General features: G+C 64.1%; 52 protein-coding genes (2 of these 52 only partly in view). 28 read left to right on the top strand and 24 right to left on the bottom strand.

The window, feature by feature from the left end:
* From RY1_RS03345 to RY1_RS03325, 5 genes are all read left to right on the top strand, one after another.
* Positions 1-1,383 carry the 3' portion of a glycerol-3-phosphate dehydrogenase/oxidase gene (locus tag RY1_RS03345; RefSeq protein WP_072802035.1) on the top strand. It extends 150 nt beyond the left edge of the window, so 1,383 of the gene's 1,533 nt are visible here — the last part of the coding sequence; the start codon falls outside the window, past its left edge; it ends in the stop codon at positions 1,381-1,383.
* Between the two features lie 30 nt (positions 1,384-1,413).
* The gene (locus RY1_RS03340; protein WP_174565307.1) at positions 1,414-2,583 is read left to right on the top strand and encodes a glycosyltransferase; all 1,170 of its coding nucleotides are present in this window, start codon (positions 1,414-1,416) and stop codon (positions 2,581-2,583) included.
* Between the two features lie 3 nt (positions 2,584-2,586).
* Positions 2,587-2,781 (top strand): DUF3046 domain-containing protein, encoded by a 195-nt coding sequence (locus RY1_RS03335; protein ID WP_072802034.1) that lies wholly within the window; start codon positions 2,587-2,589, stop codon positions 2,779-2,781.
* Between the two features lie 189 nt (positions 2,782-2,970).
* Complete coding sequence (gene recA / locus RY1_RS03330; RefSeq protein WP_072802033.1) at positions 2,971-4,008, top strand: recombinase RecA; 1,038 nt, start codon at positions 2,971-2,973, stop codon at positions 4,006-4,008.
* Positions 4,009-4,025: 17 nt separating this feature from the next.
* Positions 4,026-4,598: a regulatory protein RecX gene (locus tag RY1_RS03325; RefSeq protein WP_072802032.1), complete on the top strand. Its 573-nt coding sequence runs from the start codon at positions 4,026-4,028 to the stop codon at positions 4,596-4,598.
* 100 nt (positions 4,599-4,698) lie between these two features.
* Here RY1_RS03325 and RY1_RS03320 read toward each other — a convergent pair whose 3' ends face one another.
* The 4 genes from RY1_RS03320 to RY1_RS03305 all read right to left on the bottom strand — a co-directional run bounded on the left by RY1_RS03320 (position 4,699) and on the right by RY1_RS03305 (position 7,967).
* On the bottom strand, positions 4,699-5,580 hold the full coding sequence (locus tag RY1_RS03320; protein WP_072802031.1) for an amino acid ABC transporter permease: 882 nt from the start codon (positions 5,578-5,580) through the stop codon (positions 4,699-4,701).
* A complete protein-coding gene (locus RY1_RS03315; RefSeq protein WP_072802030.1) occupies positions 5,580-6,257 on the bottom strand; it encodes an amino acid ABC transporter permease in 678 nt (225 codons plus the stop codon). Before RY1_RS03315 ends, RY1_RS03320 begins: the two co-directional genes overlap by 1 nt.
* Before the next feature lie 94 nt (positions 6,258-6,351).
* Positions 6,352-7,182 (bottom strand): glutamate ABC transporter substrate-binding protein, encoded by an 831-nt coding sequence (locus tag RY1_RS03310; RefSeq protein WP_072802298.1) that lies wholly within the window; start codon positions 7,180-7,182, stop codon positions 6,352-6,354.
* A 56-nt stretch (positions 7,183-7,238) separates the two neighbouring features.
* On the bottom strand, positions 7,239-7,967 hold the full coding sequence (locus RY1_RS03305) for an amino acid ABC transporter ATP-binding protein (RefSeq protein ID WP_174565325.1): 729 nt from the start codon (positions 7,965-7,967) through the stop codon (positions 7,239-7,241).
* Positions 7,968-8,175: 208 nt separating this feature from the next.
* Here RY1_RS03305 and miaB point away from each other — a divergent pair, with 208 nt between their 5' ends.
* A complete protein-coding gene (miaB, locus tag RY1_RS03300) occupies positions 8,176-9,714 on the top strand; it encodes a tRNA (N6-isopentenyl adenosine(37)-C2)-methylthiotransferase MiaB (protein WP_072802028.1) in 1,539 nt (512 codons plus the stop codon).
* Positions 9,702-10,316 carry an Rv2732c family membrane protein gene (locus RY1_RS03295; RefSeq protein WP_174565306.1) on the top strand — a complete coding sequence of 205 codons (615 nt, stop codon included), beginning with the start codon at positions 9,702-9,704 and terminating at the stop codon, positions 10,314-10,316. Before miaB ends, RY1_RS03295 begins: the two co-directional genes overlap by 13 nt.
* Before the next feature lie 21 nt (positions 10,317-10,337).
* Here the strand turns inward: RY1_RS03295 and RY1_RS03290 are convergent, their stop codons facing one another.
* The gene (locus RY1_RS03290; protein ID WP_072802026.1) at positions 10,338-11,771 is read right to left on the bottom strand and encodes a DUF349 domain-containing protein; all 1,434 of its coding nucleotides are present in this window, start codon (positions 11,769-11,771) and stop codon (positions 10,338-10,340) included.
* A 183-nt stretch (positions 11,772-11,954) separates the two neighbouring features.
* On the opposite strand from RY1_RS03290, the gene RY1_RS03285 reads away from it, so the two are divergent.
* Genes RY1_RS03285 through RY1_RS03265 form a run of 5 tightly spaced genes read left to right on the top strand, consistent with a single transcriptional unit; the run spans position 11,955 to position 17,116 of the window.
* On the top strand, positions 11,955-12,692 hold the full coding sequence (locus tag RY1_RS03285; RefSeq protein WP_218019766.1) for a class III extradiol ring-cleavage dioxygenase family protein: 738 nt from the start codon (positions 11,955-11,957) through the stop codon (positions 12,690-12,692).
* Positions 12,689-13,597, top strand: coding sequence for a tRNA (adenosine(37)-N6)-dimethylallyltransferase MiaA (gene miaA / locus RY1_RS03280; RefSeq protein WP_174565305.1), 909 nt, complete (start codon positions 12,689-12,691; stop codon positions 13,595-13,597). Before RY1_RS03285 ends, miaA begins: the two co-directional genes overlap by 4 nt.
* Positions 13,598-13,624: 27 nt before the next feature.
* On the top strand, positions 13,625-14,494 hold the full coding sequence (gene dapF / locus RY1_RS03275) for a diaminopimelate epimerase (protein ID WP_072802024.1): 870 nt from the start codon (positions 13,625-13,627) through the stop codon (positions 14,492-14,494).
* A gap of 46 nt (positions 14,495-14,540) precedes the next feature.
* Entirely contained in the window at positions 14,541-16,052 is a 1,512-nt protein-coding gene (gene hflX, locus RY1_RS03270) for a GTPase HflX (RefSeq protein WP_139279700.1), read from the top strand.
* A 5-nt stretch (positions 16,053-16,057) separates the two neighbouring features.
* Positions 16,058-17,116, top strand: coding sequence for a hypothetical protein (locus RY1_RS03265; protein WP_072802023.1), 1,059 nt, complete (start codon positions 16,058-16,060; stop codon positions 17,114-17,116).
* Positions 17,117-17,128: 12 nt separating this feature from the next.
* On the opposite strand, the gene RY1_RS03260 is transcribed toward RY1_RS03265, so the two are convergent.
* The 4 genes from RY1_RS03260 to RY1_RS03245 are packed head-to-tail and all read right to left on the bottom strand — an operon-like array spanning position 17,129 to position 21,270.
* Positions 17,129-17,386 (bottom strand): HPr family phosphocarrier protein, encoded by a 258-nt coding sequence (locus RY1_RS03260; RefSeq protein WP_072802022.1) that lies wholly within the window; start codon positions 17,384-17,386, stop codon positions 17,129-17,131.
* Positions 17,387-17,423: 37 nt separating this feature from the next.
* Positions 17,424-19,475 (bottom strand): PTS fructose transporter subunit IIABC, encoded by a 2,052-nt coding sequence (locus tag RY1_RS03255; RefSeq protein ID WP_072802021.1) that lies wholly within the window; start codon positions 19,473-19,475, stop codon positions 17,424-17,426.
* Between the two features lie 8 nt (positions 19,476-19,483).
* On the bottom strand, positions 19,484-20,506 hold the full coding sequence (locus RY1_RS03250) for a 1-phosphofructokinase family hexose kinase (protein ID WP_072802020.1): 1,023 nt from the start codon (positions 20,504-20,506) through the stop codon (positions 19,484-19,486).
* Positions 20,503-21,270, bottom strand: a complete 768-nt coding sequence (locus RY1_RS03245) for a DeoR/GlpR family DNA-binding transcription regulator (RefSeq protein WP_072802019.1) — start codon at positions 21,268-21,270, stop codon at positions 20,503-20,505. Before RY1_RS03245 ends, RY1_RS03250 begins: the two co-directional genes overlap by 4 nt.
* Positions 21,271-21,407: 137 nt before the next feature.
* On the opposite strand from RY1_RS03245, the gene ptsP reads away from it, so the two are divergent.
* From ptsP to RY1_RS03230, 3 genes are all read left to right on the top strand, one after another.
* Positions 21,408-23,093: a phosphoenolpyruvate--protein phosphotransferase gene (gene ptsP, locus RY1_RS03240; protein ID WP_072802018.1), complete on the top strand. Its 1,686-nt coding sequence runs from the start codon at positions 21,408-21,410 to the stop codon at positions 23,091-23,093.
* A gap of 23 nt (positions 23,094-23,116) precedes the next feature.
* Positions 23,117-24,382 (top strand): uracil-xanthine permease family protein, encoded by a 1,266-nt coding sequence (locus tag RY1_RS03235; protein ID WP_072802017.1) that lies wholly within the window; start codon positions 23,117-23,119, stop codon positions 24,380-24,382.
* A 130-nt stretch (positions 24,383-24,512) separates the two neighbouring features.
* The gene (locus tag RY1_RS03230; protein ID WP_072802016.1) at positions 24,513-25,655 is read left to right on the top strand and encodes an acyl-CoA dehydrogenase family protein; all 1,143 of its coding nucleotides are present in this window, start codon (positions 24,513-24,515) and stop codon (positions 25,653-25,655) included.
* Positions 25,656-25,722: 67 nt separating this feature from the next.
* Here RY1_RS03230 and lexA read toward each other — a convergent pair whose 3' ends face one another.
* Positions 25,723-26,499 (bottom strand): transcriptional repressor LexA, encoded by a 777-nt coding sequence (gene lexA / locus RY1_RS03225; RefSeq protein ID WP_245819484.1) that lies wholly within the window; start codon positions 26,497-26,499, stop codon positions 25,723-25,725.
* Positions 26,500-26,833: 334 nt separating this feature from the next.
* On the opposite strand from lexA, the gene RY1_RS03220 reads away from it, so the two are divergent.
* A complete protein-coding gene (locus RY1_RS03220; protein ID WP_139279699.1) occupies positions 26,834-27,331 on the top strand; it encodes a LysM peptidoglycan-binding domain-containing protein in 498 nt (165 codons plus the stop codon).
* 157 nt (positions 27,332-27,488) lie between these two features.
* Positions 27,489-27,953, top strand: coding sequence for a transcriptional regulator NrdR (gene nrdR / locus RY1_RS03215; protein ID WP_072802014.1), 465 nt, complete (start codon positions 27,489-27,491; stop codon positions 27,951-27,953).
* 32 nt (positions 27,954-27,985) lie between these two features.
* Here nrdR and hrpA read toward each other — a convergent pair whose 3' ends face one another.
* Positions 27,986-31,885 carry an ATP-dependent RNA helicase HrpA gene (gene hrpA, locus RY1_RS03210; protein ID WP_072802013.1) on the bottom strand — a complete coding sequence of 1,300 codons (3,900 nt, stop codon included), beginning with the start codon at positions 31,883-31,885 and terminating at the stop codon, positions 27,986-27,988.
* Positions 31,886-31,962: 77 nt separating this feature from the next.
* Here hrpA and RY1_RS03205 point away from each other — a divergent pair, with 77 nt between their 5' ends.
* Together RY1_RS03205 and RY1_RS03200 are read left to right on the top strand one after the other, a co-directional pair.
* Entirely contained in the window at positions 31,963-32,625 is a 663-nt protein-coding gene (locus tag RY1_RS03205) for a Pr6Pr family membrane protein (protein ID WP_072802012.1), read from the top strand.
* Between the two features lie 14 nt (positions 32,626-32,639).
* On the top strand, positions 32,640-33,899 hold the full coding sequence (locus RY1_RS03200) for an aminotransferase family protein (protein ID WP_072802011.1): 1,260 nt from the start codon (positions 32,640-32,642) through the stop codon (positions 33,897-33,899).
* Here RY1_RS03200 and RY1_RS03195 read toward each other — a convergent pair.
* On the bottom strand, positions 33,883-34,107 hold the full coding sequence (locus RY1_RS03195) for a hypothetical protein (RefSeq protein ID WP_072802010.1): 225 nt from the start codon (positions 34,105-34,107) through the stop codon (positions 33,883-33,885). The genes RY1_RS03200 and RY1_RS03195 overlap by 17 nt on opposite strands.
* Positions 34,108-34,190: 83 nt before the next feature.
* Between RY1_RS03195 and RY1_RS03190 the strand changes: the two genes are divergently transcribed.
* Positions 34,191-34,835 carry a hypothetical protein gene (locus RY1_RS03190; RefSeq protein WP_072802009.1) on the top strand — a complete coding sequence of 215 codons (645 nt, stop codon included), beginning with the start codon at positions 34,191-34,193 and terminating at the stop codon, positions 34,833-34,835.
* A 3-nt stretch (positions 34,836-34,838) separates the two neighbouring features.
* On the opposite strand, the gene RY1_RS03185 is transcribed toward RY1_RS03190, so the two are convergent.
* The 3 genes from RY1_RS03185 to RY1_RS03175 form a co-directional block, all read right to left on the bottom strand.
* A complete protein-coding gene (locus tag RY1_RS03185; protein ID WP_072802008.1) occupies positions 34,839-35,516 on the bottom strand; it encodes a PhzF family phenazine biosynthesis protein in 678 nt (225 codons plus the stop codon).
* 92 nt (positions 35,517-35,608) lie between these two features.
* A complete protein-coding gene (locus tag RY1_RS03180) occupies positions 35,609-36,148 on the bottom strand; it encodes an alkyl hydroperoxide reductase (protein WP_072802007.1) in 540 nt (179 codons plus the stop codon).
* A 1-nt stretch (position 36,149) separates the two neighbouring features.
* The gene (locus RY1_RS03175) at positions 36,150-36,737 is read right to left on the bottom strand and encodes a peroxiredoxin (protein WP_072802006.1); all 588 of its coding nucleotides are present in this window, start codon (positions 36,735-36,737) and stop codon (positions 36,150-36,152) included.
* 161 nt (positions 36,738-36,898) lie between these two features.
* Here RY1_RS03175 and RY1_RS03170 point away from each other — a divergent pair, with 161 nt between their 5' ends.
* On the top strand, positions 36,899-37,819 hold the full coding sequence (locus RY1_RS03170; protein WP_072802005.1) for a LysR substrate-binding domain-containing protein: 921 nt from the start codon (positions 36,899-36,901) through the stop codon (positions 37,817-37,819).
* Here RY1_RS03170 and RY1_RS03165 read toward each other — a convergent pair whose 3' ends face one another.
* From RY1_RS03165 to sthA, 4 genes are all read right to left on the bottom strand, one after another.
* On the bottom strand, positions 37,820-40,330 hold the full coding sequence (locus tag RY1_RS03165; protein WP_072802294.1) for a DEAD/DEAH box helicase: 2,511 nt from the start codon (positions 40,328-40,330) through the stop codon (positions 37,820-37,822).
* Positions 40,331-40,377: 47 nt separating this feature from the next.
* On the bottom strand, positions 40,378-41,415 hold the full coding sequence (locus RY1_RS03160; RefSeq protein WP_072802004.1) for an alpha/beta fold hydrolase: 1,038 nt from the start codon (positions 41,413-41,415) through the stop codon (positions 40,378-40,380).
* 198 nt (positions 41,416-41,613) lie between these two features.
* Positions 41,614-42,564 (bottom strand): proteasome assembly chaperone family protein, encoded by a 951-nt coding sequence (locus tag RY1_RS03155; RefSeq protein ID WP_072802293.1) that lies wholly within the window; start codon positions 42,562-42,564, stop codon positions 41,614-41,616.
* A gap of 185 nt (positions 42,565-42,749) precedes the next feature.
* Positions 42,750-44,165 carry a Si-specific NAD(P)(+) transhydrogenase gene (gene sthA / locus RY1_RS03150; protein WP_072802003.1) on the bottom strand — a complete coding sequence of 472 codons (1,416 nt, stop codon included), beginning with the start codon at positions 44,163-44,165 and terminating at the stop codon, positions 42,750-42,752.
* A gap of 153 nt (positions 44,166-44,318) precedes the next feature.
* On the opposite strand from sthA, the gene RY1_RS03145 reads away from it, so the two are divergent.
* The 4 genes from RY1_RS03145 (at position 44,319) to RY1_RS03130 (ending at position 48,189) form a co-directional block, all read left to right on the top strand.
* Complete coding sequence (locus tag RY1_RS03145; RefSeq protein WP_072802002.1) at positions 44,319-45,404, top strand: S-(hydroxymethyl)mycothiol dehydrogenase; 1,086 nt, start codon at positions 44,319-44,321, stop codon at positions 45,402-45,404.
* Positions 45,401-46,027 (top strand): MBL fold metallo-hydrolase, encoded by a 627-nt coding sequence (locus tag RY1_RS03140; protein WP_072802001.1) that lies wholly within the window; start codon positions 45,401-45,403, stop codon positions 46,025-46,027. The genes RY1_RS03145 and RY1_RS03140 overlap by 4 nt, the downstream gene beginning before the upstream one ends.
* A 135-nt stretch (positions 46,028-46,162) precedes the next feature.
* A complete protein-coding gene (locus RY1_RS03135) occupies positions 46,163-46,831 on the top strand; it encodes a hypothetical protein (RefSeq protein ID WP_072802292.1) in 669 nt (222 codons plus the stop codon).
* 221 nt (positions 46,832-47,052) lie between these two features.
* Positions 47,053-48,189, top strand: coding sequence for a DUF4192 domain-containing protein (locus tag RY1_RS03130; protein ID WP_072802000.1), 1,137 nt, complete (start codon positions 47,053-47,055; stop codon positions 48,187-48,189).
* Between the two features lie 13 nt (positions 48,190-48,202).
* Here RY1_RS03130 and galE read toward each other — a convergent pair whose 3' ends face one another.
* Together galE and RY1_RS03120 are read right to left on the bottom strand one after the other, a co-directional pair.
* Entirely contained in the window at positions 48,203-49,192 is a 990-nt protein-coding gene (gene galE, locus RY1_RS03125; RefSeq protein ID WP_072801999.1) for a UDP-glucose 4-epimerase GalE, read from the bottom strand.
* 69 nt (positions 49,193-49,261) lie between these two features.
* Positions 49,262-49,948 carry an iron-dependent transcriptional repressor DtxR gene (locus tag RY1_RS03120; protein WP_072801998.1) on the bottom strand — a complete coding sequence of 229 codons (687 nt, stop codon included), beginning with the start codon at positions 49,946-49,948 and terminating at the stop codon, positions 49,262-49,264.
* A 158-nt stretch (positions 49,949-50,106) separates the two neighbouring features.
* Here RY1_RS03120 and RY1_RS03115 point away from each other — a divergent pair, with 158 nt between their 5' ends.
* Together RY1_RS03115 and RY1_RS03110 are read left to right on the top strand one after the other, a co-directional pair.
* Entirely contained in the window at positions 50,107-51,378 is a 1,272-nt protein-coding gene (locus tag RY1_RS03115) for an acetoin utilization protein AcuC (RefSeq protein WP_072801997.1), read from the top strand.
* The gene (locus RY1_RS03110) at positions 51,365-54,133 is read left to right on the top strand and encodes a bifunctional acetate--CoA ligase family protein/GNAT family N-acetyltransferase (RefSeq protein ID WP_371829444.1); all 2,769 of its coding nucleotides are present in this window, start codon (positions 51,365-51,367) and stop codon (positions 54,131-54,133) included. The genes RY1_RS03115 and RY1_RS03110 overlap by 14 nt, the downstream gene beginning before the upstream one ends.
* Before the next feature lie 219 nt (positions 54,134-54,352).
* Here RY1_RS03110 and RY1_RS03105 read toward each other — a convergent pair whose 3' ends face one another.
* The 3 genes from RY1_RS03105 to RY1_RS03095 form a co-directional block, all read right to left on the bottom strand.
* On the bottom strand, positions 54,353-55,324 hold the full coding sequence (locus RY1_RS03105) for a sigma-70 family RNA polymerase sigma factor (RefSeq protein ID WP_072801996.1): 972 nt from the start codon (positions 55,322-55,324) through the stop codon (positions 54,353-54,355).
* 150 nt (positions 55,325-55,474) lie between these two features.
* Positions 55,475-56,968 (bottom strand): DUF7782 domain-containing protein, encoded by a 1,494-nt coding sequence (locus RY1_RS03100; protein WP_072801995.1) that lies wholly within the window; start codon positions 56,966-56,968, stop codon positions 55,475-55,477.
* Positions 56,969-57,011: 43 nt separating this feature from the next.
* Positions 57,012-57,380: a DUF3099 domain-containing protein gene (locus RY1_RS03095; RefSeq protein ID WP_072801994.1), complete on the bottom strand. Its 369-nt coding sequence runs from the start codon at positions 57,378-57,380 to the stop codon at positions 57,012-57,014.
* Between the two features lie 84 nt (positions 57,381-57,464).
* Between RY1_RS03095 and RY1_RS03090 the strand changes: the two genes are divergently transcribed.
* A protein-coding gene (locus RY1_RS03090; protein ID WP_072801993.1) for a DUF3039 domain-containing protein crosses the window boundary here: on the top strand, positions 57,465-57,671 show its 5' portion. The gene runs 30 nt beyond the window's last position; the window shows 207 of its 237 coding nt (coding positions 1-207); the start codon lies at positions 57,465-57,467; the stop codon falls past the right edge of the window.

Here is a 57,671-nt window from a genome sequence, read left to right as displayed (position 1 = left end):
CGGGTGGCATTGGTCGAGAAGCACGACCTCGCTTTCGGAACGAGTAGGTGGAGCTCCAAGCTCGTCCACGGAGGGCTTCGCTATCTCGCTTCGGGGAATGTTGCGATCGCGCACGAGAGCGCCGTCGAGCGCGGAATCCTGATGACTCGGACTGCGCCGCATCTGGTGAAACCGCTCCCGCAGGTCGTTCCACTCGTTCGCGGCATGCCGCGTTCGAACAGTGCGCTCGTGCGCGCCGGATTCCTCGCCGGTGACGCACTTCGGCGTGCGACGGGTACGCCGTCGTCGGTGCTCCCGAACTCACGGACGATCGATCCTGCCGCCGTGATCTCCGAAGCTCCCACCGTGCGCAGGGCCGGGCTGCGCGGAGGACTGATGGCCTGGGACGGGCAACTCGTCGACGACGCGCGGCTCGTGGTCGCGGTAGCCAGGACTGCCGCGTTGTACGGCGCGAAGATTCTGACCGGAGTATCGGTGTCGAAGGCGGACCGCACCTCGGCGACCCTCACCGACGTCGTCACGGGCTCCACCACCGACGTTCGAGCACGTGTGGTGATCAATGCAGCAGGAGTCTGGGCAGGTGAGGTCGATCCACGCATCACTCTGCGTCCCAGTCGAGGCACTCATCTCGTCTTCGACGCATCGACGTTCGGTGGCCTGAGTTGCTCGCTCACCATTCCGATTCCGGGAGAACGTAATCGGTTCGTGTTCGCGCTGCCGGCGCCGCTGGGGCGCGTATATGTCGGACTTACCGACGAAGCTGCCGACGGCCCGATTCCCGATGTACCGCGGGCAACGGACCCCGAGATCGAGTTCTTGCTCGATGTTCTCGGCACCGCGGTCGATCCGGCGCCTACGCTGTCCGATGTCGTCGGGGCCTTCGCCGGACTCCGGCCGCTTCTCGATTCGGGCAGCGGCGTGACCGCCGACGTCTCCCGTCGTCACGCCGTTCTCGACGACGGAACCGGACCGATCGGGGTCGTCGGCGGCAAGCTCACGACGTATCGGCGAATGGCACAGGACGCCGTCGACACCGCGGTCGCGGCGACGGGACAAGTCGCGGGCCCGTGCATAACGGCGTCGATTCCGCTCGTCGGCGCGTTACCGCCCGGGTTTGCGGTCTCTGCGTCCTCGACGCTCGCCCGTCGGTACGGGTCGGAGGCAGCGTTGGTGGTCGCGCTCGCCGACGGGATGCCGAACGGTCTCGCGCCGATCGGCGATGGAATCGATGTATGCCCGGCCGAGTTCGAGTTCTCGGTGCGGTACGAAGGCGCACGCTCGGTAGCCGATCTACTCGACCGGCGCACTCGAATCGGACTGGTCGAATCGGACCGTGAGCGAGCGGTGGACGCCGCGACGCGAATTCTCACCGCGCAGCCATAGCATCGCTCGGTCATGTGGCACGCTGGGCGCGTGCGAGTAGCGGTGGTGGCGGGGCCGGATCCAGGGCATGCGTTTCCGGCGATCGCGTTGTGCCTGAGATTCCTTGCAGCAGGAGACGAAGCGGTGCTGTTCACCGGCAGGCGATGGATCGACGCCGGGCGACGCGTGGGAATCGACACGCGGCTGCTCAAGGGGCTCGCACCTCGACCGCAGGACGACGACATGGACGCGGGCCAGCGTATCCACTCGCGCGCGGCGTTCATCTCCACCGAACTCTTCCCCGACCTGGACGAGGTGGGCGCCGATCTGGTGGTGTCCGACATCCTGACTGCAGGTGGAGGCCTTGCCGCGGAGCGGCTCGGGATCACGTGGGTCGAACTGTCGCCACACCCGTTGTATGCGCCGTCGAAAGGGCTGCCTCCCATCGGAAGCGGTCTCGCACCAGGGGTCGGCGTGCGAGGCAGACTGCGGGACACGCTGATGCGCAAGGCCACCGGGCGATCCATCGCCCAGGGCAAGGCCCAACGTGGAGTAGCCAGGCGAAGCGTCGGGCTGCCATCCGAGGACCCCGGCCCCGCCGCGCGTCTGATCGCCACGATTCCCGCGCTCGAGGTACCGCGACCGGATTGGCCGTCCGAAGCGCACATCGTCGGACCGCTCCTGTGGGAGCCGACCACCTCCACACTCGAGGTTCCGCCAGGTTCCGATCCGATCGTGATGGTGGCGCCGTCGACAGCATTCACCGGCGCACAGGGGATGCTCGAAGCAACGGTGGAGGGGCTCGCAGGACACGGGGTTCGGGTTGTCGCATCCATGCTCGACGACCCGCCTGCCGATCTGCCGAGCTGGGTGCGGGCAGGTCTCGGTCGCCAGGACGACCTGCTGCGCCAGGCCGATGCCGTCGTCTGCGGAGGCGGGCACGGTCTGCTGGCGAAGTCGCTCATCCACGGTGTTCCCGTCGTCGCGATCCCCGGCGGCGGAGATCAGTGGGAGTTGGCCAACCGAGCGGCCAGGCAAGGCAGCGCGCTGATCGTCCGTCCGCCGAGCGCCGACGCGATCGGCGACGCCGTACAGCGTGTGCTGGGTGATTCGACATTCGAGCGTGCAGCAGGCGAGGCCGCCGCCGGCGCAGGCGACGTCGAAGACCCGGTGGCGGTGTGCCGCCGCGTGCTCGGCCGATCCGAAATCGGTTACGGTTGAGGTGTGCGCCTGACCGAGTTTCGTGAGTTGTTGTCGGAAGAATTCGGGCAGATGCGAGGAGATTCGATCCTCGTAGACCACGTCATTCACAGCTTGAACGGGCAGACCGGTGCCGAGGCCATCGAAGCCGGAGTCGATCCGCGCGATGTCTGGCGTGCGCTGTGCAGCGAATTCGACGTTCCCCGCACGCGGTGGTGAAAAACTTCGGCGTGTCGCCTGGCCGCTGCGCGCAATCGAACAGGTGTTCCCCTATGCTTGTGTCATTCGGTTGTACAACGGTCTGACGTAAGCGTGGAGCCCGCGGAACGACCGAAGAGCGGTTCTTGTCGGTACCTCGCTCTACCGTTACCGCCAACACGCTGAATCAGACCAAACAAGGAGATCACGATGCCTGCATACGATCGCGACAAAGCGCTCGATCTCGCCCTCTCGCAGATCGACAAGAACTTCGGCAAGGGATCGGTGATGCGCCTCGGTGACGAGGTTCGTCAGCCGATCGCTGTCATCCCGACCGGCTCGATCGCACTGGACATCGCACTCGGCATCGGTGGGTTGCCGCGTGGACGCGTCGTCGAGATCTACGGCCCTGAGTCCTCGGGTAAGACGACCGTTGCACTCCACGCTGTCGCCAACGCACAGCGCAACGGTGGAATCGCCGCGTTCATCGACGCAGAGCACGCTCTCGATCCCGACTACGCGGCAAAGCTCGGAGTCGACACCGACGCACTGTTGGTCTCGCAGCCGGACACCGGTGAGCAGGCGCTGGAGATCGCAGACATGCTGATCCGTTCCGGCGCACTCGACATCCTGGTCATCGACTCGGTGGCAGCGCTCGTTCCGCGTGCCGAGATCGAGGGCGAGATGGGTGACAGCCACGTCGGTCTGCAGGCTCGTCTGATGAGCCAGGCGCTGCGCAAGATGACCGGTGCTCTCAGCAACTCGGGCACCACCGCGATCTTCATCAACCAGCTGCGCGAGAAGATCGGCGTCATGTTCGGATCCCCGGAGACCACCACCGGTGGTAAGGCGCTGAAGTTCTACTCCTCGGTTCGCCTCGACGTCCGTCGTATCGAGACCTTGAAAGACGGAACCGAAGCGGTCGGTAACCGTACTCGCGTCAAGGTCGTCAAGAACAAGGTTGCTCCGCCGTTCAAGCAGGCCGAGTTCGACATCCTGTACGGCAAGGGCATCAGCCGTGAGGGCTCGCTGATCGACATGGGTGTCGAGCACGGCTTCATCCGCAAGTCCGGATCGTGGTTCACCTACGAAGGCGATCAGCTGGGACAGGGCAAGGAGAACGCCCGTAAGTTCATGCTGGAGAACCCGGATATCCGTGACGAGATCGAAAAGAAGATCATGGAGAAGCTGCAGATCGGTGCCGACGTGACGGCGACCGACGACAAGGCAGCCCCGGTCGAGTTCTGATCGGTAGGTAGGCCGCTGTGGATCAGCGAAAAGTTCCAGAAGGCGGTGGCACCGAATCGCAGGCGAAGGATGTCTGCCTTCGGCTGCTGACCGACCGTGCGCGTAGCCGCCACGAACTCGAGACGAGTCTGAGCAAGAAGGGCTTCTCTTCCGAGGTGGCCGACGCCGTTCTTGCTCGTCTCGAAGCTGCGAAGCTGGTCGACGATGCAGCCTTCGCCGAGCAATGGGTGCATTCGCGACACACGTACTCGGGCAAAGGCAAACAGGCACTCAGCCGCGAGCTGCGGACCAAGGGCGTCAGCAACGAGGTCGCGCTCGGCGCGCTGGATCAGATCGACGCCGACGACGAACGCGCACGCGCCACCGAGTTGGTTCGAAAGAAGTGCCGCACACTGACTCTTCGGCCTCCTGATGACCCCGATGCCCGCGCAGACCGAGACCGAGCAGTCCGCAAGCTCGTCGGAATGCTCGCAAGGCGCGGATATCCGCAGGGTATGGCGTTCGGAGTGGTGAACGCAGAGCTGGACCGGCTCGGCGTCGAGCAGTTCGAAGCAGACACCGAAGATTTCGACGGTGATCGATTCGGGTGATCGTCCACCCTGATCGAGTGCATGTCGATACGAAACGAGGCCCGTAACACCGATGGTGTTGCGGGCCTCGTCTCTTTCGGTCCTGCCGTACCGACCGAACTCAGGCAGCGCCCGCCGGACCGCCACCGAAGTCCTGTGCAGGAACGACGGTACCGCCGGTCTTTTTCTTCTTCTGGCGCATTCGACCTTCGACCACCGTCGCGAGCTTGGTCAGCAGCGAGTTGATGATGATCATGATGATCGCGACTATGACGAGCGACGGCAGGTAGTTGCCGTAGAACGCACCGACCTGTTGGCCGGCGCGCACGACTTCCACGTACCCGATGACGTAGCCGAGCGCGGAGTCCTTCAACGCCACGACCATCTGCGAGATGATCGCCGGGAGCATTGCGGTCACTGCCTGCGGCAGAAGCACGATGCGCATGACCTGGCCCTTGCGCATTCCGAGCGCCGATGCCGCCTCGGTCTGCCCCTTCGGTAATGAATTGACGCCTGCTCGAACGATTTCCGCGATGACCGATCCGTTGTACAACGTCAGTCCGGTCACCACCGCGGCCAACGCCAGATACTTGACCTTGAAGACCTCGTATTCGGCGTAGACCGCGTACAGGAAGATCATCAGGATCAGTACAGGTACGGCACGGAAGAGTTCCACGAAAATTCCGCTGACGATCCGGACCGAGCGGTGATCGGACAATCTGCCGATTCCGAGGACAGCCCCGAGAATCAAGGCGAACACGATGGACAATGCGGCAGCGATCAAGGTGCCCTTGATGCCGGGCAGCAGATAGGTCGTCCACGTGGTCGAGGTGACGAAAGGCTCCCACTTCGCCGATGTCAGCTGGCCTTTGGAATCGAGAGCCAGATAGATCAGGTAGGCGATCGCAAGGGACACGACGAGTACGACTCCGGACAGGATGCGGTATCGCACCTTGGCCTTGGGGCCGGGAACGTCGTAGAGAACTGCTACGGCGTTGCTCATCACTTCACCGCCAATCGCTTGCTGAGGTAGCCGAACAGAAGCCCGGTCGGAAGAGTCAGGATGACGAAGCCGAGTGCGAAGATCCCGCCGACCACGAAGATCGCGGCCTCGTTCTCGATCATCGTCTTCATCAGCAGCGACGCCTCGGCGACACCGATGACCGACGCGATGGTCGTGTTTTTCGTCAGCGCGATCAGAACGCTGCCCAGCGGTCCGATGACGGCGCGAAACGCTTGGGGGAGTACGACGATCGTGATGTTCTGGGTGAACGTCATTCCGAGTGAACGTCCTGCTTCGGCCTGTCCGACCGGGACGGTGTTGATGCCCGACCTCAGGGACTCGGCGACGAAGGACGCCGTGTAGACACTCAGACCGAGAACGGCAAGTCGGACGTTGTTGTCGACCAGGAACGTAGGCGAATTCTCCGGTGCGAGAGCGACACCCATCGTCTGGTACAGACCGAACGAGGTGAACAGGATGATCAGAGTCAGCGGTGTATTACGAAAGATGGTGATGTACACGGTGGCGATGGCTCGCGCGATCGGAATCGGTGACACGCGCATCGCGGCAATGATCGTCCCGAGAATCAGAGCGCCGATCGCGGACAGAACCGTCAGCTTGATCGTCATGATGAACGCGTCGACGAGTTGATCGCCGTACTTGCTCAGTAGGTTCAATGTAGGTGTGTCCTATCGGCTGGTGGGGCCGTCCGCGTCGGGCACATCCGGTGTCCGGCAACAACACTGGATGTGCCCGACGAAAGGCAACGCGTCAGTAGCGGTCGACTGTCGGCTCGGCAGGCAGCGGGTAGCCGGAGGCTCCCACGGTCTCGTTGAACGCAGCTTCCCATGCACCGCTCGACACCATTTCCTCGATCGCGTCGTTGATCTTGTTGCGACCGTCGGTGTCGTCCTTGGCAAGGCCGATGCCGTAGTTCTCCGTCGTGAACGGCTCGCCGACGACCTTGAGTTCACCCGGGTACTGGGCGGCGTAACCGGCGAGGATGATGTCGTCGGTGGTGACGGCGTCGACGGCACCGTTACGCAGAGCTTCGACGCAGGCGGAGTACGTGTCGAACGGCTGCAGCTGAACATCGGGGTATTTGTCCGCGATGTTCTGTGCAGGCGTGGAGCCGGTGACCGAGCACAGCTTCTTGCCTGTGAGTGAGTCGGGTCCGGTGATCTCGGTGTTGTCTTCCTTCACCAGAAGTGACTGACCTGCAACGAAATACGGGCCGGCAAATCCGACCTTCTCCTTGCGGGCGTCGGTGATCGAGTAGGTGGCGACGACGTAGTCGACCTCGCCGTTCTGGATCAGGGTCTCGCGCTGAGCCGACGGAGCTTCCTTGAACTCGATCTTGTCCGCGGGTACGCCGAGTTGATCGGCGACGTACTTGGCGACCTCGACGTCGAATCCGCTGAAGGACCCGTCCGGGTTCCGCAGCCCGAGACCGGGCTGGTCGTACTTGATTCCGACGATGAGATTGCCGTTCTCCGCGCTCGACGAGACGCTACGTGCTTCCTCGCCGCCGCCACATGCGGTTGCGACGATGGCGAGGGCCGCGATTCCGACGCCGATACGGATCGAGCGATTGATTCTCACTGGTGGTTCCTCCATGTTGGTTCGTGTGAACGGTGTGTCGAGCTGTGACGGCCGAGTCAGTGGCCGAGAATCTTGCCGAGGAAGTCTTTGGCGCGGTCCGATTCAGGCGATGTGAAGAAGGTCTCGGGATCGGTGTCCTCGACGACGGCTCCGTCCGCCATGAAGATGACCCGATCGCCCGCTTTACGCGCGAAACCCATCTCGTGGGTGACGACGAGCATCGTCATGCCTTCCTTCGCCAAGGAGGTCATGACATCGAGGACCTCGTTGACCATCTCGGGGTCCAGAGCCGAGGTCGGCTCGTCGAACAGCATCACCTTGGGGTTCATGGCGAGCGAGCGAGCGATGGCCACACGCTGCTGCTGACCGCCCGACAGCTGGGCCGGATACTTGTCGGCCTGGTTGGCGATGCCCACTCGCTCGAGCAGGGCGTCTGCGGTCTTGCGGACCTCGTCCTTCTTGAGCTTGCGCACCTTCTGCGGTGCGAGCATGACGTTCTCGAGAATCGTCTTGTGGGCAAAGAGGTTGAAGGACTGGAAGACCATTCCGACATCGGCGCGCAATGCAGCGAGCGCCTTCCCCTCGGCGGGTAGTACGGAACCGTCGACCTCGATGGATCCCGAGTCGATCGGTTCGAGGCGATTGATGGTCCGGCACAGTGTCGACTTGCCCGACCCGGACGGGCCGAGAACGATCACGACCTGCCCAGCGGGCACCTCGAGGTTGATGTCCTTCAGAACGTGCAGATCACCGAAATGCTTGTCTACCGATTTCAGGGAGATCATGGGGGGTCGATCGGCAAGGGCACCGTGAGCCGGCGCGTCGGTGGCATGCGTCATAGGGCAGAACCCTATTCGTAGTTTGCTTGCAGACAGCGCTTTTCACCCGACTATGGGAATTATGTAATGGAAACTTTACTGTCGGTCGGTATCGACCCAGGAAGCCGGACGATCCCCGGCGGGAACCCTACCTGTGGGGCCGTACCCTGGAGGGGTGGAAACGAGTCATCCGAACACCGCTCGACGTCTCGACGAATCCGTGCGCAGCTACGAGGTACGCACGCACGGGTGCCAGATGAACGTGCACGACTCCGAGCGACTCGCCGGTCTGCTCGAAGAAGCCGGTTACGTGCCCGCCGATTCCGGTGTCGATGCAGACCTCGTGGTCTTCAATACCTGCGCGGTTCGAGAGAACGCCGACAACAAGCTCTACGGCAACCTCGGTATGTTGCGCCCGGCGAAGACGCGTAATCCACGGATGCAGATCGCGGTCGGCGGGTGCCTTGCGCAGAAGGACCGCGACACCGTCGTCAAGAAGGCTCCCTGGGTCGACGTCGTATTCGGCACTCACAACATCGGATCGTTGCCCGTCCTGCTCGAACGTGCCCGGCACAACGAGGAAGCTCAGGTCGAGATTCTCGAGTCGCTCGAGGCGTTTCCGTCCACGTTGCCGGCAAAGCGTGAGTCCCCGTATGCAGGCTGGGTGTCGATTTCGGTCGGGTGCAACAACACGTGCACGTTCTGCATCGTTCCTGCGCTGCGCGGCAAAGAGATCGATCGACGACCCGAAGACATACTGGCCGAAGTGCAGGCGCTCGTCGACCAGGGCGTTCTCGAGGTCACTCTTCTGGGGCAGAACGTCAACGCATACGGCGCGTCGTTCGCCGATCCCGAGCTTCCTCGCGACCGGGGTGCGTTCGCGTCCCTGCTGAAGGCGTGCGGAAACATCGAGGGGCTCGAGCGAGTGCGGTTCACCTCACCGCACCCCGCGGAGTTCACCGACGACGTCATCGAGGTGATGGCGTCGACACCGAACATCTGCCCGACTCTGCACATGCCCCTGCAGTCCGGCTCCGACCGCATACTCAAAGCGATGCGCAGGTCCTACCGACAGACGAAGTTCCTCGGGATCATCGACAAAGTGCGCGCAGTCATGCCACATGCTGCGATCACCACCGACATCATCGTCGGATTCCCCGGTGAGACCGAGGAGGACTTCGAGCAGACACTGGAAGTGATGCGCAGGGCACGGTTCACCAATGCGTACACATTCCAGTACTCCAAGCGTCCCGGTACCCCTGCTGCGGACATGCCCGATCAAGTTCCGAAGGACATCGTTCAAGAGCGATACCTCAGGCTCATCGCTCTGCAGGAGGAGATCGTCCTCGAGGCGAACCGCGAGCTGATCGGCACCGAGGTCGAGCTTCTCGTCGCGACCGGCGAGGGCCGCAAGAATGCTGCGACGCACCGAAAGAGTGGTCGCGCCCGCGACGGCCGTCTCGTGCACTTTCGAACCGAAGAACACCACGCTCACGAAATCCGTCCGGGGGACGTCGTCACCACGACCATCAGCGCCGCCGCGCCGTATCACCTGATCGCGGACGGGGGCGTGTCGTCTCATCGACGTACCGCTGCTGGAGATGCGTACGAACGAGGCGAACTACCCAAGACGGCCCCCATCGGCGTCGGTCTGGGGCTGCCGACCATCGGCGCCCCGGCTCCGATGCCCGTATCGACAGGATGCAGCGTATGACCGACAACCGTGAAGGCCCCGATCGCAACGAAGAGGGAGCCGCACCCGATTACGACACAGCCGAGCGCCGCATCGATGCCGAGATCGACCCCGGAGTCCGGGCGGTCGTCGTCGCGGTACTGGTGTTGTTGCTGCTGATGACGCTCGCTCTGCCCCATGCCGGCGGAGCAAGCGGGTTCGACGTGTTGTCCGGGGGAGGCTCGGCCACCGCCGAGTCGATCGCGCTGCCATCGCGGATATTCGTGTGGTTCGTCGTCGTGTTCTCGGTCATCGCGTCGGTGCTCGCACTCGTGACGCGAATCTGGGCGCTGGCCTGGGTTGCGCTGGTCGGCTCTGCAGTTGCATCCGTGTTCGGAATGCTGTCGATCTGGTCGCGCCAGACGCTGCCGGTGGATCAGACGGGCGGCGGCCCCGGGATCGGCTTGATCATCGGATGGATAGTGGTGGTCGTGTTGACCTTCCACTGGCTCAAGGCCGTGTGGAACAAGACCACCGCACAGCTGGAGGCGCAGGAACGACGGCGCGCAGCGGCATCGGACGCCGAACAGAACTCGCAGTGGGCCGGACCCGTTCTCGGGCGTCCGACCGACCGCAAGCGCTGACTCGGGTTCTCTCGCGCCCGGCTACAGCTCGCCGACGGCGCCCTCTGCTGCCTCGGCCCACTCACGCCACTGCTGCGCCTGCTCTAGTGCACGCTTGGCGTCCTTCTCCTTGCCTGCGGCCTGAGCCTTGGCGGCCTGCTCCTCGAACTGTTCGACTCGCTCACGGAACTGGGCTGCACGCGCGACGGCCTCCGGGTCGGAGCGTCGCCACTGCGCGTCGACAGCATCGCGAACGGACTTCTCGATCGCTCGCAGCTTGCCTTCCAGATCGTGCATCTTCTCGCGGGGAACCTTGCCTGCGGTATCCCACTTCTCCTGCAGGTCACGTAACGCAGCACGCGCGGCGTCCAGGTCGCCCGTAGCGTCGATGTTGCCGTACTTGGCGAGAAGCTCCTCCTTGGCGACGGCGTTGGCCTCGAACTCCGCGTCGCGTTCGGACGCCGCGGCATTGCGCGCCGCGAAGAAGACATCCTGCGCGGCCTTGAAGTTCTTCCAGAGTGCGTCGTCGGCGTCCCGCGGCGCGCGTCCTGCGGCCTTCCATTCGACGAGGAGGTCGCGGAATTCGGCTGCGGTCGGGCCCCAATCCGTCGACGACGACAGCGCCTTCGCTTGTTCGACCAGCTCTTCCTTACGTGTCTTCGCTGCGCCGCGTTCGCGATCGAGGTCGGCGAAGTGTGCACCGCGTCGACGGTTGAAATTCTCGCGGGCCTTGGAATACCGTTTCCACAATGCGTCGTCGACCTTGCGGTCGACGCCCCGGATGGTCTTCCACTCGTCGAGAATCTCGCGTAGGCGATCGCCCGCGTGCTTCCACTGCGTCGATTCGCTGCCGATCTGTTCTGCCTCGGCGGCCAGCTCTTCTTTACGGGACGTGTGGGCTGCCCGTTCGAGCTCTTTCTCGTGCTTTGCGACGGCTGCGGCAGCCTCCGAGTGTTCGACGACCACCTCCAGTCGGCGGGTCAATGCATCGATGTCGCCGATGATCGCCGCGGTGGGTATGGACTCCAACAGTGCCTGCGCGGCAGTTCTGGTCTTCTTCGCGTCTCCGGCGCCTGCGGTGAGTCGTGCCTCGAGCAGTGCGACCTCAGTGGACAGGTCGTCGTAGCGGCGGCCGAAGTGTGCAAGCCCTTCGGCAGCGTCGCCTGCCTGCCATGAACCGATCTGTCGTTCGCCGTCGGCTGTCCGGACCCACGCGGTGCCGTCGTCGTCGACCCGGCCGAACTTGCTGGGGTCGCTCGGAGGGGCAACTGTGGGGGTCACGGAGGCAACGTGCGAGGAGACGGGATGGGGTTTGGCCACCCCCGAACCGCCCGGCTTGGGCCCACCGGGCCTCGGGGCTCCAGGCTTCGGCCCGCCTGGCTTCGGTGCCCCTGGCTTCGGGCCTCCAGGAGTGGGTGCGCTGCTGTCAGGGGTGCCACTGCTGCTGGGGTTGGGTGTGCCACTGGGATCGGTCATTGTTCCTCGTCTCTGCCGCGCGTCACGGCTGCCTCTATCGCGCTGTTGTGCCGATGAACACCATTCAACTCGGTGTCGACCGATCGGACCATTGAAACAGGTCATACGCCGACACGTGGCGCCGCCGCGTGATTGATGCGTCCGTGTCGAGCGGTTCGGTGATCAGCGACTAGCGTTGGAGCGGTGTTTCGCGCAGTGGCCCTTGTGCCGTCCCCGCCCCTGCTGGTTCCGCAGTTGACCGGAGGTGGGGCATCGGAGGCGGACGCGGTCCGGGCCGCCGCACTCGAAGCGGCAGCGGTGCTCGGCCGGTCTGCGAGCAGATGGATTGCACTCGGTGTCGGTGAGCGGGCACAGACCGTCGCGCCGACTACCCGCGGGAACTTTCGCGGATACGGCGTCGATGTCGAGGTCGGGTTGTCTCCCGGCTCGGACTCCGGCGCAGGCTTCGGAGATCTCGACGCGTCGATGCCGCTCGCAGCGTTGATCGCGGCGTGGCTGCGTGATCGGACGTCGACGAATGCGGTCGTCGAGGCTCGTATTCTCGCCGAGGACACTGCTCCCGACGCGTCCGAGCGCCTCGGCCGTGAACTGCGCGCGCGTATGGACGACAGTGGCGAGAACTGGGGGCTGATCGTCGTGGCCGACGGCGCGACGACCTTGACGCCGAAGGCTCCCGGATCGTTCGACGACCGTGCGCCGGGCCAACAGAACGCCATCGACGATGCACTGGGCACTGCGGACGTACACGCGCTGGCGCAACTCGATCGCGAGGTGTGCCGAGAGCTCGGAGTCGGGGGAGTGCCCGCGTGGCAGGCGTTGGCAGGCGCCGTCCACGGATTGGCCGTCGTACCGAGGACTTTGTACCGGGGCTCGCCGTTCGGTGTCGGCTACTTCGTCGGGACATGGGAGTCGGTGGCGTGAGTTCTGTCACTCCGATCGCGGTCATCGGACCGACTGCCACGGGGAAGTCGGATCTCGGACTCGATCTTGCCGAGGTGCTGGACGGCGAAATCGTCAACATCGATGCGATGCAGCAGTACCGCGGTATGGATATCGGGACAGCGAAGCTGCCGGTGCAGGAACGTCGCGGGATCGTTCACCACCGACTCGATGTACTGGAGGTCACCGAGATCGCAACGGTGGCCAACTACCAGGAAGCGGCCGTTACCGACGTGGAGGACATCGCAGCTCGCGGGAAAGTGCCGATCATCGTCGGTGGTTCGATGATGTACGTCCAGTCGCTGCTCGACGAATGGGCGTTTCCAGCTACTGATCCCGAAGTGCGTGCACGGTGGGAGCGTGTTCTCGCAGAGGGCGGGACCGATGCCGTGCACCGGGCACTGCTCGAGCGCGACCCCGAGGCGGCTGCGTCGATTCTCGCGACCGACGGTCGGCGAATGGTCCGCGCACTCGAGGTCGTGGAGATCACCGGCCTGCCGTTCGCGGCGTCCGCACCGAAGATCGGCGAGCCACGTTGGGGCACCCGAATCATCGGTGTCGACCGCGACACCGCACAGCTCGACGAGCGAATCGCCCGGCGCACCGACTCGATGTTCGACGCCGGGCTGGTCGACGAGGTGGAAGGACTCCTCGCAATCGGCCTTCGCGAGGGTGTCACCGCGGCACGGGCGATCGGGTACGCCCAGGTTCTGGACCATCTGGCCGGTGACGGTGATCTGGACCATGCGCGGGAGCGGACGTTCATCGGGACCAGACGCTACGTTCGCCGTCAGCGGTCCTGGTTCAGGCGTGACCCACGGGTGCACTGGCTCGACGGTGCCGATGCGAGGTCGACGGAGCAGGCACTGACCTGGCTGGGCGAATAGGCCCGGCACGGCCGTAGAATTCCGGTCATGCAATTCGCAAAGGGCCATGGAACGCAGAACGACTTCGTCGTGCTGTTCGATCCCGACGCGCGGATCGAACTCCTGCGCTCACGTGTCGCCGCACTGTGCGACCGGCGCCAGGGGCTCGGTGCCGACGGCGTGCTGCGCGTCGCTCGGGCGGGTGTACTGCGTGACGCGGGGGTTCTGGACCGGCTGCCCGCGGGAGTCGGACCGGAGGACTGGTTCATGGACTACCGAAACGGCGACGGCACGATCGCCGAGATGTGCGGAAACGGTGTCCGAGTGTTCGCGCACTACGTACGGGCGCACGAGTTGGAGATCGAAGATCGTTTCGTCGTGGGCTCCCGAGCCGGAGCGCGGCCCGTGACCGTGCACAAGTTCGACGCGACACGGGCAGACGTCAGCGTCGACATGGGTGACGTCCGTCTGATGGGGGCCAGTGCAGCGACTCTCGGTGGCCGCACGTACGACGGAATCGGCATCGACGTCGGAAATCCGCACCTGGCGTGTGTCGACGCATCCGCCGACATCGTCTCGCTCCGCGATCTCGATCTGTCCACGGCGCCGGTGTTGGATACCGACTTCTTCACCGAGGGTGCCAATGTCGAGATCGTCACACGTCTGCAGTTCGGCCGTGTCGACATGCGTGTGTTCGAACGCGGAGTCGGCGAGACCAGATCGTGCGGTACCGGAACAGTCGCAGCGGCAGCCGCAGCGCTGTCGTACGAAGGGCTCGACTCCGGTCAGGTCGTAGTCAGTGTCCCCGGCGGTGAGGTGACCGTGTCGATCGACGATTCCGGTGCTTCGCTGCGCGGACCGTCGGTGTTGGTGGCCGAGGGAAACATCGACGACGCGTGGTGGAAAGAGTTGAGCTGAATACTCACGTGCATGCGCTGGGCTTTTCGTGGATCATGGTCAGCGTATGACTAACACACATCGCACCGATACCGACCCTGCCGACGGATCCTCCTGGACGGCACAGGAGTCGGAAGCCTGGTCGAGGCGCATCGCCAGGTCCCCGCTACCCACCGACGAGAATTCTCCGTCGTCCGGAGACATGCAGCTCGAGGAACGGACGGCTCTGCGAAGAGTCGCAGGTCTGTCTACCGAACTCGACGATGTCACCGAGGTCGAATACCGTCAGCTGCGCCTCGAACGCGTCGTGCTGGTCGGTGTCTGGACCAACGGCACGGCAGCGCAGGCGGAAAGCAGCATGTCCGAGCTGGCCGCTCTCGCCGAGACGGCAGGATCTGAGGTGCTCGACGCACTGGTACAGCGACGCGACAAGCCAGATTCCGCCACCTACATCGGCTCGGGCAAGGCACACGAACTGCGCGATGTCGTCGTCGCGACCGGCGCCGACACCGTGATCTGCGACGGCGAGCTCACCCCGGCGCAGCTCAACGCGCTGGAGAAGGTCGTCAAGGTCAAGGTCATCGACAGGACGGCGCTGATCCTGGACATCTTCGCTCAGCACGCGACGTCGAGGGAGGGCAAGGCTCAGGTCGCGTTCGCGCAGATGGAGTACATGCTCCCTCGGCTCCGCGGTTGGGGTGAGTCGATGTCGAGGCAGGCCGGTGGTCGTGCGGGAAGCAACGGCGGTGTCGGTCTGCGTGGGCCCGGTGAAACGAAGATCGAGACCGACCGTCGCCGCATTCGTGAGCGGATGGCCAAACTCCGGCGCGAGATCAAGGGGATGAAGCAGGCTCGTGACACCAAGCGTGAACGGCGTCTCGAGAGCACTGTTCCATCCATTGCGATCGTCGGCTACACCAACGCAGGCAAATCGAGTCTGCTCAATGCGCTGACCGGGTCCGGGGTGCTGGTGCAGAATGCCCTGTTCGCAACACTCGATCCGACGTCGCGCAAGTCGACGCTCGAGGACGGGCGCGCGATCGTGCTGACAGACACGGTCGGTTTCGTCCGCCACCTTCCCACCCAACTCGTCGAGGCCTTTCGCTCCACGCTGGAAGAAGTCACCGACGCCGACCTTCTGCTGCACGTGGTCGACGGCTCCGACCCGCTACCGGTCGACCAGATCAAGGCCGTGCGCGAGGTCATCATGGACGTCGTGAAGGAACGCGAGTCGAAGATGCCGCCCGAGCTCATCGTCGTGAACAAGATCGACGCCGCCGATCCGGTCCAGCTGACGCAACTGCGCGGGTTGCTGCCGGGTGCACGGTTCGTCTCCGCTCGCACCGGTGAGGGAATCGCCGAACTTCGCGATCACCTCGGCGAGATACTCGCCTGGCCGGAGGCCCAGGTCGACGTTCTCGTTCCGTACACCCGAGGTGACCTGGTGGCTCGCATCCACACCGAGGGGCGGATCTCGATGTCCTCGCACGAACCGGACGGAACACGGGTTGCGGCGAGAGTTCCGACCGCGCTGGCGTCGCTCCTGACGGAGTTCGCGTACGAGCCGGCGTCTGCCTGAACTCGATGAGGTGGTTCGCCGTCTCAGCCGTGGTCGGCGTGTCGATTCTCGTGCCCCATGCCGCGAACGCTCAGGTAGAGACCCGGCAGGAACAGTTCGAGACATACTGCACGCCAACGGATCCGGGCTTGGAAGAGCTGTCCGGTCTGACCATGGTGGGCGGGGTCCTCTACGGTATCGGCGACAGCGGCACCGATCACCGTGTGGCGGCGCTCGATTCCTCGTGTGCGGTATCGCGGTGGCTCGATGTCCCGGTGGACCCGTACGACGTCGAGGACCTCGGATCGCACGGCGGTCGACTGTGGCTCTCCGACACCGGCGACAATCTGCGCAGGCGCGATACGGTCGCGTTGACGCGCATGGACCCACAGTCGGGGGAGGGCGAGCTGCACAGGTTGGTCTATCCGGACGGCCCGCACGACGCGGAGACGATCCTGATCGAACCCGGTGGCAGACCTGTGATCGTGTCGAAAGAACCGACCGGCATCAGCGGCGTATATGTTCCAGCCGGAGACGAGACCGTCGATCAGTTGGCATCACCTGGTCCCACCCCGCTTCGACACGTCGGGGACCTGTCGTTCGAGCGCACGGACACCGTGGGCGGTCCGCCGTTCATCACGGGATCGATCCTCGCCACCGGAGGCGCTGTCAGTGCCGATGGTTCGGTCGCCGCAGTTCGAACGTACAACGATGTGTATCTTTTCCCGGTTCGCGACGGTGACGTCGCAGGAGCATTGGCTGCAGGAGCATTGGCTGCAGGAGCATCGACTGCAGAGTCGTCGACCGGCGACGCGGTCGTCGTCGCACTGCCTGCGCAGCCCCAGGGTGAGGCCGTCGCGTTCGACGATGCAGGCAATCTGCTCGTGGCATCGGAAGCGGCCGGTGGTGCAGTGCCTCCGATCCTGTGGCTGCGCGGCGCAACCGACTTGGTCTCGGCGGACGACGCAGCGGCCACCGCCGAGACCGAATCGGATTCCCGATGGGCACTCGGAGCGATGGCCGCCGCAGGCGTTCTCGTGCTCTTCTCGATTGCCTACGGTGTCAGGACTGCACGCCGCAGGTGAGGCGCGGCAGTGTCAGGCGTCGAGATCTGCGGCGACGAGTGCCGCGATCTTGTCCAGCGTTGCCTGATCGTCGCTTTCCACGGTCACCTCGGTTCCCTTGGTGGCGCCGAGAGTCATGATCATCAACGCGGATCCGGCGTCGACCGGCTCTTCGCCGTCGACTGCAAGGGTCACGTCGATGCCTGCGTCGGCGACCGCTTCGGCGATCAATGCAGCGGGGCGAGCGTGGAGGCCGATCGACGATCCGACGGCGACGGTGGTACTGGGCATGTCGAGCTCCTTCGTGGTGGGTGGGGAGAGATTTCTGTCAGGCGGTGACGAGATCGGGATCGAGCTCTGATTCGGTCGGTGCATTCTTGCCCTTGACGAACTGCTTTGCCCCGATGACCAGGACGGCCGAGACGACCGTGCCCGCAGCGAGGGCGAGGAGGAACCACAGGATGCCGCCGACGGCGAAGAACACGAAGATTCCACCGTGCGGTGCACTGAGTGTCACGTCCATGGCCATGATCAGTGCGCCGGTGACAGCTCCACCCGCCATCATCGACGGGATGACACGCAACGGGTCCGCTGCGGCGAACGGGATCGCGCCCTCGGAGATGAATGCGGCACCGAGGAACCATGCAGCCTTGCCGTTCTCGCGTTCCGCCTCGGTGAAGATCTTGGGGCGAACCGCCGATGCCAGGGCGAGCGCGAGTGGGGGAACCATTCCTGCGGCCATCACCGCCGCCATGATGCGAAGTGATGCGGTGTCGGTGACGGACAGGCCGGCCGTGGCGAATGCGTATGCGGCCTTGTTGACCGGTCCACCGAGGTCGAAGCACATCATCAGTCCGAGAATGATGCCGAGGATGATGATCGAGCTTCCGGTGAGCCCGTTGAGCCAGTCGGTCAGTCCACTTGTGATGGCAGCAAGCGGCTTGCCGAGCACGAGGAACATGATTCCGCCGACGATCAGCGTCGCGAACAGCGGGATGATGACGACGGGCATGAGTCCACGAAGAACCGTTGGAATCTTCCACCTGCTGATCCACAGTGCAACGAAGCCCGCGATGAGGCCACCGACGAGTCCGCCGATGAATCCTGCACCGACGAGGACTGCGACCGCGCCTGCCGTGAATCCTGGTGCCAGGCCGGGTCTGTCGGCGATGGCGTAGGAGATGTAGCCGGCCAGAGCGGGAACGAGGAAGCTGAACGACAGCGCACCGATCTGGAACAGCACGGCACCGAGATAGGTGGTCAATCCGCCGTCCGGCAGAGACGTGATGGAGTTGTTGACGACGATGTCTTCGGCAACGCCGGAGATCTCGTAGCCGCCGAGCAGGAAGCCGAGCGCGATCAACAGACCGCCGGCCGCGACGAACGGGATCATGTAGCTGACTCCCGTCAGCAGAATCTGGCGGATGCGCGTGCCCCAGCCCAGCTCGCCCGATGTGGTGCTGCTGCTACCTGCCGCCGCGGCTGTTCCCGACACGCGTGCGGCGTTCGGGTCGTTGGATGCGCGCAGTGCCTCGGTCACCATGACGTCGGGTTCGTTGATGGCACGTTTGACGCCAGAGGATATGACCGGCTTGCCCGCGAAACGCTCTTTGCCCTTCACTCCGACGTCGGTAGCGAAGATGACAGCCTCGGCGCCGGCGATCAGTGCCGGATCCAGCGGAGTGCTACCGCTCGATCCCTGTGTCTCGACGTGCACCGTGACGCCTGCGCGGTCGCCTGCTGCGACGAGAGAATCGGCGGCCATGTAGGTGTGGGCGATGCCGGTGGGGCAGGCCGTGACGGCGACGATGTGTTTCGGTCGCTCCGACACCGGAGGCGTTGCGGTCGCAGCAGCTGCAGGCGTCGTCGCTGCAGCAGCGGGTGCTGCCGGCTTGCCGGCGGACTTCGCTGCTGGATTGATGACACCGTCGACCAGCGCGACGACGTCAGCTGCCGTCGGCGCGTTGCGCAGCGAGGTGACGAACTCGGGCTTGACGAGCGCGCGCGCCAAGCTGGAGAGCAGCTTCATGTGCGCCGACCCTGCACCTGCGGGAGCAGCGATAAGAAACACGAGATCTGCAGGGCCGTCGGGGGCGCCGAAATCGACTTTCGGGTTCAATCGGGCGAATCCGAGCGATGCTGCAGTGACCGCATCGGCGCGGCAGTGCGGAATGGCGATCCCGCCGGGCAGTCCGGTGGCGGACTGGGCCTCACGAGCGAGAGCGGCGTCGCGCAGCGGTGCCGCGTCGGTGGCTCGGCCCGCTCCGGCGAGGATCTCCGACAGCCGAGAGATGACTGCATCCTTGGATTCGCCGAGGTCCGCATCGAGGAGGATGAGGTCCTCCGCGATGATCGCGGGATCGTTGGTGGGTGTGGACATGACGGCTCCTAGGAGAGTGTCGACGAACGGTGGGAAGTGATGCTGGACGGGGCGGTGACGGACGAGTGGGGCGAGTCGAGCGCGCGTACGGTGACAGTTTCTTCGCGAGCAAGGTCGGGTGTGGGCAGCGTGGTTCCCGGCAGTGCTGTGGCAGCGGTTCCGTAGGCCACGGCCCTGCGCAGCCGATCGGCCGGGGAGCAGCGTTCTATGTCGGCGAGGATGTACCCGGCGAGCGAGGAATCACCCGCCCCGACAGTGCTGATCGCCTCGATCGGTGGGGGAGCGGCGAACCATGCACCTTCGGCATCGACGAGTACAGCGCCTGCGCTTCCCAGCGTCGCAAGTACCGAAGACACGCCTCGACCGACGAGGATTCGGGCGGCCGCGACTGTCGCCGTCGGGTCACCTGCCGATGCGGCACGTTCCAACTCGTCGGCATCGGCGCCGGTCAGTTGAGCGAGTTCTTCGGAGTTGGGTTTGATCAGATCGGGCGCGGAATCGGGGAACGACGCCGCAAGTGCCAGTAGAGGCTCGTCGGATGTGTCCACTGCAATTTTGCAGGAGGTGCCGCGCAGCGCGCGGACGATCTCGGCGTACCAATCGCCCGTGACGCCGGGCGGAAGAGAACCGGACAGCACGACCCAGGCAGCGTCTCTGCCCAGGTCGAGCACTGCGTCGAACAGAGCATCTCGAGTGGCCGCAGTCAGTACCGATCCGGGCTCGTTGATCTTGGTGGTGGTGCCGCCGGGTTCGCTGACGGTGATGTTGGTCCGGGCGAATCCGTCGGTCGGCACGCCGCAGAAACGGACACCCTTGGATGCGAGGGCATCGAGCAGTGGATCTCCGGCCATCGCGGGTAGGACGGCCATGGCGTGCACGCCCGACGCGGTCAGAACCCTGGCAACGTTGACGCCCTTGCCGCCGGGGTCGCTGACCGTGGTGCGTGCACGATGCACGCCGCCGCGGACCAGTTCGGAGTCGAGCATCACTGTCCTGTCGATGCTCGGGTTCGCTGTCAGTGTGACGATCATGCGATCACCACCTCGATTCCGTTGTCGGTCAAACTCTTACGGTCCTCGGCGTCGATTTCCCCGTCGGTGACGAGTACGTCGATCTGGTCCAGGCGGGCAAAACTGACGAGATGCTCACGGCCGACCTTCGACGAATCGGCCAATACGACGACATGGTTCGCGCTTCGAACCATGGCGCGCTTGACAGCGGCTTCGTCACTGTCCGGTGTGGACAGGCCATGGCCGAGGCTGAGTGCGTTGGTGCCGATGAACGCGACGTCGACGCGGAGCCACTCGAGAGCTGTGAGTGCCTCTTCGCCGACCGACGCCTGCGTGGTTCCACGTACACGACCGCCGAGTACCCGCAGATTGACTCCGGTAAGCGGAGCCACTCGCGCTGCGATGGGCACGGAGTTGGTGACGAGCGTGAGTTCGCGTTCGCTGGAGAGCAGAGCTGCCAGGCGACCGGTGGTGGTTCCGGCGTCGAGTACGGCGCTGCCTCCGGGCTGAGGGAGATAGTCCAGCGCCGCAGCGGCGATGGCGTCCTTCTGCTCCGCACGGGTGTACTCGCGCTCGCCGACGCCGGGTTCGGTGGCCGTGAGAGCCGATGCAGGCACAGCTCCTCCGTGGACACGGCGAACGACGCCGAGTCGGTCGAGAACGGCGAGATCGCGTCGCACGGTCTCGGTGGTGACGCCGTAGGCGGTGGACAGATCGGTTACCGAGATGCGGCCGCGGGTACTGACAAGTTCTGCGATCGATTGCTGTCGCTCTTCTGCGTACACCTGCGCCTCCCGCCGATTCGTTGTTGGTTTATGTTGTTTTACGCCCGTATCTGTTGACATGTCAAGAGCAAAGAGTAATCTCGGTCACAACAAGTTGGTTGCACAGGCTGAACCACACCCGGTCACGAGGAGGACACATGACGGGATCGCTTCGATCCGACACGCAGGAGACGGTTCTGCGAGGAACCCCCGTCGTTCCCGGCGTCGGCTACGGCCCGGTGATCAGGCCCGGGCGCCGCCCCGACGTACCCATCGACACGTCGGTGATCGACGACACCGCCCGCGGCGCCGAACTCGAACGGTTCCGTACCGCAGCGTCGACTGTGTCGACACGGCTGCGCGGACGCGCCGAACTCGCTACGGGCGCGGCGTCCGAGGTGCTGTCCGCCAACGCCGCGATGGCGCAGGACCGTGGCTGGATCCGCGCGGCCGAGAAGCTGATCGCCGCCGGCAGTCCGGCCTCGTCGGCGACCGACGCCGCCACCGAGCAGTTCACGGCGATGTTCGAGAAGGTGGGCGGCCTGATGGCCGAGCGTGTCACCGACCTGCGGGACATCCGTGACCGCGTGATCGCCGAAATCCTGGGCGTACCCGAACCCGGTGTGCCGGTTCCGGCAGTCCCGTCGGTTCTGTTCGCCGACGACCTGGCCCCTGCCGACACAGCAGGCCTCGATGCAACCCTCGTCGTCGGCCTCGCGACATCTCTCGGTGGACCGACCAGCCACACAGCGATCATTGCGCGGCAGCTCGGTATCGCCTGCATCGTCGCGGTCGCGGGGCTCGACGACATCGCGGAAGGCACGCCGGCCCTCGTGGACGGAGGTACCGGACTCATCGTGCTCCAACCGGACACGACGAGCGCCGTGGAGCAGGTGGCGGCCGCGAAGGCCGAACTCGACCGCGTATCCCAGTGGTCGGGCCCGGGCGCAACCGCCGACGGCCACGCCGTCGACATCCTCGCGAACGTTCAGGACGGCGCTGGTGCGCGGGCGGCACGCAACTCCGCCGCGGACGGCATCGGACTCTTCCGCACCGAGCTGTGCTTCCTGGACCGCGACACGGAGCCGACCGTCGACGAGCAGGCGGAGATCTACGGTCAGGTGCTCGAGGCGTTCGAGGGCCACAAGGTCGTCGTCAGAACGCTCGATGCGGGCTCGGACAAGCCGCTTCGGTTCGCCAACCATGCCGACGAGGCCAACCCGGCCCTCGGAATCCGCGGAATTCGCATCGCCGAGCAGGATCGGGGCATCCTCTACCGCCAGCTCGACGGAATTGCAGCCGCCGCGAAGGCCACCGGTTCCAGTCCGTGGGTCATGGCGCCGATGATCGCCACCGCGGCGGAAGCTGCGGCGTTCGCAGCCGACGTTCGTGAACGCGGACTGAAGCCAGGGGTGATGATCGAGGTGCCTGCCGCTGCCCTGTTGGCCGAGCACATTCTCGAACACGTCGACTTTCTGTCCATCGGCACCAACGACCTGGCGCAGTACACGATGGCAGCCGACCGGATGTCCTCACAGCTCGCGGCTCTGACCGATCCGTGGCAGCCGGCGGTGCTCGCCTTGGTCGCGCACACCGCGAAAGCAGGTGCCGCGGCTGGAAAACCGGTCGGAGTGTGTGGCGAAGCTGCCGCCGATCCGTTGCTCGCGTGTGTCCTGGTCGGTCTCGGTATCACGTCTCTGTCAGCGGCCTCCGCTGCCATTGCCCACGTGGGAGCAAAGCTGTCGACGGTCACGCTCGATCAGTGCAAGGAGGCTGCGGGTGCTGCGCTGCGCACCGACAGCTCGACCGCTGCTCGTGCGGCGGTTGGTGCGATCCTGAACTGACACTCACTCTAGGATTTCTCCTCGTGAGTCGAAACTTCGGATGGACCCTGCACGGCAACGGGAAGACAGTCGCAGCAGGAGCGGTCGTGGCACCGGACGAGCGGTTGTCGTGGCCGCGCACGGTAGGCATCGGGATGCAGCACGTCATCGCTATGTTCGGCGCGACGTTGCTCGTTCCGACGATCACCGGATTCCCGGTGACGACGACGCTGCTGTTCTCCGGCATCGGAACAGCACTGTTCCTGATCATCACGCGCGGCAGAATCCCCAGCTACCTGGGGTCGTCGTTCGCGTTCATCGCTCCACTGAGCGCCGCGCAGGCAGACGGCCCGGCGGCGCAGCTCGGCGCTGTCATGGCTGTCGGAATCGTCCTCGCGGCAGTAGGATTCGTCGTCAGAATCGTCGGTGGGCGGGTCATCGAAGCGGTCATGCCCCCTGTCGTCACGGGTGCCGTGGTCGTGCTCATCGGACTGAACCTCGCGTCCACCGCCACGTCGTCGTTCGAAGCCCAACCCCTCGTCGCTGCCATCACGCTCGTAGCGATCCTGCTCGTCACTGTGATCGGACCAGGACTGCTCGGTCGCCTCGGAATCCTGGTCGGTGTTGTCATCGGCTGGGTGTTCGCGGCAGTGGTCGGCCAGATCGAGGACGCCAAACTCGACGCGTTGGCAGGCGCGTCGTGGATCGGGCTACCGGAGTTTCGAGGACCGACGTTCGAATTGTCGGTGGTGCTCGTCGCATTGCCCGTCGTCATCGTCCTGGTCGCCGAGAACGTGGGGCATGTGAAAGCAGTGTCCGCCATGACCGGAAAGTCGTTGGACGACATGGCCGGAAACGCCCTGATCGCCGACGGCTTGGCCACCACGCTTGCCGGTGCAGCAGGCGGGTCGGGTACCACGACGTACGCGGAGAACATCGGCGTCATGGCCGCCACCCGCGTGTATTCCACCGCCGCGTACTGGGTGGCAGCGGCGACCGCGGTGGTTCTTGCCTTCTCGCCGAAGTTCGGTGCGCTCGTGTTCACCGTCCCGAGCGGCGTCATCGGCGGTGCGACGCTCGTGTTGTACGGCTTGATCGGCCTTCTGGGAGTCCGCATCTGGACCGACAACAAGGTCGATTTCACCGACCCCGTCAATCTCATGGTCGTTGCCGCGGCACTTGTCGCTGGCATCGGCGATCTGACATTGGCCGTCGGCTCCGTCGAACTCGGTGGGATCGCATGGGGATCGGTCGGAATCCTCGTCGGGTACCCGGTGATGCGCGCACTGGCTCGCTCTCGGCAGCACTGATCGGTCACCAATGACGCGCGGCTCGGTCATCGACTGCGTGCGAGCGATCGCCGTAGGGTTTTCAGTGACGCCAGTCACCGGCGGTGAACTTCGGTGTACCCCGAGGTGCACCTGAAAAGGAGCCAAGATAGTGGAACGCACACTGTTCGATTCCGAGCACGACCTCTTCCGTGAGTCGTACCGCAAGTTCCTCGATCAGCATGTCGCGCCCAACCACGCGAAGTGGGAAGAGCAGAACATCGTCGATCGTGATGTCTGGGTCGAGGCCGGAAAGCAAGGCTTCCTCGGTACCGCTGTTCCCGAGGAGTACGGCGGCGGAGGAGTCAAGGACTTCCGATACAACGCCATCGTCACCGAGGAAACGACCCGCGGCGGATACAGCGGAATCGGGTTCACGCTGCACAACGACGTCGTCGCACCGTATCTCTCCGACCTGACCAACGACGAGCAGAAGGCACGGTGGCTGCCGGGATTCTGCTCCGGCGAGCTGATCACCGCGATCGCCATGACCGAGCCCGGCACCGGAAGCGATCTACAGGGAATCAAGACCAAAGCGGTTCGAGACGGCGACGAATGGATCCTGAACGGGTCGAAGACGTTCATCACCAACGGAATCAATGCCGATCTCGTGATCGTCGTCGCCTGCACCGACCCCGAGAAAGGCGCGCAGGGCTTCAGCCTGTTGGTCGTCGAAAGGGGAATGGCAGGATTCGAACGCGGCCGCAACCTGGACAAGATCGGAATGAAGGCGCAGGACACCGCAGAACTGAGCTTCACCGACGTCCGTGTCCCCGCGGCGAACCTTCTGGGCGAAGAGGGGATGGGGTTCATCTACCTCATGCAGAATCTGCCGCAGGAGAGGTTGTCCATCGCCGTGGTGGCTGCTGCTGCGATGGAGTCCGCCCTGGAGATGACAATTCAGTATTGTCGGGACCGCACGGCATTCGGCAAGTCGATCGGCAAGTTTCAGAACACCCGGTTCGTGCTCGCCGAACTGGCCACCGAGACGACAGCAACCCGGATCATGGTCGACAAGTTCATCGAACTGCTCAACGCAGGCACCCTTACCGTTCAGGAAGCCGCGATGGCGAAGTGGTGGACCACCGAGAATCAGGTCAAGCTCATCGACCGGTGCCTGCAGCTGCACGGGGGCTACGGCTACATGAAGGAATACCCTATAGCCAAGGCGTACATGGACTCTCGGGTGCAGACCATCTACGGCGGCACGACCGAGATCATGAAGGAGATCATCGGTCGGGGCCTCGACCTCTGACTCATCGGAGACATGGACAAGCCCCGCGGCCATCAGTGGCTGCGGGGCTTGTCCACATCGCGGTGGCTCAGAGCTTGCGCATCACAGTGACGACCTTGCCGAGGATGGCGGCGTCGTTTCCCGGAATGGGTTCGAACAGCGGGTTGTGCGGCATCAACCACACGTCTCCCTTCGAACGCTTGAATGTCTTGACAGTTGCTTCGCCGTCGATCATCGCGGCGACGATGTCACCGTTGTCCGCCACACTTTGCTGGCGGACGACGACCCAGTCCCCATCGCAGATCGCAGCCTCGATCATCGACTCGCCGACCACCTTGAGCAAGAACAGCGACCCCTGGCCGACGAGTTCACGGGGAAGCGGGAATACGTCTTCGACGGCCTCCTCGGCGAGGATCGGTCCGCCCGCCGCGATACGTCCGAGCACCGGCACGAAAGTAGGCGTCGGTAGCTGGTCCTCGGCGGGCGCCGAACCATCCGCCACGGCAGCTGCGTGATCGGCCTGAACCTCGTCGAGGCCGCGCACGTCGACCGCGCGCGGTCGATTGGCGTCGCGCCGCAGGAACCCCTTGCGCTCCAGTGTCCTGAGCTGATGCGCGACCGACGACGTCGATGTCAGACCGACCGCGTCACCGATCTCCCGAATACTCGGCGGATAACCGCGTTCGGTGACCGAGGCGCGAATCACCTCCAGTACCTTGCGTTGGCGATCGGTCAATCCTGCGTTGATGTCGGTGCCCTCACCCTCGAACGCCTTCGCGGTCGGTACGGCAGCGGGCTTGGCGGCCGACTTCCCAGTCGTCTTACTGGTCGACTTCGCTGACCCTGACGAGGTCTCGTCCTTCATTAGTGCGTCCTCCTGCATCGCGGCTGCTTGCGTGTTCATGACTCGTGCTGGTTCGAGATTTCTGCGTGTTCTGCTGGACCACGTCGTCTGTTCGCGTCGAGATTCGCATGATCGGTTCACGGCTTCTCGGGCGTCGAACGGGTGGTGTGCGTGTGACGTGTGGTTTCTGACACGAATCTAGCTCGAAAACGCTGTTCGATCAAACATCTGTTCGATCCGTGTCGCATTTTCTACTGACTTTGTCGGACTCGCGTGATAGAACTTCGAACAAGCGTTCATCGAACGCCTGATCGAACGAGGGTGTCGATCACGTTCACCGCAGTGGAGGTTACCGATGAGCATCACGACAGAAAGCCCCAGGCAGGCCTACTCGCGCGTGGTCGGTCCGGTCTCACGTTCCACACCGTCCTCACGTTCCACACCGTCCTCACGTTCCGTGCCGCGTAGGCCGACGCAGACCCGACGTCGCTTCGTGCATTCCGCGCATCGGCCCACCGAGGCGACCCTCCGTGCGGAGGCGTGTGTCGAGGCACGTGGATCGAACGAGTCGATCTCGTGGCAGGCGACAGTCGCAGGTGTGGTGGGTACTGCCGTCGTGATCCTCGGACTGATCGGGTTGGCGAATCTCAGGGCGGGTGCACTCGAGTCCGCTGCGCAGCCGACTGTTGCAACGGTGCAGCAAGGCGAGACCCTCAGTGACTTCGCAGCACGGGTGGTTCCCGACGAGCCGGTGCAGGAAGTCGTGGACAGTATTCTCGCGTCCAACGGTCTGGGCAGCGCGGCCGTCACGGCCGGGCAGCAACTCGTTGTTCCTTCCTCCGTGGACGAATGATCTCCTCGTCAGTTCGGCTCTCGCATCTCTCGACCTGGCGGGTGATCGAGTTGCGTACGTAGCCCTCCGAGTATCCTCGGAGCCTGCACCTCCTGCGCGTCCTGAGCATTCGGTAGGTCCGAGCGGAGAGTGCATCGGCAACGACGGAGGCTCCTACATGCATTGCCCGTTCTGCAGGCATCCCGATTCTCGGGTGGTCGACTCACGCGAAGCCGACGAGGGGCAGGCGATTCGTCGTCGTCGCTCGTGCCCGGAGTGCGGTCGGCGATTCACCACGGTGGAGACAGCTGTGCTCGCTGTGGTGAAGCGAAGCGGAGTTACCGAGCCGTTCAGCCGGGAGAAGGTCGTCAAAGGTGTTCGGCGCGCATGCCAGGGACGCGATGTCGACAACGATGCGCTCAATCTCTTGGCGCAACAGGTCGAGGACGCTGTGCGGGCATCCGGCTCCGCCGAGATCCCCAGCAACGAGGTCGGGTTGGCGATTCTCGGACCGCTGAGGGACTTGGACGAAGTCGCCTACCTTCGCTTCGCGTCGGTCTACCGATCTTTCAGTTCGGCAGAAGATTTCGAGAAGGAGATTCTCGAGCTGCGTGCACATCGTGAGTCCTCGGCCGTCGACTGACCCGAGTGCCCCGGATCACCTCGTCCAGGGCTTCATCCTCGTCCGACCCCGTCGATCGCTTTCATCACTCGCTTCTCGGAGACCGGGTACGCGGTCCTGATTCCTTGTGCGAACAACCCGATCCGTAGTTCCTCGATGCTCCAGAACACATCCTGAGCCGCAGCGCTACGCTGACGCGCCTCCGGAAGCGACTTCAGGAGTCTGTCGTAGGCGTCGTACACGCGATCGAGGATGTCCATGCCCGCATCGTCTCGGCCTGCGCTGCTCGGCAGCGACTTCAAGCGGGCGATGGCCCCGGTGAGATAGCGCGGTATCTCGGCGAGTCGAGTGGATCCGAACTCGAAGACGAACCCGTCGAACACGAGGCCGTCGAGCTGCTCGCGGACGTCATCGGCGGCATCCCCCTGCTTCGTGGCCAGCACAGCCCGAAGCTCCAGAGCTGCAGTGAGAACGGGCCGTACGAGTCCGAGCAGCCGCGAGGTTCTATCCGTGGTCTCGGCGTTGACCGCCTTCGACAGAGCGGTGAACCTCTCGGGGGAGCGAACGGGTCCGCCGTGCGCGTCCATCGACTCGTCGACAGCAGTCCTGCGACAATCCTCGAGCAGTGCCTCGACCGAGCCGTACGGATTCTGTCCCAACGCGATCCGATCCTTCGTCGGGATCCCCGCAAGCAGCGCCTTGGTCCCTCGGGGAGCGGAGTCGAGCAGTAGCGCCCTGGTCCCGTCCCTCATCGACGCTCGCTGCTGCGCAGGTGTACTGAGGACGCGAACCGCGACGCCACCGTTCTCGGCGACGAGGGCTGGGTAACCGGTCACGGTCTGCCCGCCGACCGAACGTGTCACCGTCTCGTCGAGAGTGCCGAGTGACGACGATGTCCACGCAAGAGTGGCAGAACGCTCGGCCTGTCCGACCGCACTGGCCACCTCGCGATCGACGCGCGGAGCCAACGTCTTTCGTAGCCGGATCAGATCCTTGTCCGAGCCCAGCACGCTTCCGCCGGTGTCGACGGCGACGAATGTCATGCGCAGATGGTCCGGTAGCTCGGTGACGGCGAAGTCGGTCGGGTCGATGCGGCATGACCCCAGGCGCGAGAGTTCTCGTGCCAGTGCCGTCACGACCGGCTCGGCACGCGGTTTCATCGACTGCAGCGCGGCTGCGGCGAAGTCCGGAGCCGGAACCACGTTACGGCGCAGCGACTTCGGAAGCAGTTTGATCATGGTGCCGACGAGTTCGGCCCGCATGCCCGGCACGAGCCAGTCGAAACCGACAGGTTGTACCTGGGCGAGCAGTGCGATGGGAATGCGAGCGGTGACTCCGTCGGCTGCCGAGCCCGGTTCGAACTGGTACGTCAGCGGGAACTGCACCTCACCTTGGCGCCACGCATCCGGGTAGTCGCCGCCGAGCACCGACGCTGCATCAGGATTGACGACGGTGGCGGCAGAGAAGTCGAGGAGCTCGGGTGTCGACCGACGGGTCTTCTTCCACCAGGTGTCGAAGTGGCGCGCGGACACCACGTTCGGTCCGATTCTGGTGTCGTAGAAGTCGAACAGCGCGTCGTCGTCGACGACGATGTCGCGTCGGCGTGCCCGGTTCTCCAGTTCGCCGACGTCGTCGAGCAAGGCTCTGTTCTTGTGGAAGAACGGATGCTGAGTCGTCCATTCGCCCTGTACCAGGGCGTGTCTGATGAACAGCTCGCGGGATACTTCCGGATCGATCGTGTGATATCCGACAGGACGGCCGGTGACCAGCGGGATCCCGTACAGCGTGACGCGTTCGTATGCCATCGCCGACTGTCGCTTGATCGACCAGTGAGGCTCGGAGTACGTCCGTTTGACCAGGTGCGGGGCGAGTCGTTCGGCCCATTCAGGCTCGATCCGTGCGGCCATTCGGCCCCACAGGCGACTCGTCTCGACCAGTTCTGCCGCCATGACCCATCGGGGTGGCTTCTTGAACAGTCCGGATCCGGGGAAGATCGCGAAATGGGCACCGCGTGCGCCGAGAAACTCTCGTTTGTCACCTTCGCGCAATCCAATGTGCGACAGCAGCCCCGACAGTAACGACTGATGGAGAGCCGCCTGGGAACTGGGAGCCTCCGGGACCGTCCATCCGAGACCGCGAGCGATCTGGCGGAGCTGGCCGTGTAGATCCTGCCACTCCCGGATTCTGAGGTAGTGGAGAAATTCGTTTCGACACATTCGGCGGAACTGGCTGGAGGACAGTTCATCACGCTGTTCGCGAAGATACTTCCACAACTCCACGTACGACAGGAAGTCGGAGTTCTCCACCGCGAACCGCGCGTGCTTCTCGTCGGCGGCCTGCTGATGCTCGGCCGGACGCTCCCGAACGTCCTGGATCGACAGCGCCGAGACGACGACGAGCGCATCGGCGAGAGCTCCGGTGCTGTTCGCTTCCACGAGCATGCGCGCCATGCGCGGATCGACCGGGAGTGCCGCGAGCTCACGCCCGATCGGCGTCAGTTCGGACTCACCGGTCTTCGACGACGCAGTGACCGCGCCGAGTTCTTCCAGCAGACCGATGCCGTCGCGGATACTGCGTGGGTCCGGTGGCTCCACGAACGGGAACGCGTCGACCTTGCCCAGGCCGAGCGCCGTCATCTGAAGTATTACCGACGCCAGGTTGGTTCGGAGGATCTCGGGTTCGGTGAACTGTGGTCGGGCTTCGAAGTCCGCCTCCGAGTACAGCCTGATGCAGATCCCGTCGGCCACGCGTCCGCAGCGACCTGCTCGCTGGCGTGCAGAGGCCTGAGAGATGTTCTCGATGGGTAGACGCTGTACCTTCGTGCGCACCGAGTAGCGCGAGATGCGTGCCGTACCAGGGTCGACGACGTACCGAATTCCAGGGACCGTCAGTGAAGTCTCGGCGACGTTGGTGGACAGGACGACTCGACGTCCCGTGTGCGCCGAGAACACACGATGTTGTTCGGCGGCCGACAGCCGCGCATACAGCGGCACCACTTCGGTGTTGCGTAACTGCCGATCTCGCAGTGCGTCCGCGGTGTCGCGAATTTCTCGTTCGCCGGAGAGAAACACCAGGATGTCGCCGTCGCCTTCGGCGATGAGTTCGTCGACGGCGTCACACGTTGCGTCGACCGGGTCTCGGTCGAGCGTGGTGTCGCCGGTGTCGACGGACAGGGGGCGATACCGCATCTCGACCGGGAACGTTCTGCCGGAGACCTCGACGATGGGTGCGGCGACGCCGCCCTGGGCGAAGTGCTCTGCGAAGCGTTCCGGATCGATGGTCGCCGAGGTGATGATCACCTTGAGGTCCGGACGGCGGGGGAGCAGCTGCGCCAGGTAGCCGAGGATGAAGTCGATGTTCAGGCTGCGCTCGTGCGCCTCGTCGATGATGAGTGTGTCGTACTGGCGGAGCATCCGGTCGCGCTGAATCTCGGCCAGGAGAATACCGTCGGTCATCAACTTGACCAGAGTCGAATCGGATGATTGGTCCGTGAAACGGACCTTGTAGCCGACCGAGTCGCCGATGGTTTCGCCGACTTCCTCGGCGATGCGTTCGGCGACGGTCCTTGCCGCGAGCCGCCTCGGCTGCGTGTGGCCGATGGATCCGCGTATCCCGCGGCCCAGCTCGAGGCAGATCTTCGGAATCTGGGTCGTCTTGCCGGATCCGGTCTCGCCGGCGACGATGACGACCTGGTTGGCATCGATCGCGGCCGCGATGTCGTCCTTGCGCTGGCTGACCGGGAGTGACTCCGGGTATTCGATGTTCGGAACCGCGGCGCGGCGATGGGACACCACTGCCTCGGCTCGCGCGAAGTCTTTCTCGACGGCAGCGAGCGCGTCCGGAGTGCGCGCGGAGGAGAGCCTGCGGCGAAGGCGATGCTCGTCGCGCAAGGACACATCCGTCAGACGGGCAGTGAGAGAGCGGCGAAGTTGCGAGACGGTTTCAGTAGACATGCTCCCAACAGGATAATCCGTGGTCCGACAATGGTGCGGTAGGCCCCGAATCCGTCGAAGCCGTGCAAGTATCAGTCATGGCTGTCGATACGGACACAACTGACGTCCAGCACACCGGCACCGTGATTCGGATGGTGCGAGTCGCATTCGCCGCACTGGCGGTGGCGGCACTGTCGACGATTCTCGTCGACGGGGTGGGCCAGCCCGGTTTCTCGGTGGTCAACTACTTCAGCTATTTCACCGTGTTAAGCAACGTACTGGCGATCGTCGTCCTTCTGGTGGGTGGGCTGGCCGATCCACAGAGCCGTCCCTGGCAGCTGTTCCGCGGGGCCGTCACCCTCTACATGGTCATCACCGGCATCATCTACGCCGTACTGTTGGCGAACATCGATGTCGGGGTGGCCGACGCGTGGACCAACAATGTCGTGCACCGCATCATGCCGGTGGTGATCCTGCTCGACTGGATTCTCGCTCCGAGCCGGAGGCGCATCACCGAGGCGCAGTCGTTGATCTGGCTGGTGTTTCCACTCGTCTACGGGATCTACAGCCTGGTTCGTGGACCCATCGTGGACTGGTATCCCTACCCGTTCCTCGACCCACGCGGCCAGGGTTATGTGGCTCTGTTCATCGGCCTGGTCGTCTTGACGGTGGCCTTCGTGTTGATGGCGCTCGCCGTGAACGCCGTCGGACGACTCGGAAGCAGATGGCGATACGGCAACCAGTCGGCTGCCGGCGACTGACTAAGCTCTGGTTCATGTCTACTGTGGCCGAGCCGACGTACGAATCCACTCACTCCGCGCTGTGGCACGGTTTCGCCGACATGGGCGCGGTGAGTAGCAACGGGCCCTTCGTCGTGTCTCGCGGTGACGGCGCCTACATCTGGGACCGCGAGGGCAACAAGTATCTCGACGCGACCGCAGGACTGTGGTTCACCAACGTCGGACACGGGCGCCGAGAGATCGCCGACGCAGTGGCAGCTCAGCTCGGAACGCTGGCGCACTACTCGAACTTCGGTGATTTCGTTCCCGAGACGACGCTCGCGCTGGCGGAACGTCTCGGCGAGATCGCGCCGGTCGCGGGCAGCAAGATCTTCTTCACCTCGGGTGGATCGGACTCCATCGACACTGCGGCCAAGCTCGCTCGCCGGTACTGGCACGAAGTGGGTCAGCCGGGCAAGAAGTTGATCGTCGGCAGGCAGAAGGCGTATCACGGAATGCATGTCGCGGGTACCGCGCTTGCGGGAATTCCGGTGAACCGCGAGAACTACGGCGAATTGATGGCGGACGCACGGACTGTCGCGTGGGACGACGCGAAGAGTCTGTTGACGCTGATCGAGGAAGTGGGTGCGGATTCGATCGCCGCCTTCTTCTGCGAACCGATCATCGGCGCGGGAGGCGTCTACCTGCCGCCCGAGGGCTATCTGCAGGAAGTACGGCAGATCTGCCGCGACAACGATGTCCTGTTCGTTGCCGACGAGGTCGTGACCGGCTTCGGTCGTATCGGTGGTTCGTGGTTCGCATCGTCTCGGTTCGACCTGCAACCGGATCTGATGACGACGGCGAAGGGCCTGACCTCCGGCTACGTTCCGATGGGAGCGGTCTTCATCGCACCGCACGTGGCCGAACCGTTCTTCGCCGGCGGAGCCTGGTGGCGACACGGATACACCTACGGAGGTCACGCGGGTGCAGCGGCAGCCGCCATGGCCACGCTCGACATCATGGAGCGTGAAAATCTGCTGCAGGAATCGGCGCGGCTGGAAACCTCGTTGCACACCCACCTCGCGCCGCTCGCCGAACATCCGCGCGTCGAGGAGGTCCGCAGCGGTCTCGGCGCGGTCGCTGCGGTGCAGCTCGTCGATCCGGCCGAGGCTCTGCCGTTCGTCCGAACGCTCCGCGCCCACGGCGTCTCGGGGCGCGCAGCCGGACAGGGAGCAATGCAGATCTCGCCGTCGTTCGTCATGACCGACGCCGAGGTCGAGGACCTCGCCGCCAGGATTTTCAGCGCCCTCGGGTGAACCTGTGCTTGAACTTCTGCGCCCGCGATCGCTGAGGCGGGGCCTCGGCGATCGCAGCGGACGAGGCCTCGGCGAATCGCTTGTGCAACTGCTCGCGAACCTCGTCGGGGGCATACGCACGCCTCGTCCGTTCCGATTTGACGACGAGTGCACCCGTGGCTGCGACTCCGACCACGCCGGCCAGTCCGAGTATCTTCCACAGCTTCATGCGTTCACCGTACTGGGCGCCGACAAGCTGGGCGCCGACAAGCTGGGCGCCGACAAGCTGGGCGCCGAACTAGGCTGACCGACATGACTGCGTCGACGATCTCCCTCGATACCGCTGTGGACGCAACCCGGACAGGCGACATCTGGATATTTCGCGGCCATTCGGCAGCGGACCGTGCGATCCAGACCCTGACGAACAGCCCTGTCAATCATGTCGGCATGGCTGTGGTCGTCGACGATCTTCCTCCGCTGATGTGGCACGCAGAGCTGGGCAAAACGTTGCAGGACATGTGGACCGGCAACTATCAGCGTGGTGTGCAACTCCACGACCTTCGAAGTGCGGTGACACAGTGGACGTATCGCTACCAGCAGCGTTGTTGGCTTCGACAACTCGATCGGGCTGTCACGCGCGAACAGGAGGACGCGTTGATGCGCACGATCGCGCGCATGGACGGAACGGCTTTCCCGACGACGGCGAAGCTGGCAGGGCGCTGGTTCAAAGGTCGAGTGCCGACGCTGCGCAGGAGCGAGCACGAAACGGCTGCTCTGGAGACGGCCTACTGCGCGGAAGTGGTTGCAATGACGTACGACTCGATGGGCTTGTTGACCGGAAACAAGAAGGCCAACTGGTTCGACCCTGGCAAGTTCTGGAGCGGGGATCGACTACCGCTCGCGCCTGGAGTGTCGCTGGGTGACGAGATCGCGGTGGAGGTACCGCCACAGCCGTGACGCTCACCTCACGGTGAGCGGCGTATCCAGGACCGTTCGTCCGCTGAGGTGGACCCACCCGTCGCCGAGGTACTCGGTGAACAGCCTCGATCCTCGGCCTTGGTCGATTCTCAATCCGTGACCGAGTGATTCGGTGATGCGGACTGCGGCAGCGCCCGTGGCTTCGTCTTCCGCGATGCCCATCTCCGTTGCGAACATTCGCGCTCGAATCGCCTCGTCCTCGGCATCGATCCACGCCCACACGTAGTGGTGCCCGTTCGGGAAGTTCGACGGTCCGGCGGACTCGACGTCGTCGACGGACGCCAATTTGTGCATCGAGAACTGAGGGGCCCAGTCGGCGCGGGCTCGGACCGAGGTCGTTCCGTCGCCGTATCCGATGGTCACCTCGCCTGCCGGTACGACGAGAGTGTCGATCGGGGTCCCCGACGCGCCGAGCCACCACGACAATCCGACAGTGGGATGACCCGCGAACGGCAGTTCGACCTCGGGAGTGAATATCGTCGCCGACGCCTGTCTGCCTCCGTCGTGGTCGACGAAAATGGTTTCGCTGAAACCGAGTTCACGCGCAAGAGACTGCCGATCGGGTTGCGCGACGGCATCGCCTGCGACGATACCGAGTGGATTTCCGTGGCGGCCCCGCTCGTCGGTGAATACACGGACCACGGCTACGTCGACGCTCATGTGGGACCAATCTACCGTTCGATGTGGCAGTCCGATACGACACCAGGGCCCGCATCGACGAGATGCGAACCCTGGTGCCCGTGAAGGGAAGGTCAGACGGTCGCGCCGTCCAGTGTGCGGCTGGCCTCGATGGCCTGACCGACACCGGCGACGATGGATGCCGCGCGGATCGACTCGAAGATGACCTCGCGGTCGACGCCTTCGTCGCGCAAGGTCTTCTCGTGAGCCTCCAGACAATGGTTGCACCCGTTGACTGCGGACACTGCGAGCGACCACAGTTCGAAATCGGCCTTGTCGACACCGGGGTTGCCGATGATGTTCATGCGCAGACCTGCCCGCAGGTCATCGTACTTACCGTCCAGGTAACCCTTGGTGCGGTAGAAGACGTTGTTCATGCCCATGATCGACGCGGCACCGAGAGCTGCGTTGTACGCCTCGGCGGACAGAGTGTCCGCTGCCTCCTCGGCGATTTCCTTCAGCGTGGTGGGCGACTTCGTTGCAGCGGCCGTTGCGAGGAGCGTTCCCCACAGCTGTTGCTCGTTCAGAACAGTCGTCCGCGCAATGGAACTCAGGTTGAGTTTGAGATCTTTGGCGTACTCCGGCAGCGCGTTCTTGAGGTTCTCGACTGTCATGTCAGACGCTCGCCGTCAGCAGCTCGCCCGCGTCGATGGTCGGGTCGCCCTTCTTCCAGTTGCAGGCGCACAGCTCGTCGGACTGCAGTGCGTCGAGAACACGAAGCACCTCGTCGACGTTGCGGCCGACCGATCCTGCTGTGACGGAAACGAACTGAACCTCGTTGTTGGGGTCGACGATGAACGTCGCGCGGTCTGCGACGCCGTCGGAGTTGAGAACGCCTGCAGCGGTTGCCAACTCACGCTTGAGATCCGACAGGATCGGGAACGGAAGCGTCTTCAGATCCTCGTGCTGTGCACGCCACTGGAAGTGCACGAACTCGTTGTCGACCGACGCGCCGAGAACCTGTGCATCACGATCTGCGAACTCCTCGTTCAGTTTTCCGAACGCCGCGATCTCCGTGGGGCACACGAACGTGAAGTCTTTCGGCCAGAAGAAAACGATGCGCCACTTGCCTGCGTGGTCGTCGCTGGTGACGGTGGTGAAGTAGTCGTCGGGCTGCTGTGCGTTCACCTTCGACAGGTCGCCGCCGATGACGGCAGTGAGGTTGTATGCGGGGAACTGATCGCCGATTGTCAACAGGGCCATATGGTTCTCCTCGAGTAGTGCAGATGTGCGCGCACACGGTGGCGCGAATTTTCGAATGTGGGTGATGTGGCGGCGCGCGCGACGCGCTTCCACCGACCTGTACGAGTGTGCCAAAAGAACGGCTAAAGGTAAAGGTGATGACTAGCACTAGACTGATAGCCATGGCTGATCGAAGTTATCAACCCACGCTCTCACAGCTGCGTGCATTCGTTGCGGTCGCGCAGCATCGGCACTTCGGAACGGCGGCTGCACGTCTCGAAGTGAGTCAGCCCACGCTGTCCCAGGCTCTGGCATCGCTCGAGCACGGTCTCGGTATCCAGCTGATCGAACGCAGTACGCGAAAAGTATTGATGACCAACGCAGGTACGCATCTTCTCGACCGAGCGCGCGCGACACTCGAGGCGGCCGACGCTTTCGTCTCCGAGGCGTCCGGACTCGGCAGTCGGCTGTCTGGGCCCCTGCGGCTCGGACTGATCCCGACGGTAGCCCCGTACGTCCTGCCTGCGTTGCTACCGTCGTTACGTGAGACGTTTCCCGATATCGTCCCGCATGTGGTGGAGGATCAGACTGCTCGTCTGATGGCGTCGTTGCGATCGGGAGCCATCGAGTTGGCCGTGGTGGCTCTACCGACGGATGAGCCTGGTCTTGTCGAGATCCCCTTGTACACAGAGGATTTCGTACTCGTCGTGCCCGCGGGTCACGAACTCGACGGGCGTGCGGATCTGCCGGTCTCGATCCTGAAGGATCTGCCGATACTGCTGCTCGACGACGGGCACTGCCTCCGTGACCAGACGTTGGACCTCTGCCGATCCGCCGACGCGATTCCTGCTGCGAGTGACACCCGCGCCACCTCGCTCGCGACCGTAGTCCAGTGCGTCGCAGGTGGTCTCGGAGTGACGCTGGTACCGCGATCGGCCGTCGAGGTCGAGACGAGCAAGGGAGCTTTCGGCATCGCCGAGTTCGCAGATCCGAAACCGGGACGAGCAATGGGCCTCGTTCACCGAGGCTCGAGCACACGTGCCGACAACTACGCCGCTGTCGGTGCGTTGATCGGCACGGTCGGCGCATCCGTCGCGGGATGACTAACCGGCGATGATCGTGATCTCCTCGAACACGATCTCGCTCGCTGCATTCGACTCCTCCACGTCCACGACGGCGTTCAGTGACCAACCGTGGTCGCCGTCGGGATCTTCGAGAATCTGCCGGACCGTCGTGTTCTCACGGCCCACGGTGAGTTGGAACAGCGCCGGTCCGCGCGCGGACGGTCCGGAGCCGAGTTCGCCGTACTCCTCGAAGAACGGAGCCAGTTCCGATTCCCAGTCGGGTCCGTCGTCCAACTCGTCGAGCAGATACCAGCGACGCGTCGCCGCGAGTTCGACGCGCTTGAAGATGGCGTTGCGCACCATGATTCGGAATGCACGTGGATTGGCGGAGATCGCTCGTGGTGAATCTCCTCCGTATGCCTCCGGCCGTGCCTCCGGTTCCTCGCCCGGGTCGGTGAGATTTTCCCACTCGTCGAGCAGGCTCGAATCGACCTGGCGGACGAGTTCGCCGAGCCATTCGGTGATGTCTTGAACTTCTTCGGTGCGCGCCTCGGGTGGCACGGTCTGACGCAGGGCGCGGTACGCGTCGGCCAGGTATCGCAGAACCAGCCCCTCGGACCGGCTCAGTCCGTAGTGGCTGATCAACTCCGCGAACGTCATCGTGCGCTCGATCATGTCGCGGACGACCGACTTGGGGGACAACGCGAACTCCGACAGCCACGGATGTCCGCCTCGATAGATTTCGAACGCCGGAACCAGAAGTTCGGCAAGTGGTTTCGGCCACGTGACCTCTTCGAGAAGTTCCATTCGTTCTTCGTATTCGATGCCGTCCGCCTTCATCTGCGACACGGCCTCGCCGCGGGCGGCATGCTGCTGAGCCATCAGAATTTGGCGTGGATCGTCGAGAGTCGACTCGATGATCGACACCACATCGAGTGCGTGCGTCGGCGAATCCGCGTCGAGAAGTTCGAACGATGCAAGCGCGAACGGCGACAGCGGCTGATTCAGGGCGAAGTCCGGTTGCAGGTCGACGGTCAGACGTGCATGCCGACCGTCCGCATCGGGTTCGGCAAGTTGCTCGACGATGCCGGCTGCCACCAATCCCCGATACAGCGAGATGGCACGCAGGATGTGCTTACGCTGCGCCGGTCTGCTCTCGTGGTTCTGCTCGAGAAGATGCCGCATCGCCTGAAAGCAATTGCCGGGCCTCGCAATGACATTGAGCAACATGGAATTGCTGACCGTGAATCGTGACTGCAAGGCTTCGGGGCTGGCAGTGACGATGCGATCGAACGTCGGCTCACCCCACGAGACGAAGCCGTCCGGCGCCTTCTTGCGTTGCACCCGCTTGAGTTTCTTGGCATCGTCACCTGCCTTCGCGACGAGGCGGGCATTCTCGATGTCGTGTTCGGGAGCTTCGACCACCACGGTTCCGAGGGTGTCGTATCCCGCCCGTCCAGCGCGCCCGGCGATCTGATGAAACTCCCGTGCGCGCAGCTTGCGGGTGCGGATACCGTCGTACTTCGTCAGGCCGGTGAACAGGACGGTCCGGATGGGAACGTTGATACCGACGCCGAGAGTGTCGGTCCCGCAAATCACCTTGAGCAAGCCGTCCTGAGCCAGCTTCTCCACCAACCGTCGATATTTCGGCAGCATGCCCGCGTGATGGACGCCGATGCCGTGACGCACCAGACGCGACAGTGTCTTGCCGAACCCCGTCGTGAAGCGAAATTCGCCTATGGCGTCGGCGATCGCCTGCTTCTCGGCCTTCGATGCGACGTTCACACTCGTCAGGGCTTGCGCCCGTTCCAGGGCAGCGGCCTGGGTGAAGTGCACGACGTATACGGGCGCGAGGTGCGTGTTCACTAGTTCTTCGATGGTCTCGCCGACCGGAGTGGTCACATACGAGAACATCAGGGGGACAGGGCGTTCGGTGCCGGACACGACGGTGGTCGGCCGACCGGTCCGTGCTGTCAGGTCGTCGCGGAAGAACGAGACGTCGCCGAGTGTCGCGGACATGAGCAGAAACTGTGCGTTCGGTAGCTCGATCAACGGAACTTGCCAGGCCCAGCCGCGATCGGGCTCGGAGTAGTAGTGGAACTCGTCCATGATCACCTGACCGATGTCCGAGTTCGCACCCTGGCGGAGAGCCAGATTCGCGACGATCTCGGCGGTGGCGCAGATAATCGGCGCACCGGCGTTGACGGATGCGTCACCGGTCATCATTCCGACGTTCTGAGCACCGAAAATATCGCACAGCGCGAAGAATTTCTCGCTCACGAGGGCTTTGATCGGGGCGGTGTAGAAACTACGGATTCCCGACGCCATTGCCGCGAAATGCGCTCCGACGGCCACCATCGACTTTCCGGATCCGGTGGGCGTCGCCAGAATGACATTGGAGCCGGTGACGAGCTCGATCAGTGCTTCTTCTTGCGCGGGGTAGAGCGTCAGACCTCGATCAGCTGTCCATGTGGTGAACACGTCGAACAACGTGTCCGGGTCCTGTGCCTCGCCGGTGGTGGTATCAGGGACGAGTTCGGTGAGAAGCACCATTACAGGTTATGGGGCGATGGGCCCGAACACACCATCGACCCGTCTCACGTGGCGCTGCGCTCGTCCGATCCCATGGCGCCGAGGACAGCGAGGCGGGTGCTGGCGTTGCCCGTGATCATGTCCTCGCCGACGCCGGCGATGAGAAGATTGCGCCAGCGGGTTTCGTCGAACTCCAGCGCGGGCGTCGAGGCGAAGAATTCCTCGAGGACGTGAAGGAAGTGGATCGGGTCGTCGCGGAACGGAAAGTGTCCGGACTTGCGGAATACGGACAGGTGCGATCCTGGCATCGCGGAATGGGCGAGGTGTGCGTGGCTGAGCGGGATGACCGAGTCCTGGTCGCCCCAGATCAGCAGGACCGGCAGGTTCTCGGTCAGATAACATCGATCGAGCATCGTGACGACCTGGCCGCGCCAGTCGACGACGGCACGAAGAGTCCGGAGATAGGCCTCGTGCGCGGTGGGATCGGGGAGACCGCTCAGGACCCGGACCAGATCGGGAGTGTCGTGCAGCAGAGAGCCGGGCCGCAGGGGTGATCCGTTCAGTTTGCTGATCAGATTGCCTGCGAGTCGGACCAAGGGCATGGCCCCTGGCACGCGTAGCAGTTTCACCACTTCGCTGGCCAGCGGGATCGAGGCAAGTCGCAGTAAAGGATGGACGTCCTTGGTGACGCCTCCGGAGGACACGAGCACGAGCCTGTCGACCATGTTCGGAAACTGGTAGGAGAACTGCATGGCCACACCGCCGCCGAGCGAATGGCCGACAACCGTCACGTGTTCGATGCCGAGGATGGACAGCAGATCACGCATCCCGTTCGCATACGCGGCAACGGAGTAATCGGCACGAGGTTTGTCGGAACGACCATGACCGAGCAGATCCGGCGCGATCACCGTGTAGTTCTGTGCCAGGTGCGGGATGACGTCGTTCCAGGTCTCGGAATTGTCGCCGATTCCGTGGATCAGCAGCAGCGCGGGTCCCTCGCCTGCCATCCTGAATGCCCGTCGGTAGCCGTGGATGGTTCGGTAGACCAGGCGTGGTTCGGCGTCGGGAACCGGTCGGAGCTTGCGAGTGCGTGGATTGCTCATGTCGCCTCCTGATTCCCCCTCGGCCTGTCCATTTCGTCGTCTATGACTCTCGCACGAGATGATGCGGTCGGCACTATATCGAGAGCATTCGGAGTTACAGATATGTTTCACTTCTGAGCCGTTATGGTCGCGGCCACGAAAAAGCGGGAGGCTGTGTGAGAAGTCGCACACCCTCCCGCTCTGCGTCGACCGTTCGGATCAGTCCCCGGTGCGGCCCGATTCGGGGCCCGGGTCGAACCCACCCTGCTCGGCGAGGAACCGTTCGAATTCGGCGCCGAGCTCGTCGCCGCTCGGGAGCGGTTCGTCTCCCGCCAGCAGCGTCGACTGCTGTTCCTGCGCCGCGACATACGTGTCGTACTGCCGCTCCAGCGCGTGGACGACCGACTGCACTTCCTCGTTGCCGGTGATGTGCTCGTCGACCTGCTCCCGTACGCGAGCCGCGGCCTGACCCAATGCTGCCAAGGGAAGATCCAGGCCACCTGCTTCGCTGACGTTCTCCAGCAGTGTCTCGGCAGCGCCGGGATAATCCGTCTGCGCCAGGTAGTGCGGGACGTGAACGGAGAAGCCCATCGACTCGTGCCCGTGCTGCGCGAGCCTGAACTCCAACAACGACGACACGCTGCCGGGCACCTGCAGCTCTCCGGACCAACTCTGATCGTCGGCGACCAGAGACTTGTCGGAAGAATGCGCAGTCACTCCCAACGGACGGGTGTGCGGGATCGCCATCGGGATCGAACCGAGACCGATCGTGCGCCGCACGCCCAGCTGCTCGGCGAGAAGACGGACGGCAGTCGTGAATTTCTCCCACCGCAGATCCGGTTCCATACCGGCGAGAAGAAGAAACGGGACGCCCGCGTTGTCCTTGACCGCATACAGATTCAGTTCGGGGGCGTCGTAGTCCGAGAAATGATCCGCTTTGAACGTCATCGTGGGTCGCCGCGAGCGGTAGTCGATCAGTTCGTCGACATCGAAGGACGCGACCAGCTCGGTCTCCAGTGTGTCGCGGAGGTGCTGAGTCGCCAACTTCACGGCATGACCGGCGTCCGAGAATCCCTCGAGCCCATGAACGAGCACTGGTCCCACACCGTCGCCGGACGATGTCTGTGGAGCCGGAAACTCCAGTTCGTACATGCTCGATTGCTCGTCCATCGCGGACCCCTTTCCTTGAATCACCCGACGCACCGGCCATCGTGCGCGGGGCAAAACCGACTCCGAGTCAGAATACCTGCGTGCCGGTACGTCTATTGCACCGAGAGGACACGACTCGATACCTCACCCTGCACAACACCGCCCATCACTCCGATCATTCCCGCATGGGAAACCGGCGTCGCCGGTCAGTGCGCGAAGTTGTGCAGCGCGCGGATCTTGTTGGTGACGTCGAGGGCAGCAACTTTGTAGGCGTCGGACAGCGTTGGATAGTTGAAGACGGCGTCGACGAGGTAGTCCACCGTGCCGCCGCATCCCATGACCGCTTGGCCGATGTGAATCAGGTCGGTGGCCCCCGACCCGAAGATGTGGACTCCGAGCAGTGTCAGATCATCGGTGGACACCAGCAGTTTGAGCATGCCGTACGAGTCGCCGGCGATCTGTCCTCGGGCAAGTTCGCGATAGCGGGACACGCCGACCTCGTAGGGGATCGAGTTCTTGGTCAGGTCGACTTCGGTGGCGCCCACGTACGAGACCTCGGGTATGGAGTAGATGCCGATCGGCTGCAGGTCCATCAATCCCTTGCTCGGCTCGCCGAATGCGTGATAGGCAGCCAGCCTGCCCTGATCCATGGACGTGGCCGCCAGCGCTGGGAACCCGATGACATCGCCGACGGCGTAGATGTGATCGACCTTGGTCTGGAAGTTGTCGTCGACGAAGATTCGGCCGCGCGCGTCGGCCTCGAGTCCTGCGTTCTCGAGGTCGAGTGACTCGGTCAGTCCTTGACGCCCAGCGGAGTACATGACGGCTTCTGCCGGAATTCGTTTGCCGCTGGCCAGCGTCGTGACTGTTCCTGACGGGCCGACATCGACCGCGGTGACCGCCTCGCCGAACCGGAACGTGACGGCGAGATCGCGTAGGTGGAATTGAAGAGATTCGACGATTTCTCGGTCACAGAAGTCCAGCATCGTCTCGCGCTTCTCGACCACCGTCACCTTGGTGCCGAGGGCGGCGAACATCGACGCATACTCGATTCCGATCACGCCTGCGCCCACGACCACCATCGAGGCCGGAATGAACTCCAGGTTGAGGATTCCATCACTGTCGAGCACTCGGTAGTCGTCGAACTCCACGCCCGCGGGCCGGGCAGGCGCCGTTCCGGTCGCGATGACGACGTTGCTCGCCGAGACGGTGATTCGTTCGCCACGCTGTTCGTCGTCGACCACGATGGTGTGGGGGTCGAGGAACTTACCGGTGCCGGTGATGAGTTCGATGCGATTGCGCAGCAACTGCGAGCGCACCACTTCGATCTCCTTGCCGATGACGTGGCTGGTGCGCGCCAGTAGGTCGGAGGGGGTGATGTTGGCCTTGACCCGGTAACTCGCCCCGTACAGCTCTCGCTGATTCATCCCTGTCAGATACAACACCGCTTCGCGGAGTGTCTTGGACGGGATCGTTCCCGTGTTCACGCAGACGCCGCCGAGCATCTTGCCCTTCTCGACGATGGCCACGCGTTTGCCGAGTTTTGCGGCCGCGATCGCCGCCTTCTGACCGCCGGGGCCGGAACCGATGACAACCAGGTCGTATTCGATCGCAACAGACATGGCTCATAGTTACTCCGCTCACGCAAAATTCATATGCCACTCGGGTCACAAGCTCGTGAACAGACGACATTTCACAAGGTGCGAATGTCGCTACCCATGCATGGGTTGTGGTTCTCTGAAGCAAGGACATTCGAGTCGAGCGTGGAGGAAACAATGCCGCAGCAAGTGCGTGCCGTCGTGGCCAAGGCCAAGGGTGAGCCGGTGTCGATCGAGACGATCACGATTCCGGATCCGGGGCCTTTCGACGTGATCGTGAAGGTCGCGGCGTGCGGGGTCTGTCATACGGATCTGCACTACCGCGAGGGCGGTATCAACGACGAATTCCCGTTCCTGCTCGGGCACGAGGCGTCCGGTGTCGTCGAATCGATCGGCGACGCGGTCACCCACGTCGAGATCGGTGACTTCGTAGTCTTGAACTGGCGTGCTGTGTGCGGCGAATGCCGAGCCTGCAAGAGGGGCAAGCCCTGGTACTGCTTCGACACCCACAACGCGTCGAAGAAGATGACCTTGGACGACGGCACCGAACTGTCGCCCGCACTGGGGATCGGTGCGTTCGCGGACAAGACCTTGGTGCACGAGGGGCAGTGCACGAAGGTGAACCCGGATTCCGATCCTGCGGTGGTCGGACTGCTCGGCTGCGGGGTGATGGCGGGGCTCGGCGCGGCGATGAACACCGGCAATGTCTCGCGGGGTGATTCGGTGGCCGTCATCGGGTGCGGCGGTGTCGGTGACGCTGCGATCGCGGGCGCTCGCCTGGCAGGAGCGACGACGATCATCGCGGTCGATCGTGATTCCGGCAAGCTCGAATGGGCAAAGGATCTCGGTGCCACACACACCGTCGATGCGTCGTCGGTGGATGCTGTTGCGGCGGTGCAGGAGCTGACCGGCGGTTTCGGTGCCGATGTCGTCATCGATGCCGTCGGTCGGCCGGAGACGTGGAAGCAGGCGTTCTACGCACGTGATCTGGCCGGCACGGTCGTCCTGGTCGGTGTGCCGACGCCGGACATGACGTTGGAGATGCCGCTCATCGATTTCTTCTCGCGTGGTGGATCGCTCAAGTCGTCGTGGTACGGCGATTGCCTGCCGGAGCGCGATTTCCCGCTGTTGGTGGATCTGTACGAGCAGGGCCGGTTGCCCCTGGAGAAGTTCGTGACCGAACGGATCGGGCTCGAGGACATCGAAGCAGCGTTCGAGAAGATGCACAAGGGGACCGTGTTGCGTTCGGTGGTGGAGCTGTGAGCCTGCGTATCGAGAGGGTCGTCACGTCGGGGACGTTCACGCTCGACGGTGGTGAGTGGGACGTGGAGAACAACATCTGGTTGATCGGTGACGACAACGAGGTGGTCGTCATCGACGCTGCGCACAATGCTGGGCCGATCGTCGACGCGGTGGGCGGGCGCACCGTCAAAGCCATCGTCTGCACGCACGGTCACAACGATCATGTGACGGTGGCTCCCGAATTGTCGGCGACCGTCGATGCGCCGATCCTGTTGCATCCGGCCGACGACGTGCTCTGGGAGCAGACTCATCCAGGAATTGCGCATGCCGTCCTCGAGGACGGCATGCGCATAGCGGTAGCAGGTACGGACATCCATGCACTGCACACGCCTGGACACTCGCCGGGGTCGAACTGCCTGTACGTGCCCGAGGCCGGGGAGCTGTTCTCCGGCGACACTCTGTTCTCGGGTGGCCCCGGGGCAACGGGTCGGTCCTTCTCGGACTTTCCGACGATCATCGGATCCATCCGAGATCGGCTGTTCGCGCTACCGGCGGAGACGAAGGTCAACACCGGGCATGGTGACGGCACCAGCATCGGCGAGGAATCTCCGCATCTCGAGGAGTGGATCAAGCGCGGAAGTTGACGCGGACCTGCAGCCCCGCGTGCCTCCCACCCGGTTCCACACCCAGGTGAGAAGGTGGAAACGGACAAGACCCGCTTTCGACCGCTGGAGGACACTCTCGTGCTGCGCCGACCCGAACCGACCGTTCGACCGATCCTGCTCGCTCTCGGTGCGGTGGCAGCTCTTGCTCTCGCCGGCTGCAGTTCCGACGTGTCGGGTACTCCGGCTCCCAGCGGACAGGGGGCGTCCCCGACGCCGGTTGCGGCCGGGGACGCCGATCTCGGTGCGCTGCTGCTCGACCCCTCGCAGTTCCCCGCGCCCTACGACGCGATCGTGCTGCCCCCGCAGGCAATAGCTCAAGCGTTGCCGGACCTCACCGGTATCCCCGCTGGTGCCGAGGTGTCGCCAGCGGGGTGCAAACCTGCCGATCCGGCGTCGGCTGCGCTCGTCGTCGGTACCGACAACGCGAACCGCGCGACGATCTCGATCGAACTGACCACAGTGGCCGATCCGCTGTCGACTCGCGAAGAGCAACTGAAGACGTGCACCGAAGTGCGAGCCACCAAGTCGGGCGCAACATCCACCATTCGATCGACGATCACCCCGGCACCGCCGATCGGCGCCGACGACACACTCGCGGTCAAGCAGACGGTCTCGTCGGGCTCGGGTGCCGATTCGGTGACTCAATCGATGCTCACTCTGATGGCCCAGGTCGAACAGACCCGCATTTCGGCGACGTACATGTCCTTCGACGATTCCGCTCCCGACGCCGCGACTCTGGACGAGTTGTTCACCGCGGCAGTGCAGAAGGTGAAAGCGGGCTGATTCGTCTCCGACGTGAGTGCCCTCGGCGCTGTTCGGACCCCCGTGCTGAACAGATCCCCAGGGCTGAATCAGGCGCGGTAGCACAGGCGACGGACACTCGGCGCCCGCCTACGACTCCTTTGTCGGTAGTTGTACACAGGGGAAGCCTCGATCCACAGGGCACTGCTCCGCCGCTGGTCGGGACATCGTTCGGCTCGGCCGACGGGTAGAGGGTTGTCCGCATGACGACACACCCCGACCACCGCCCGATATCCTCCGTCACCGTTCGCCTGGACGCGCTCGGCGAGACGATCGCTGCGGTGCCTGCCATGCTCGGATTCGTGCCGCACAGGTCACTGCTGGTGTTGTGCCTCGGGACCGGTGGCACGCAGAAGCTCACCGTCGGAACGATCATGCGGCACGATCTGGAGGTTCCCGAGCGCCACGAAGTGAGCTACGGCTCGTTGTTCGTGATCTCGGACGACATGCTGGAAGTGATCGACAGGTTCGCCCACCAATGCCAACGAGAGAACGTCCATACCGTGATAGCCGTTGTCGTCGACGACAGGGCGTCGGCGACAACGTCGTGGCCGACGTGTGATCCGAGGTATCGGGCCCTGGCGCAGTGCGTCACCGACGAACTCGGCGCTCACGGCGTAGAGGTGCTGAGGGTGCTGTCGATTGCGGAGATCGCAGCGGGACGCGAATGGGCATCACTGATCGGACCGGAGGAACGCGGACTCGTCGCCGATCCCAGCTTGTCGCCGGTGACATTTGCGCATGCATTGGAAGGCCGAGTGGTGCTCCCGTCGCGGGCAGCGCTGGAGGACGCGCTGCGCCCGGTCAACGATGATGTCAGTCGGGAACTCGCTCGTCTCGTGCCGCGTGCACGGGCGGACAGGTCCGGATCGGATGGATTTCATCTGGAACAGATTCTCCAGGTCATCCAGTGCGCGAGGGCTCCGTCTCCCGATCTACCTCCTGCTGTCGAACTGTCGGTCCAGAGCGCGGCCCGGATAGGGGTGGCGCTGAACCGGCTCATGGTTCGCGACAGCCTGCTTGCGCTCGTTCTCACCGATGTCGCACTGATCGCGGAAATGCTGTGGTCGGATCTGATGCGGGTCCTGCCTGCGCCCGATCGTGCTGTACCTGCATCCCTCGTCGCATTCAGCGCCTATGCCCGCGGGGACGGCGCGACCGCGGCGGTGGCGATCGGCGTCGCGTTGAAAGCGGACCCGGAGTACTCACTCGCCCGATTGCTCGACACATCGCTTGCTGCGGGTGCCGGACCGGAGATGATCCGAGAAGTGGCCTTCAGCGGGTATGCGGTTGCCGAGCTGTGTGGAGTTCGGCTACCGCTCCCACACCCTGCGTCATGAGGGACAGACGCATTCACGTCCGAGCGGTTGCCGCGTGCGCCGTGTCACCGAGACCGCGGAGGTAGGTCCAGGCATCGGAGACTATGACGTCGAGGTCGGTGAATTTCGGCTTCCACCCGAGCTCTGCGATTGCCTTGTCGCTCGATGCGATGAGCACCGCAGGATCGCCCGCCCTCCTCGGGGCCTGCTCGACCGCAATCGGCAGGCCGGTCACTCGGGTGCACGCATCGATCACTTGGTTCACCGAGAATCCGGTCCCGCTACCGAGGTTGTAGATGCGGTGATGGCCCGACTCGGACGACTCGAGGGCGAGGAGGTGAGCCTCTGCCAGATCGGCGACATGGATGTAGTCGCGAACGGCGGTGCCGTCGGGTGTCGGCCAGTCCGAGCCGAATACCGAGATCTTCTCGCGTTGACCGAGAGCGGTCTGTAGTACCAGCGGAATCAGATGTGTCTCGACGACGCGGTTCTCGCCGAAACCTCCGTATGCACCAGCCACGTTGAAATACCGAAGACTTGTCGCGGCAAGGCCGTACGCAGAGGCGTAGGAGGTGATCGCGTGATCGATGGCGAGCTTCGTCGCGCCGTAGGGATTTGTCGGTGCCGTCGGCATCTCCTCGGTGATGGGAGTGCGCTCGGGCTCACCGTATGTCGCTGCGGTGGACGAGAAGACGAGCCGCGGAGTGCCGCTCTCGCGCATCGCCTCCAGCAGCGACAGCGTCGTGACGACGTTTCCCGACCAGTATTTGTCCGGGGACACCACGGATTCTCCGACCAAGGACTGTGCTGCGAAGTGCATCACACCGTCGAATGACGATTCGGAAAGCACAGATCCGGCAACGTCTTTGATGTCCGCCTCGACGAAGGTGCACTGCGGAGGAACAGCGTCTCGATTGCCTGTCGACAGATTGTCCACGACAACGACATCGTGGCCTCGCTCCGCGAGAACTGCGGCACACACACTACCTACGTAGCCGGCGCCGCCGGTCACCAAAAGCTTCACTACTCGTCTCCTCCTCGGGCCGGGGTCTGCTCGGTGAAGCCAGGCCCCGGGTCCCGATGGGGAGTCGCCTCAGACCTGTTTCACCTGAACTGCGTGGGCCATTTCGTCCGAAATATCGATACCGTCGTGGCCGGGGACGGTGATGGTGACCGTTCCCGGCTTCACCTCGACTGTAACGCGTGCATCGGGAACAACACCCGCATCACGCAATTGTGAGATGACCTCAGGATCGGACTGCACGTGTTCGGCCAGTCTGCGCACGACCACCGCGGTCGACTGACCGTGGGGGAGGTCGGTCAAACGGACCAGATCTTCGTGAACCGCAGCCGGCTGACCGAGACCGAGCTCCTCCAGTCCGGGAATCGGATTCCCGTACGGCGACGTAGTCGGATTGTTGAGCACCGTCACGAGGCGGCGTTCGACCTCCTCGCTCATCACATGTTCCCAACGGCACGCCTCGGCATGCACGTCTTCCCAGCGAAGTCCGATGACGTCGACGAGCAGCCGCTCCGCGAGGCGATGCTTGCGCATCACCGACACGGCGAGACTGCGTCCTTTTTCGGTCAGCTCCAAGTGGCGATCACCCGCAACCGACAACAGCCCGTCACGTTCCATACGGGCGACTGTTTGGCTGACGGTGGGACCGCTCTGTTCGAGACGTTCGGCGATGCGCGCGCGCAGCGGCACGACGCCCTCTTCTTCCAAGTCGTAGATCGTCCGGAGGTACATCTCCGTGGTGTCGACCAGATCCTTCACACTCAACCCCTTCGTCGCATCCGATTCTACCGTTGATGTGGCCGAAGCGGCGGCGTAGGTCCGCGTGGCTGGCGCGCCGCACCCTGTACCGACCGGTAACCGAACACGGCGTCGGCGGCTGGTCGCACAGTCCGAGTGTGGCAAGTAGCGTTGCTCACATGGCAGACCAGGCGGGCCGACCGCCATCGCAGACCACAGCGGTCGCCGACGACATCGTCGTCTGGAGTGCCGACTACCTCTCGTATCGGTGGAGCGACGATCACCCGATGAACCCGACCAGGCTGGACCTGACGATGGCGTTGGCTCGGCAGATCGGAGTGCTCGACGGGGTCGAACTCGTCGAACCACGGGCCGCGACCGATGCCGAGTTGCTCAGGATCCACACGCCTGCGTACATCGATGCCGTGAAGCGAGCACCCGACAAGGGTCTGGCAATTCTGGATCCCGACGCCGTGGAGCACGGGCTGGGCTCGGACGACAATCCGGTGTTCCGTCACATGCACGAGGCGAGTGCCATGTTGACCGGCGGAACTCTGGCCGCTGCGCAGGAGATCGCCTCGGGTCGAGCGCGCCGAGCCGTCAGTATCGGCGGCGGCATGCACCACGCGATGCCCGATTGGGCATCGGGTTTCTGCGTGTACAACGACGCGGCCATCGCCATCTCCTGGCTACTGGACCACGGATTCGATCGGATCGCCTACATCGACGTCGACGCTCATCACGGTGACGGCGTTCAGCACGCCTTCGTCGACGACCCACGGGTACTGACGGTGTCGCTGCATCAACACCCGGCGACCCTGTGGCCGAACACCGGGTGGTCGAGCGAGGTCGGCTCAGGGGCCGCTGAAGGAACCGCGATCAACGTTCCGCTCCTGCCGGGCACCGGAGATCGGTTGTGGCTAAGAGCATTTCATGCTGTTGTTCCCGGGGCGATCTCGGCTTTCCGTCCCCAGATCATCGTGAGTCAATGCGGTGTGGACAGTCATCGAGAAGATCCGCTGGCCGATCTGGCGCTGACGGTGGACGGTCAGAACGCGGCGTTCCTCGCGATGCGCGAGCTTGCGGACAAGTACGCAGAGGGGCGCTGGATCGCGGTCGGCGGCGGCGGTTACGGGTTGGTGCGTGTGGTGCCCCGCGCATGGACGTATCTGATCGCCGCTGCCCTCGGCCGCCCGGTCGACCCGCAACTTCGACTACCTGACGCGTGGCGCGACCGCGTCAGACAGATGGCGCCGAGTATCGACCTACCCCAGGTGATGGGCGATGGAGGTGACGTCGACTATCCGGCGTGGGACGGTCCGGGTGGGTCGGTCGATGGTTCCAACGACGCTGCCGATCGCGCACTGGAGCGCGTCGACTCGGCCATTCTTGCAACCCGACGAGCAAGCTTCCCGCTGCTCGGCCTCGATCCGGAAGATCCTCGTGACTGAATCCACCGCACACGACCCCACTGCCAAGGATTCCACTGCCGGTGAACCCACTGCCGGCGAACCCACTGCCGGCGAACCCGCTGCCAGCGAACTTACTGCCAAGGACAAAGAGCGGCTGAAGGCCGAGACGTCCTTCCCGAAGCACTGGGTCGCCGATGTACTGGCATCGGACGGGGGCGTCGTGCACCTGCGTCCGATCGTCCCGTCGGATGCGGATGCACTCGTCGCATTTCACGGCCGACTGTCCGAACGCACGCGGTACCTGCGGTATTTCGGGCCGTATCCAACGATGCCGCAACGCGACGTACTCAACTTCACCACGGTCGACCATCGGTCGAGGGTGGCGTTCGTGGCCATTCTGGGCGACGACATCGTCGCGGTCGGCCGCTACGAACGGCTCCCCGAGGGCGACGGCAATTCAGCGGAGGTCGCATTCGTCGTCGCCGATGCGCATCAAGGCCGAGGTCTCGGTCCGATTCTGCTCGAGCATCTCGCCGGAGCGGCCGCGGAGAACGGCGTCGACATGTTCGTGGCCGAGGTGCTCGCCGAGAACCGCAACATGGTCACGGTCTTCCGTGAGGCCGGATACCAGGTGAGTCGTAGTTTCGAAGGCGGTGTTCTGCGACTGGAGTTCGCGATCGATCCGAGTGAAGCGCTTCTGTCGGTTCGTAATTCGCGTGAACGGGCTGCTGAGGCGCGCAGCGTCCGAAATGTGTTGAGTCCCAACTCGGTCGCCGTGATCGGCGCGTCCACCGACAGCTCCAAGGTGGGCAATGCTGTGTTGGCGAATCTGCTTGCCGCGGGGTTCACCGGGCCGGTGTATCCGGTCAACGCAGATCATCGCTCGGTGCGTGGCGTTCGGGCGTACAGGACGGTGCACGACATTCCGGACTCGGTCGATCTGGCCATTGCCGCCGTCCCCGCGGAATCGATCGACGAAGTTCTGGACGACTGTCTGGACAAAGGCGTCAAGGCGCTCGTCGTGGTGTCGGGCGGATTCGGCGAGACAGGCGCGGCCGGTCAGGAGAAAGAGCGTCGTCTTGTGCACGCCGCCCGAGCTCACGGCATGAGACTGGTCGGTCCCAACGCGCTCGGTGTGGCCAACACGGACTCTGCTTTCGCGCTCAATGCCACTCTTGCTCCGCATCTTCCGATGCCGGGGAGGGTCGGATTCTTCTGTCAGTCCGGCGCTCTCGGTATCGCGATCCTCGATCAAGCCGCCAAGCGCAGGCTCGGGCTGTCCACGTTCGTATCGGCGGGCAACCGCGCGGATGTCTCGGGAAACGACTTGCTGCAGTACTGGGATTCCGATCCCGCCACCGAGGTGGTGCTGCTCTACCTCGAAAGCTTCGGCAATCCACGCAAATTCACCCGAATCGCGCGACGTGTGGCTCGTACCAAACCTATCGTCGCGGTCAAGAGCGGTCGCGGGGCCGTACCGCCTGCCCTTGCCACCGGCCCTGACATCGACGACAGCATAGTCAAAGCATTGTTCGAGCAGGCAGGGGTGATTCAGGTCGACACCATCGCGCAATTGTTCGACTGCGCAATCCTGTTCGGGTATCAGCCGTTGCCCACCGGCCCCCGTGTTGCGGTCGTCGGTAACTCCACGGCCCTCGGTGTCCTGGCTGTCGACGCGGCTCGCGCCGAGGGTCTGCACGCGGGCGCAGCAATCGATGTCGGACCACAGGCCGGGCCGGAAGAATTCGCCGCGGCCGTCTCGGGTGCACTTGCCGCCTCCGACGTCGACTCGGTGATCGTCGTCTTCGTGCCTCCGGTGGCGGTGACGGTCGAGCCGTTCGCCGAGGCGCTCGGCGCCGCGGTGCGGGGGGCGGACAAGCCAGTCCTCACCACGTTCCTTGCTACCGAGGGCATTCCGGATGTGCTGGCGGTCCGTGGCGAGGAAGGACACCCGATTCGTGGGTCCGTGCCGTCGTACTCCAGTCCCGAGCGTGCCGTCGCTGCCCTCGGCAAAGCGTGGCGGTATGCGGCGTGGCGCAGCCGACCCGTATCGACGCCGCTGCGGCCGAACGGGATAGATTCCGAACGAGCGGCGGCGCTCGTGCGTGGGTGGTCTGGCCGCGACCGCTGGCTCTCGGACTTCGAGACCGCCGAGCTGCTGTCGTGTTACGGAATCGAGGTCGTCGAATTCAGATCTGTCACCGACGAGGACGAGGCGGCTGCTGCCGCGTCGGAGTTGGGATACCCGGTGGCGGTGAAGGCGACCGGTGAGCAGTGGCGACACCGGCCGGACCTCGGGGGAGTGCGCCTGGATCTGGGAAGCGACGACGCCGTGCGCGACGCCTACCGAACGCTCGCGGCGGATTCGGGGGAGCCGCTTCTGCATGTGCAGAAGATGGCAACAAAGGGAATCGGATGCGTTGTGCGCGTACAGGACGACCCGTCGTTCGGATCGCTGATCTCGTTCGGTCTGGCCGGTGTGATCTCGGATCTACTGGGCGACCGCGCGTACCGCGTTCTACCCCTGACCGAGGACGAGGCCGTGCAATTGATCGATGCACCCAAGGCGGCACCCCTGCTGTCGGGGTATCGAAATGCGGTGCCGGTCAACAAGAGTGCGCTCGTCGATCTGGTTCAACGTGTCTCGGTGATGGCCGACGACATCCCCGAGATCCGGGCGTTGGCCTGCGAGCCGATTCTCGCATCGGCGCACGGCGCGCAAGTCACCGATGCTCGCCTCCGGCTCGGACCAGAACCTACCCGAAACGATCTCGGGCCCAGGCGACTGCGGTAGCGGACAGTTCGGTAGCGGACAGTTCGGTATCGGACAGTTCGGCACCGGGGCAGTTCGGCACCGGCGCGGGGGCCGAAGACCATTCGTGACGTTTCAAGCGGAGACCGAATCGACTTTCCCAGAGGGGGGGAGGAAAAATCGACTCGGCCACCGCTGTGCGGTGGTGCGCGCGGGGATTGTCACCGCTGCCCCACCTGACTGGGTGATCCCGAACGAGGATCAGCTGGCGTAGGAGCGCAACTTCTCGGCGCGGTCGCCCTGGCGCAACTTCACCATGACCTCACGCTCGATCTGCCGCACACGCTCGCGAGAGAGCCCGAACAGCTTGCCGATCTGGTCAAGAGTGCGCGGCTGGCCGTCGTCGAGGCCGTAGCGGAGTCGGATGACCTGCTGCTCACGCTCGTCGAGCGTGGCGAGCACGGTACGGACGTCACTGTGAAGAAGGCCGGCGATGACGGCGTTCTCGGCGGAAGTGGCCTCCGAGTCTTCGATGAAGTCTCCGAGGGGAGCTTCTTCGTCGCTACCGACAGGCATGTCGAGACTGACCGGGTCGCGGCTGTGGTCGAGCAGATCGGCGATCTTCTCGACGGCGATACCGGATTCGCTCGACAGCTCGTCATCGGTCGCCTCGCGGCCGAGCTGCTGATGGAGTTCCCTCTTGATGCGCGCAAGCTTGTTGACCTGCTCCACCAGGTGGACTGGCAGACGGATGGTGCGGCTCTGGTCCGCCATGCCGCGTGTGATGGCCTGTCGAATCCACCAGGTCGCATACGTGGAGAACTTGAAGCCCTTGGCGTAGTCGAATTTTTCCATGGCTCGGATCAGCCCGAGGTTTCCCTCCTGGATGAGGTCCAGAAGAGGCATACCGCGACCTGTGTATCGCTTCGCGAGCGAGACGACGAGCCTGAGGTTGGCTTCCAAGAGGTGACTGCGGGCGGCGCTTCCGTCGCGCACGATGATGGCCAGGTTTCGCTTCTTCGCCGCGGTGAGCCGCTTGGTGTTCTCCAGGACGTTCTTGGCATACAACCCAGCTTCGATGCGCTTGGCCAGATCCACTTCCTCGTCGGCGGTCAGAAGCGCGGTCCGGCCGATCCCGTTGAGGTAGACACGAACGAGATCTGCTGCCGGGCTCTGAGCGTCGAGGTCCGCGTCGGTGGGACGTGGGCGGGTCGTGGTGCTGGGGCTTGTCATGACTTGCCTCCTGATCGGTGGTGTCTCATAGGGCTCAACGTCCGGGCGAGATCGAAAAGTTCCCACCGCTCCACCGTGTGATACCCGCTTGACCAGGGTCTATCCCTTCTCCGTCCTGAGAAGTTGCTGAGAAGCGTTCCCCGAGGAAACTCAGCTGCCAGCGCCGGACGAGGGCACGATCACACCGTGCCGCAGCAGGCCGACCGTCAATTCGATCGCAGCATCGAGCAACTGATTCTCGTCGAGACCCTGCGCGGATGCCAACAACCCCACGAGGTCGCGGAGAGGTAGGCCGTCCTCGCGCATCCCGGCGAGAAGCATCGCGCCCAGCTCGTCGATCTCGTGCTGCCAGTTCGGACCGTTTCCGCGGTGGACGCGGACGACTTCGGTTTCCCACCCCTCGGTCCCGGGAAGCGACACGTGCTCCAGAGCGGTACTGGGATCGAGACGGAAGACGGCGTCGGCCGGATCGTTCTCGCGAAGCCACGTCACCCGGTCGAAATAGGCGATCGCCTCATTACCCAGCGGGTCGTCGAAAGCATGTCGCAGGTCCTCGGCGAGCACATCGGTGGGCAGATCGGTTGCGCGCAGGTAGACGAACCCGAACCCGATGCCGTCGACGTGCGCATCGTCGAAGTGTTGCAGCCAGGCCTGCGCGACGGCCGCACTGGTCTGATCGCGAGGGTCGAGACCACCGTCGCGCATCCAGGTGCCCACGTACAGCGCGGGATCGGCGACATCCCGTTGCAAAATCCATGCATCGATGCCGTGATCGGGTAGCCATGACGCCACCCTCGTGCGCCAGTCCTCGCCCTCGACGTGCACCCACGATGCGAGGATCGCTGCGGTGCCGCCCGGCTTCAGATGGTTCGGCGCTTGCTCGATCATCAGGCGCGACGCTCCGTCGAGATCGAGACCGGAATCGCGGTAACTGTGTTCGATCGTCCCCAGCCCGACGACGAACGGGGGATTGGCGACGATTCGGTCGAACCTTCGACCTGCGACCGGTTCGAACCACGATCCCTCCAGCAGCTCGATCGTCAGACCGTTGAGGGCTGCAGTGGCCGCTGCCAGGACCATGGAACGCTCGCTGATGTCGGTACCGGTGACAGTGTCTGCGACGGCAGCAGCATGTACGGCCTGAACCCCGCAGCCGGTGCCGACGTCCAGAATTTCCGAGGCATAGGTGGTCGGTGTTCCGCGAAGCAGAGAAAGCGACGCCTGACCCACGCCCAGAACGTGATCGTGTGCAGTCGGCGCAGGCCGCATGCTGCCATCGAGATCGGAAAATATCCATCGCGTTCCATTGCCCGCGTCGAGGGGCCTGATGTCCAGCAGCGCGCGAACGCTCGTGGGCGACACTCGCCCCAGTATCCCGGCCTCGACAGCGGCGACGAGAGTGAGTGGGGCGAGGGCACGTGCGGCATCCTCGTCCGGGATGTCGTCGACGAGCAGAAAAAGTCGAATCAAGACACCGAGATCACCGCAACCCAGGCTGGCCCGGCGGACGGGAACGGGCTCGCTGCGGCCCAGCGCCGCATGTGCGGCCTCGCCCAGCGCCTCGAGTAGCGAATCGGCGTCGTATCGGGTCCGCTCGAACGCAGTACGCAGGTCTTGGCACGTCGAAAGCAATGTCGCAGTCACCGCGCCAGTCTTTCAGCCGTGGGACGGTCCGATCGACAGGCGGTCAGTCCTCGTTCTGATCGATGACGTGATGATTGCGCGCCTCGAGCCGATTTCGCTCGGCCCGGCGACCGTCGTACCTGCTGATTTCGTCCTTGGATCGCGGTGGGCGATCGTTCGCGATGAGCACTGCCATCCACGGGAGAGGTATGGACGCACCGACGATCGCCATCGCGATCCACGGGTTGGCCCAGACGCCGTACGAGATGGCGGCGAGGACCAACGCTGGAATTCGAAACGACATGATGAACATGTACTTACGCACCCGGGCCCGATGCTGCTCCTCGATCGAGTTCTGTGCCTCGGTGATCAATGCGGGGTTACGGGCCGAGCCGCTCTCGGCCGAGCCGGAAAACCCCGGTGTTCTCGTCATACCTCCACTGTGGCACTACCGGCGCAGGAATGCACTTGCCGGCACCATTCGTCTCTGCGGACGCAGTACGGAATAATCGGATTCATGAGCACCCAGACCAAGGAACGTCCTGATATCGCACCGGACGAGACCACCGAGGACGACAGGCCGAAGTTCTTCCACTACGTGAAGAAGAACAAGATCGCGGAGAGCGCAGTGATGGGCACTCACGTCGTCGCACTGTGCGGCGAAGTGTTTCCGGTCACCAAGTCGGCGAAGCCGGGTTCACCCGTGTGCCCGGACTGCAAAAAG

It is taken from the genome of Rhodococcus yunnanensis NBRC 103083 (assembly GCF_001895005.1).
GTDB lineage: Bacteria > Actinomycetota > Actinomycetes > Mycobacteriales > Mycobacteriaceae > Rhodococcoides > Rhodococcoides yunnanense.
This window is presented reverse-complemented; position numbering and strand designations above follow the sequence as displayed.

Excerpts from the sequence above, each read along its gene's own strand:
- RY1_RS03115 (WP_072801997.1), top strand. The coding sequence starts at position 50,107 with ATGGCAGACCAGGCGGGCCGACCGCCATCGCAGACCACAGCGGTCGCC.
- RY1_RS03095 (WP_072801994.1), bottom strand. The coding sequence starts at position 57,380 with ATGACGAGAACACCGGGGTTTTCCGGCTCGGCCGAGAGCGGCTCGGCC.
- RY1_RS03185 (WP_072802008.1), bottom strand. The coding sequence starts at position 35,516 with ATGAGCGTCGACGTAGCCGTGGTCCGTGTATTCACCGACGAGCGGGGC.
- RY1_RS03170 (WP_072802005.1), top strand. The coding sequence starts at position 36,899 with ATGGCTGATCGAAGTTATCAACCCACGCTCTCACAGCTGCGTGCATTC.
- nrdR (WP_072802014.1), top strand. The coding sequence starts at position 27,489 with ATGCATTGCCCGTTCTGCAGGCATCCCGATTCTCGGGTGGTCGACTCA.
- RY1_RS03175 (WP_072802006.1), bottom strand. The coding sequence starts at position 36,737 with ATGGCCCTGTTGACAATCGGCGATCAGTTCCCCGCATACAACCTCACT.
- RY1_RS03295 (WP_174565306.1), top strand. The coding sequence starts at position 9,702 with ATGCAGCGTATGACCGACAACCGTGAAGGCCCCGATCGCAACGAAGAG.
- RY1_RS03260 (WP_072802022.1), bottom strand. The coding sequence starts at position 17,386 with ATGCCCAGTACCACCGTCGCCGTCGGATCGTCGATCGGCCTCCACGCT.
- RY1_RS03190 (WP_072802009.1), top strand. The coding sequence starts at position 34,191 with ATGACTGCGTCGACGATCTCCCTCGATACCGCTGTGGACGCAACCCGG.
- RY1_RS03265 (WP_072802023.1), top strand. The coding sequence starts at position 16,058 with ATGAGGTGGTTCGCCGTCTCAGCCGTGGTCGGCGTGTCGATTCTCGTG.
- RY1_RS03250 (WP_072802020.1), bottom strand. The coding sequence starts at position 20,506 with ATGATCGTCACACTGACAGCGAACCCGAGCATCGACAGGACAGTGATG.
- sthA (WP_072802003.1), bottom strand. The coding sequence starts at position 44,165 with ATGTCTGTTGCGATCGAATACGACCTGGTTGTCATCGGTTCCGGCCCC.
- RY1_RS03255 (WP_072802021.1), bottom strand. The coding sequence starts at position 19,475 with ATGTCCACACCCACCAACGATCCCGCGATCATCGCGGAGGACCTCATC.
- ptsP (WP_072802018.1), top strand. The coding sequence starts at position 21,408 with ATGACGGGATCGCTTCGATCCGACACGCAGGAGACGGTTCTGCGAGGA.
- RY1_RS03220 (WP_139279699.1), top strand. The coding sequence starts at position 26,834 with ATGAGCATCACGACAGAAAGCCCCAGGCAGGCCTACTCGCGCGTGGTC.
- RY1_RS03155 (WP_072802293.1), bottom strand. The coding sequence starts at position 42,564 with ATGGACGAGCAATCGAGCATGTACGAACTGGAGTTTCCGGCTCCACAG.
- RY1_RS03290 (WP_072802026.1), bottom strand. The coding sequence starts at position 11,771 with ATGACCGATCCCAGTGGCACACCCAACCCCAGCAGCAGTGGCACCCCT.
- RY1_RS03145 (WP_072802002.1), top strand. The coding sequence starts at position 44,319 with ATGCCGCAGCAAGTGCGTGCCGTCGTGGCCAAGGCCAAGGGTGAGCCG.
- RY1_RS03105 (WP_072801996.1), bottom strand. The coding sequence starts at position 55,324 with ATGACAAGCCCCAGCACCACGACCCGCCCACGTCCCACCGACGCGGAC.
- lexA (WP_245819484.1), bottom strand. The coding sequence starts at position 26,499 with ATGAAGGACGAGACCTCGTCAGGGTCAGCGAAGTCGACCAGTAAGACG.
- hflX (WP_139279700.1), top strand. The coding sequence starts at position 14,541 with ATGACTAACACACATCGCACCGATACCGACCCTGCCGACGGATCCTCC.
- RY1_RS03160 (WP_072802004.1), bottom strand. The coding sequence starts at position 41,415 with ATGAGCAATCCACGCACTCGCAAGCTCCGACCGGTTCCCGACGCCGAA.
- RY1_RS03205 (WP_072802012.1), top strand. The coding sequence starts at position 31,963 with ATGGCTGTCGATACGGACACAACTGACGTCCAGCACACCGGCACCGTG.
- RY1_RS03320 (WP_072802031.1), bottom strand. The coding sequence starts at position 5,580 with ATGAGCAACGCCGTAGCAGTTCTCTACGACGTTCCCGGCCCCAAGGCC.
- RY1_RS03195 (WP_072802010.1), bottom strand. The coding sequence starts at position 34,107 with ATGAAGCTGTGGAAGATACTCGGACTGGCCGGCGTGGTCGGAGTCGCA.
- dapF (WP_072802024.1), top strand. The coding sequence starts at position 13,625 with ATGCAATTCGCAAAGGGCCATGGAACGCAGAACGACTTCGTCGTGCTG.
- RY1_RS03130 (WP_072802000.1), top strand. The coding sequence starts at position 47,053 with ATGACGACACACCCCGACCACCGCCCGATATCCTCCGTCACCGTTCGC.
- RY1_RS03180 (WP_072802007.1), bottom strand. The coding sequence starts at position 36,148 with ATGACAGTCGAGAACCTCAAGAACGCGCTGCCGGAGTACGCCAAAGAT.
- RY1_RS03200 (WP_072802011.1), top strand. The coding sequence starts at position 32,640 with ATGTCTACTGTGGCCGAGCCGACGTACGAATCCACTCACTCCGCGCTG.
- recA (WP_072802033.1), top strand. The coding sequence starts at position 2,971 with ATGCCTGCATACGATCGCGACAAAGCGCTCGATCTCGCCCTCTCGCAG.
- hrpA (WP_072802013.1), bottom strand. The coding sequence starts at position 31,885 with ATGTCTACTGAAACCGTCTCGCAACTTCGCCGCTCTCTCACTGCCCGT.
- RY1_RS03305 (WP_174565325.1), bottom strand. The coding sequence starts at position 7,967 with ATGATCTCCCTGAAATCGGTAGACAAGCATTTCGGTGATCTGCACGTT.